The sequence below is a fragment of the Hymenobacter tenuis genome (genome assembly GCF_054780495.1).
Genome location: NZ_BAAGWF010000001.1, coordinates 1 through 54597 on the forward strand (window position 1 = coordinate 1; position 54597 = coordinate 54597).

48 protein-coding genes are annotated in these 54597 nt (G+C 56.1%); 27 read left to right on the plus strand and 21 right to left on the minus strand.

Annotated features, from left to right (window positions below; all coding sequences use genetic code 11):
• Nucleotides 1-507: 507 nt before the first annotated feature.
• The 5 genes from ACYVGU_RS00005 to ACYVGU_RS00025 all read right to left on the minus strand — a co-directional run bounded on the left by ACYVGU_RS00005 (nucleotide 508) and on the right by ACYVGU_RS00025 (nucleotide 8649).
• On the minus strand, nucleotides 508-1785 hold the full coding sequence (locus ACYVGU_RS00005; RefSeq protein ID WP_460620394.1) for a M16 family metallopeptidase: 1278 nt from the start codon (nucleotides 1783-1785) through the stop codon (nucleotides 508-510).
• Nucleotides 1786-1799: 14 nt separating this feature from the next.
• Complete coding sequence (porV, locus tag ACYVGU_RS00010; RefSeq protein ID WP_460620395.1) at nucleotides 1800-2999, minus strand: type IX secretion system outer membrane channel protein PorV; 1200 nt, start codon at nucleotides 2997-2999, stop codon at nucleotides 1800-1802.
• A 52-nt stretch (nucleotides 3000-3051) separates the two neighbouring features.
• Entirely contained in the window at nucleotides 3052-6999 is a 3948-nt protein-coding gene (gene porU / locus ACYVGU_RS00015; RefSeq protein WP_460620396.1) for a type IX secretion system sortase PorU, read from the minus strand.
• 220 nt (nucleotides 7000-7219) lie between these two features.
• Entirely contained in the window at nucleotides 7220-7918 is a 699-nt protein-coding gene (locus ACYVGU_RS00020; protein WP_460620397.1) for a CDP-alcohol phosphatidyltransferase family protein, read from the minus strand.
• 95 nt (nucleotides 7919-8013) lie between these two features.
• A complete protein-coding gene (locus tag ACYVGU_RS00025) occupies nucleotides 8014-8649 on the minus strand; it encodes an MBL fold metallo-hydrolase (protein ID WP_460613112.1) in 636 nt (211 codons plus the stop codon).
• Between the two features lie 216 nt (nucleotides 8650-8865).
• Between ACYVGU_RS00025 and ACYVGU_RS00030 the strand changes: the two genes are divergently transcribed.
• The 15 genes from ACYVGU_RS00030 (at nucleotide 8866) to ACYVGU_RS00100 (ending at nucleotide 25078) form a co-directional block, all read left to right on the plus strand.
• Nucleotides 8866-9978 (plus strand): NAD(P)/FAD-dependent oxidoreductase, encoded by a 1113-nt coding sequence (locus tag ACYVGU_RS00030; protein ID WP_460620398.1) that lies wholly within the window; start codon nucleotides 8866-8868, stop codon nucleotides 9976-9978.
• Between the two features lie 9 nt (nucleotides 9979-9987).
• Entirely contained in the window at nucleotides 9988-13290 is a 3303-nt protein-coding gene (locus ACYVGU_RS00035) for a hypothetical protein (RefSeq protein WP_460620399.1), read from the plus strand.
• A 219-nt stretch (nucleotides 13291-13509) separates the two neighbouring features.
• Nucleotides 13510-14151 (plus strand): heme exporter protein CcmB, encoded by a 642-nt coding sequence (locus ACYVGU_RS00040; RefSeq protein WP_460613109.1) that lies wholly within the window; start codon nucleotides 13510-13512, stop codon nucleotides 14149-14151.
• Between the two features lie 135 nt (nucleotides 14152-14286).
• Entirely contained in the window at nucleotides 14287-14958 is a 672-nt protein-coding gene (ccsA, locus tag ACYVGU_RS00045; RefSeq protein WP_460613108.1) for a cytochrome c biogenesis protein CcsA, read from the plus strand.
• Entirely contained in the window at nucleotides 14939-15184 is a 246-nt protein-coding gene (locus ACYVGU_RS00050; protein ID WP_460620400.1) for a CcmD family protein, read from the plus strand. The genes ccsA (ACYVGU_RS00045) and ACYVGU_RS00050 overlap by 20 nt, the downstream gene beginning before the upstream one ends.
• Before the next feature lie 126 nt (nucleotides 15185-15310).
• Nucleotides 15311-15739 carry a cytochrome c maturation protein CcmE domain-containing protein gene (locus ACYVGU_RS00055; RefSeq protein WP_460613106.1) on the plus strand — a complete coding sequence of 143 codons (429 nt, stop codon included), beginning with the start codon at nucleotides 15311-15313 and terminating at the stop codon, nucleotides 15737-15739.
• 241 nt (nucleotides 15740-15980) lie between these two features.
• Nucleotides 15981-18584, plus strand: a complete 2604-nt coding sequence (ccsA, locus tag ACYVGU_RS00060) for a heme lyase CcmF/NrfE family subunit (protein ID WP_460620401.1) — start codon at nucleotides 15981-15983, stop codon at nucleotides 18582-18584.
• A gap of 171 nt (nucleotides 18585-18755) precedes the next feature.
• The gene (locus ACYVGU_RS00065) at nucleotides 18756-19562 is read left to right on the plus strand and encodes a Rossmann-like and DUF2520 domain-containing protein (protein WP_460620402.1); all 807 of its coding nucleotides are present in this window, start codon (nucleotides 18756-18758) and stop codon (nucleotides 19560-19562) included.
• 69 nt (nucleotides 19563-19631) lie between these two features.
• Nucleotides 19632-19961: a 2Fe-2S iron-sulfur cluster-binding family protein gene (locus tag ACYVGU_RS00070; protein ID WP_460613103.1), complete on the plus strand. Its 330-nt coding sequence runs from the start codon at nucleotides 19632-19634 to the stop codon at nucleotides 19959-19961.
• A gap of 67 nt (nucleotides 19962-20028) precedes the next feature.
• Nucleotides 20029-20265 carry a Fe-S cluster assembly protein IscX gene (iscX, locus tag ACYVGU_RS00075; RefSeq protein WP_460613102.1) on the plus strand — a complete coding sequence of 79 codons (237 nt, stop codon included), beginning with the start codon at nucleotides 20029-20031 and terminating at the stop codon, nucleotides 20263-20265.
• An 89-nt stretch (nucleotides 20266-20354) separates the two neighbouring features.
• Nucleotides 20355-20861, plus strand: a complete 507-nt coding sequence (locus ACYVGU_RS00080) for a KdsC family phosphatase (protein ID WP_460613101.1) — start codon at nucleotides 20355-20357, stop codon at nucleotides 20859-20861.
• A 144-nt stretch (nucleotides 20862-21005) separates the two neighbouring features.
• Nucleotides 21006-21200: a cold-shock protein gene (locus ACYVGU_RS00085; protein WP_460613100.1), complete on the plus strand. Its 195-nt coding sequence runs from the start codon at nucleotides 21006-21008 to the stop codon at nucleotides 21198-21200.
• 124 nt (nucleotides 21201-21324) lie between these two features.
• A complete protein-coding gene (locus ACYVGU_RS00090) occupies nucleotides 21325-22254 on the plus strand; it encodes a geranylgeranylglycerol-phosphate geranylgeranyltransferase (RefSeq protein WP_460620403.1) in 930 nt (309 codons plus the stop codon).
• A gap of 170 nt (nucleotides 22255-22424) precedes the next feature.
• Complete coding sequence (locus ACYVGU_RS00095) at nucleotides 22425-23672, plus strand: BamA/TamA family outer membrane protein (RefSeq protein WP_460620404.1); 1248 nt, start codon at nucleotides 22425-22427, stop codon at nucleotides 23670-23672.
• 209 nt (nucleotides 23673-23881) lie between these two features.
• Nucleotides 23882-25078, plus strand: a complete 1197-nt coding sequence (locus tag ACYVGU_RS00100) for a glycosyltransferase family 2 protein (RefSeq protein WP_460620405.1) — start codon at nucleotides 23882-23884, stop codon at nucleotides 25076-25078.
• A 3-nt stretch (nucleotides 25079-25081) separates the two neighbouring features.
• On the opposite strand, the gene ACYVGU_RS00105 is transcribed toward ACYVGU_RS00100, so the two are convergent.
• The 3 genes from ACYVGU_RS00105 to ACYVGU_RS00115 all read right to left on the minus strand — a co-directional run bounded on the left by ACYVGU_RS00105 (nucleotide 25082) and on the right by ACYVGU_RS00115 (nucleotide 27687).
• A complete protein-coding gene (locus ACYVGU_RS00105; protein WP_460620406.1) occupies nucleotides 25082-25684 on the minus strand; it encodes a class I SAM-dependent DNA methyltransferase in 603 nt (200 codons plus the stop codon).
• Nucleotides 25668-26423: a PIG-L deacetylase family protein gene (locus ACYVGU_RS00110; protein WP_460620407.1), complete on the minus strand. Its 756-nt coding sequence runs from the start codon at nucleotides 26421-26423 to the stop codon at nucleotides 25668-25670. Before ACYVGU_RS00110 ends, ACYVGU_RS00105 begins: the two co-directional genes overlap by 17 nt.
• A gap of 85 nt (nucleotides 26424-26508) precedes the next feature.
• The gene (locus ACYVGU_RS00115; RefSeq protein WP_460613094.1) at nucleotides 26509-27687 is read right to left on the minus strand and encodes an acyl-CoA dehydrogenase family protein; all 1179 of its coding nucleotides are present in this window, start codon (nucleotides 27685-27687) and stop codon (nucleotides 26509-26511) included.
• A gap of 175 nt (nucleotides 27688-27862) precedes the next feature.
• Here ACYVGU_RS00115 and purH point away from each other — a divergent pair, with 175 nt between their 5' ends.
• From purH to rodA, 6 genes are all read left to right on the plus strand, one after another.
• Nucleotides 27863-29398: a bifunctional phosphoribosylaminoimidazolecarboxamide formyltransferase/inosine monophosphate cyclohydrolase gene (gene purH, locus ACYVGU_RS00120; protein WP_460620408.1), complete on the plus strand. Its 1536-nt coding sequence runs from the start codon at nucleotides 27863-27865 to the stop codon at nucleotides 29396-29398.
• A 320-nt stretch (nucleotides 29399-29718) separates the two neighbouring features.
• A complete protein-coding gene (locus ACYVGU_RS00125; RefSeq protein ID WP_460620409.1) occupies nucleotides 29719-30744 on the plus strand; it encodes a rod shape-determining protein in 1026 nt (341 codons plus the stop codon).
• 90 nt (nucleotides 30745-30834) lie between these two features.
• On the plus strand, nucleotides 30835-31761 hold the full coding sequence (gene mreC / locus ACYVGU_RS00130) for a rod shape-determining protein MreC (RefSeq protein ID WP_460620410.1): 927 nt from the start codon (nucleotides 30835-30837) through the stop codon (nucleotides 31759-31761).
• 41 nt (nucleotides 31762-31802) lie between these two features.
• Nucleotides 31803-32294 carry a hypothetical protein gene (locus tag ACYVGU_RS00135; RefSeq protein ID WP_460613091.1) on the plus strand — a complete coding sequence of 164 codons (492 nt, stop codon included), beginning with the start codon at nucleotides 31803-31805 and terminating at the stop codon, nucleotides 32292-32294.
• A 175-nt stretch (nucleotides 32295-32469) separates the two neighbouring features.
• Nucleotides 32470-34308, plus strand: a complete 1839-nt coding sequence (mrdA, locus tag ACYVGU_RS00140; protein WP_460620411.1) for a peptidoglycan D,D-transpeptidase FtsI family protein — start codon at nucleotides 32470-32472, stop codon at nucleotides 34306-34308.
• A gap of 88 nt (nucleotides 34309-34396) precedes the next feature.
• Nucleotides 34397-35695, plus strand: a complete 1299-nt coding sequence (gene rodA / locus ACYVGU_RS00145; RefSeq protein WP_460620412.1) for a putative peptidoglycan glycosyltransferase FtsW/RodA — start codon at nucleotides 34397-34399, stop codon at nucleotides 35693-35695.
• A gap of 20 nt (nucleotides 35696-35715) precedes the next feature.
• On the opposite strand, the gene ACYVGU_RS00150 is transcribed toward rodA, so the two are convergent.
• Together ACYVGU_RS00150 and ACYVGU_RS00155 are read right to left on the minus strand one after the other, a co-directional pair.
• Complete coding sequence (locus ACYVGU_RS00150; RefSeq protein ID WP_460620413.1) at nucleotides 35716-36768, minus strand: hypothetical protein; 1053 nt, start codon at nucleotides 36766-36768, stop codon at nucleotides 35716-35718.
• A gap of 140 nt (nucleotides 36769-36908) precedes the next feature.
• Nucleotides 36909-38108, minus strand: a complete 1200-nt coding sequence (locus tag ACYVGU_RS00155; protein WP_460620414.1) for a hypothetical protein — start codon at nucleotides 38106-38108, stop codon at nucleotides 36909-36911.
• 34 nt (nucleotides 38109-38142) lie between these two features.
• On the opposite strand from ACYVGU_RS00155, the gene ACYVGU_RS00160 reads away from it, so the two are divergent.
• The 4 genes from ACYVGU_RS00160 to recO all read left to right on the plus strand — a co-directional run bounded on the left by ACYVGU_RS00160 (nucleotide 38143) and on the right by recO (nucleotide 42666).
• The gene (locus tag ACYVGU_RS00160) at nucleotides 38143-38463 is read left to right on the plus strand and encodes a 2Fe-2S iron-sulfur cluster-binding protein (RefSeq protein ID WP_460620415.1); all 321 of its coding nucleotides are present in this window, start codon (nucleotides 38143-38145) and stop codon (nucleotides 38461-38463) included.
• A gap of 216 nt (nucleotides 38464-38679) precedes the next feature.
• The gene (locus ACYVGU_RS00165) at nucleotides 38680-39303 is read left to right on the plus strand and encodes a thymidine kinase (RefSeq protein WP_460613084.1); all 624 of its coding nucleotides are present in this window, start codon (nucleotides 38680-38682) and stop codon (nucleotides 39301-39303) included.
• A gap of 114 nt (nucleotides 39304-39417) precedes the next feature.
• The gene (gene porZ, locus ACYVGU_RS00170) at nucleotides 39418-41769 is read left to right on the plus strand and encodes a type IX secretion system anionic LPS delivery protein PorZ (RefSeq protein ID WP_460620416.1); all 2352 of its coding nucleotides are present in this window, start codon (nucleotides 39418-39420) and stop codon (nucleotides 41767-41769) included.
• Between the two features lie 171 nt (nucleotides 41770-41940).
• Nucleotides 41941-42666, plus strand: a complete 726-nt coding sequence (gene recO, locus ACYVGU_RS00175) for a DNA repair protein RecO (protein WP_460613082.1) — start codon at nucleotides 41941-41943, stop codon at nucleotides 42664-42666.
• Nucleotides 42667-42720: 54 nt separating this feature from the next.
• Here recO and ACYVGU_RS00180 read toward each other — a convergent pair whose 3' ends face one another.
• The 6 genes from ACYVGU_RS00180 to ACYVGU_RS00205 form a co-directional block, all read right to left on the minus strand.
• Nucleotides 42721-43689 (minus strand): FKBP-type peptidyl-prolyl cis-trans isomerase, encoded by a 969-nt coding sequence (locus ACYVGU_RS00180; RefSeq protein WP_460620417.1) that lies wholly within the window; start codon nucleotides 43687-43689, stop codon nucleotides 42721-42723.
• A gap of 124 nt (nucleotides 43690-43813) precedes the next feature.
• Nucleotides 43814-44290 (minus strand): FKBP-type peptidyl-prolyl cis-trans isomerase, encoded by a 477-nt coding sequence (locus ACYVGU_RS00185; protein ID WP_460620418.1) that lies wholly within the window; start codon nucleotides 44288-44290, stop codon nucleotides 43814-43816.
• Between the two features lie 19 nt (nucleotides 44291-44309).
• Nucleotides 44310-44855: an FKBP-type peptidyl-prolyl cis-trans isomerase gene (locus ACYVGU_RS00190; RefSeq protein WP_460620419.1), complete on the minus strand. Its 546-nt coding sequence runs from the start codon at nucleotides 44853-44855 to the stop codon at nucleotides 44310-44312.
• A gap of 70 nt (nucleotides 44856-44925) precedes the next feature.
• On the minus strand, nucleotides 44926-45444 hold the full coding sequence (locus ACYVGU_RS00195) for an FKBP-type peptidyl-prolyl cis-trans isomerase (protein ID WP_460620420.1): 519 nt from the start codon (nucleotides 45442-45444) through the stop codon (nucleotides 44926-44928).
• A 95-nt stretch (nucleotides 45445-45539) separates the two neighbouring features.
• The gene (locus ACYVGU_RS00200) at nucleotides 45540-46598 is read right to left on the minus strand and encodes an FKBP-type peptidyl-prolyl cis-trans isomerase (RefSeq protein ID WP_460613077.1); all 1059 of its coding nucleotides are present in this window, start codon (nucleotides 46596-46598) and stop codon (nucleotides 45540-45542) included.
• A 47-nt stretch (nucleotides 46599-46645) separates the two neighbouring features.
• Nucleotides 46646-47689, minus strand: a complete 1044-nt coding sequence (locus ACYVGU_RS00205) for a DHH family phosphoesterase (RefSeq protein WP_460613076.1) — start codon at nucleotides 47687-47689, stop codon at nucleotides 46646-46648.
• A 261-nt stretch (nucleotides 47690-47950) separates the two neighbouring features.
• Between ACYVGU_RS00205 and ACYVGU_RS00210 the strand changes: the two genes are divergently transcribed.
• Nucleotides 47951-48370, plus strand: coding sequence for a nucleoside-diphosphate kinase (locus tag ACYVGU_RS00210; protein ID WP_110978668.1), 420 nt, complete (start codon nucleotides 47951-47953; stop codon nucleotides 48368-48370).
• A gap of 116 nt (nucleotides 48371-48486) precedes the next feature.
• On the opposite strand, the gene ACYVGU_RS00215 is transcribed toward ACYVGU_RS00210, so the two are convergent.
• From ACYVGU_RS00215 to ACYVGU_RS00235, 5 genes are all read right to left on the minus strand, one after another.
• On the minus strand, nucleotides 48487-49776 hold the full coding sequence (locus tag ACYVGU_RS00215) for a nucleoside permease (protein WP_460620421.1): 1290 nt from the start codon (nucleotides 49774-49776) through the stop codon (nucleotides 48487-48489).
• Nucleotides 49777-49983: 207 nt separating this feature from the next.
• Nucleotides 49984-50592, minus strand: a complete 609-nt coding sequence (locus ACYVGU_RS00220; RefSeq protein WP_460613073.1) for a superoxide dismutase — start codon at nucleotides 50590-50592, stop codon at nucleotides 49984-49986.
• Nucleotides 50593-50796: 204 nt separating this feature from the next.
• The gene (locus tag ACYVGU_RS00225; RefSeq protein ID WP_460620422.1) at nucleotides 50797-51243 is read right to left on the minus strand and encodes a nucleoside deaminase; all 447 of its coding nucleotides are present in this window, start codon (nucleotides 51241-51243) and stop codon (nucleotides 50797-50799) included.
• Between the two features lie 99 nt (nucleotides 51244-51342).
• Nucleotides 51343-51909, minus strand: a complete 567-nt coding sequence (locus ACYVGU_RS00230) for a hypothetical protein (RefSeq protein WP_460620423.1) — start codon at nucleotides 51907-51909, stop codon at nucleotides 51343-51345.
• Nucleotides 51910-52026: 117 nt separating this feature from the next.
• Nucleotides 52027-52485 (minus strand): hypothetical protein, encoded by a 459-nt coding sequence (locus ACYVGU_RS00235; protein WP_460620424.1) that lies wholly within the window; start codon nucleotides 52483-52485, stop codon nucleotides 52027-52029.
• A 310-nt stretch (nucleotides 52486-52795) separates the two neighbouring features.
• Here ACYVGU_RS00235 and aspS point away from each other — a divergent pair, with 310 nt between their 5' ends.
• Nucleotides 52796-54559, plus strand: coding sequence for an aspartate--tRNA ligase family protein (gene aspS / locus ACYVGU_RS00240; RefSeq protein ID WP_460620425.1), 1764 nt, complete (start codon nucleotides 52796-52798; stop codon nucleotides 54557-54559).
• The last annotated feature ends 38 nt before the right edge of the window (nucleotides 54560-54597 follow it).

The window sequence follows — 54597 nt, forward strand, 5'->3', positions numbered from 1 at the left end:
TTAAGCCCCGGAGCGCCTATGGTACTGCCTTCACCGGCGGGAGAGTCGGTCGCCGCCAACCTTATCATTTGCCAATGCCCCCTGCGACTTCGTGCTGCAGGGGGCATTTGTATGTTCCCCCCCACCCGGATTCCGTTAGCTGGATCACGTAGCTTGTCACGTCCTACGCTGCCTTTTAAGTATACATGCTAAAAGACGGTCAAGACCAGCTCACCTTGCTCTTAATTTTATATGAGTCTTTATCAACTGTATCTCCCGAATATGGGGTAGAATCGATAACTACTTAAAGGGTATATAAAGCTTATTAGAGAGTCATATAGATAACTAGTACATAGCACAGGTTCTTAGCTTCGTGATTAGTAGTAAATTCTATTGATCCCTATTTATAATAGGGATGAGGACTAACTAGTATAAATGAGAATAGCGCACCGAGAATAGTATACTACAAAGCAAAAGGGCTTCCATATCACTGGAGGCCCTTTTGCTTTGTAGAATGTTTCAAAAACCCTAGGGACCAGCAACAACCTCAATCATCTGCTCAGGCTGCAGAAATTCTTGAGCTAGTGTTAGCAGTGATGCGGCTTGCACGGATTGAATTCTTTCTACAAACTCAGAGTAATACGTTGTAGGCAATTCATAGAACACTAGGTTCTTGTATTTGTCGCATTGTTCAAATACGGTACTTAGCTCGTTTGCGAATTTTCCAGCCATGTAGTTTTTCACGGTCTGTAGCTCATCTGCTGGCACTAGTTCTTCTTGCAAGCGGCGCAACTCATAATGAACCTCCTTTATGGCTGCTGATGCACTTGCTGCATTAACATCGGAGCCGATTACGAAGCTAGTAGCCTGCTCGCGTGGGCCTACGCTGGCGTAGATGCCGTAAGTAAAGCCTTTATCCTCTCGAATATTCTTCATCAGCCTAGAGCCGAAATAGCCTCCGAGTACTTTTACTAGCACTTGTAACTCGTGCGTTTGGGGTGAGCTGAGCGCCGGCCACAGCCTGCCTATGCGCAATGATGCTTGCAAACTACCCTGAACCGTCACATAGTCTTGTTGTAAAGTGCTAGTATGTGTTGCTGAAACACTATTAGCTTGAGCAATGGCAGTGACACCTGTAACACTTCCTAGCAAGTCAGCCACAAGGCGGTCTTGCTCCGAGGATACGTCACCACACAGGAATATCTCGGCCTGGCTAAGCTGATACGCTTGCTGATGAAATGCACGCACTTGTGTGGTAGTCACCGCTAGGCATGCAGATTCGTCGAACTTAATTCCGTAAGGAGAAGACGAGCCGAACAGGTTGTGAGAGAATTGCTCTGCGGCCAAATAGCTTGGCTTCTGGCGCTCTACGCGCACATTCTGAACCGTGCGGGTTTTAAGCAAGCCAAACTCCACTTCTGGGAATACCGGTTCGGTCAGGACATCTAATACTAGGGGCAGTAGCTTAGAGAGGTGGCGGGTGAGGCAATACAGCGTGAGTGTTGCCCGATCAAAGCCCTGCTCACACTCCAACGATGCTCCATAAAAAGCCACCTCATCGGCAATCTGCCGGGCGGTGCGCGTGCGGGTGCCTTCCAGCAGCATACGAGCCGTGAGTAGTGATACCCCTGGGGATGGCTCGTACCATTTGCCAGCTTTAACTACTACTTGCAGACGTACGACGGGCTGCGCATCATTGCGCATGACGTGAAGGCGGGCTCCATTAGGGAGCGAAAACACGTCAGCCGCGGGCAGCGTTACGCGGGCCAGCGGCTGAACGGGAGGAGCGACTGTACGGTCGAGCATCAATCAGAAGAAATTTAGTTAGTCGTGTTGTCGGAGCTGCCAATTGCTTCGCTCAACTCGTTGAAGTTAAAGTGCAATGACACCCGAATAGTTTGCGCCAGCGGATTGGCTTTCGAGTTTGGCACTAGGTACGTGCCATCTACGCCAAACACTTGGTACCGAACACCAGCACCAAAGCTCAGGTATTGCCGGTCGCCTTTAAATTGGTTTTCGTAGAAATAGCCTACGCGCGCCATCAGCAAGTCGTTGTACGTATACTCAACGCCACCGGAAAGGTTAATTTCCTGCATTTCTTCCTTAAACCCACCTGGCGCATCGCTGAAAGAGCTGGTGATGCCTCGAACGATACCATAATTAGCGCGGCGTGTATTCTCGGCTTCCACTCGGGCTACTAGGTCCGGATCGGTTTGATTGTCGCCCTGTTCATAATAGGGGGTAGGAACCAACAGCTTATTCGCGTCGATGGTGAATGTGAGCTTGTTGTAGGCATCCAACTCGCGGGTAATGGCAGTGCCTATCTTCAAGTTGGTAGGCAAAAAGTCGGGCTGAGTGGCGTCAGTGTAGGAAATCTTATTGCCGATGTTGGATACTGCCGCGCCAAACGCCAGGTTATAAGCACCCGGACCAATAGTCAGGTCAGTGGTGTAGTACGCGCCCAGGTCTACAGCTACGGCATTACCGGGCTTGGTATCGGAGGTGCCACCTGTGAGGTTTGAGCGCACGTAGCGGGCATTCAAACCTACCCCGAAATTGTCGCTGAGCTTCTGCCCGTAGCCAATGCTGAGGGCATATTCCTTGGGGTTAAATGTCCCGTTCGGCTGGTTTTGCGAGGTGCGATACTGAATCTCACCCAGATTGAAATACATTAGGTTCGCCGACAAAGCGGCCCGCTCCCCGATTTTGGTTGTACCACTCAGGTAGGCCAGGCCCATATCGTTGGCGATACTGGCTAGCCAGGGCGTGTAAGAAACTGCCGCACTGTGCTGATACCGTACAAACCCGAGTTTGCCGGGGTTGTAGTACCCCGCGTTGGCATCGGGGCTGATAGCTACCCCAGCTTCGCCTAATGCTGAGGAGCGAGCATCGGGACTGATAGTGAGGATAGGAACCGCGGTGGTGATGGCATTGACCCTGACTTGAGCGTGAGCAGTAGCAGCGAGGCCCATCAGGCCGGGCAGCAGCACAAATCGCAAGGACAGTTTCTTCAGTGTCATAAAGGGAGGAAAAAAATAGAGGCGGAAGGTAGGCGAAATGAAGGATGTTTTATTAGTTAAGCAAAACCAGTTTCTCAAATTTTGATGCGGTGGTTCCTCGAGAACCATCCGTAGAACGTACGCTTACGTTAACTCGGTATATATATACTCCACGCGCCAGCTGATCTTGGTACTCATCGCGGCCGTCCCAGCTGATAGCGGCCATATGCGGCGTGCTAGCGAGGGCAGTGGTATGAAGCGTGCGCACCAGTTTGCCTGATACGGTAAATATCTGGACTTGTATTTCCAGGTCCTCGCCTTGGCGGTTGTGGTCGAAGTGGAAGGTAGTGGCTTTGGCAAACGGATTAGGGTAGTTCAGCACGTGCTGCAACGCCAGCTTATCGGTGCTGGCAGCTATGAACTCGATGCTGCGCTCGGCGGAGTTATTCCAGGTGTCCCAGGCTTTGAGGCGCAGCTCATGCGGCCCGGGGCTTAGATCTTTAAACAAGTATTTCACTTGCCCTACCTGGAAACTGTCTGTCTTGGCCGAGTAAAAATCATTCAGAATCGTGACTTTCGAAGCGTCGCCATCCAGTGTGGCCGTGAGGTCGTGGCCAATGCCGGTGCCAGCCGTGTTAATGCCGCTTTCATCGCGCAGGCTACCTAGTAATGTTGTAGAAGTACCCGTGATACCGCCAAACACAAAGCTTTCATTGTCCATGAACAGCCGGATTTTGGGCGGAATCGTGTCGCGGTATGCCAGCACGGAGGCATCGCCAACCGGAACCAGGCGCTGGCCATGGGCATCGGTGCGCAACGTGGGATCAGAGGCGTACAGGCTAATTTTCCCTAGGCCTACGTTATAGTTAATGTCCTTCGGAACCACGAACTCCAGTTGAAACTGGCCATTCTGCACCGTGGCCGGACCATCGTAGAGAATGTTCTCACGAACCGCAATAGGAACCTGGGTATCGCCCGATTCATTGCCTAGCGTGGTAACTGTCGTTTTTTTCTCGAACACTTGCACCTGCGCCTTGCCCGTAAAGCGGATATTGCGCTGGCCCGCTACTCGCACTTCGCCCTTTAGAGCAACCTTGTTCAAGGCCTTTAGGGTGTCGGGCTGAGCCACGGTAGCAGGCTTGCCGTTGATGTCGGTAACGATGATGTCTTGATCAGGATACGCCAACCGCATGGAGGGGTCGCCGAGCAGGGCATAGTTGCGGTTATTGTCGCCGGCGCTAGCACCGTTTTTGGCCGTCTGACACACGTCACCGATGCGCGGCAACGAGCCATCGGGCTGCCGCCGGAATAGGGCATCAAAGAACTTGATGGCCAACGACTGGTTTTTATCGGCATACACTACCCTCGTGGTAGTCAGCAACCCAATGGCACCGCCGGCAATATCGGTCAGGCTTTGCTCACCGGCGGAAGTCAGTTCTGGGTTATCGTAGGTGCTAAAGTCGCAGGTGCCGGTGAAAAGAAAAGTCAGCCGGTCGCGGTTTTGGAGGCGCAGCACGGAGGCATTGGTTAGAATCTGCTCTTCTGACCATCCTTTGGGGCCCCCGTGCCCGATGTAGTTAATAACCAAGGAACCCTGCTCAAAGGCGGCGTCAATGGCTTTTTCAGCTGCTGTTGAGCGCTGCCCGGCCGCCACCACCGATTGTGGGTACATATCGAGGTAGTGCTTGTATACATTGTAGCTGCGGGTGCGCGCCAAAGTGTCAAGCGGGTTGGCCAGTTCCTCGGAGTAATTCGTGAACAGATTGAAGTCGCCGTCGTCGGCTACAAACGTCAGTCGGTTGCGCCACTTGCCATAGAATGCGGGTGAGTCGTACGCAATGAGCTTGTTGGTAACCAGCAACGCCTGCTCAGCGGTGCGCACGGGTAGGCGGCCTACCCCAATATCAAGTAGCTCATTGCTAGTGTTGGGGGCCCAAGCGCCTTCCGTGTCATCTAGTAGGCCGTAATAATCGTCGGAGGAGTACGTGAGGCCCTGGCCGTTGGGCCGTTGGTTCATCACGAGGTCAAATCCTTCCGGCGACTCATATACCGGCACAAAGTTCTGATTGATTTTATCCGAATTGGTAGGAAGCCGGTCTTTCCACCACGCGGGCAGCTGGTTTGCCTGGTTGGTGGGGTCGGCTTTGTAGTCATACGAAGCGTCGCCGAACAACAGCAGATACTGCCGCTTTCCGGCGGGCGCCCGGTCATACACCATCTTCATCAGGTCACGAATGGCCGTGACATCTTGCCCGCCGGAGCCGAATTCGTTGTAGATCTGGGAAGTGGTTACCACCTGCGTGGTTAATCCATCGTGGGCGGTACGGTGCGCCGCCAGGGTGTTGGCAGCAGCTAAGAAGGCCGGGTGCGTGACAATCACTAGGTCCAGCTGGCCATTAAGGTTCAGGGCGTGTAGGTTCTGGTTGGGCACCTTGCCAAAGCCACGGGGGCTAGGGAAGCTGCTACCAGTGAAGGCCACAAACTCGCGCAACGTATCTGTGCGGGCCAGGAAGCTGCCGTTGCTGGCTTCGACGATGGCAGGGTGCCGTGGGTTGGTCACGTCCCAGATGGTAGCGGCCGTGGCGTTGGTAAGCTCAAACTGGCTGATGGCCCCAGTTGCAATATTTTCCAGGGAACGAAATTCCAGCTGGCTCCCGGAAAACCGAAGCTGGCGCTGGGCATTCAGCTCCAGGTAATCAAGGTAGCCTTTGGCCGTGGGGTCGTTGCCGCCCGTGTACGTCAGGCTCACCGCTAGTTCAGTAGGCGATGTGGCCGGTACCGTGTAAGCAAACGTGGTCAGGCTGGTATTTGCTACCTCCGGATAACAGCCAAACCCACCGGTACAGTTAAAGCCTGGTACTAGCTGCGAGCCCACCGACTGCCCATTTAGGCTCGCCTGAAATACCGTGGCCGATGTGGAGGCAGCGGCCACCGATGAGGTTAATTGCAATGTGGAGCCCGGTACCAGGTCAGCCACCGCAAACGGAATGCTCTTCTGCAGAAACGAAGTGGTGCTGAATAGCTCGCCCAGCCATACGCGGCCCGATTTTGCCAGGTTCACCAGTTCCAGCTCATAAAACTGCCGCTCCGCAAAAGTGCTAATGCGGGCCGTAGCTGCGCCGGTTACGGCCGGCGCTGGCGCTACCCGGCGGCCGGCGGCAGTTCCCAGGGTCAGGAAATAGTAAGCCGTATCGGCGTAGGGGTTGAGCTGATGTTGGAACCTAGTAGTGTTTCCGGCTCTAGACCACGTATGGGGGCCTCGGGCGTAGAAAAGGAAGTACTCGTTGTCGTCGAGGGAAGAGTTGGTGTTTCCTACAAACTGGATGTCGTTTTCTACAATGTCATCGGGCCGGAAGGTGCTACTAGCCTGCGGCAGGGTGCCCATGGAGTTGCCGTATAGGCGTAGCCTAGAGGGGTCGAGGCTCTGCACATTGAGCCCCAGGCTTTGCAGCGTGCTTTTATCCAGCTTATAGATACCACTGGCAGGCACCCCAATCTTAAACCACTCGCCTTGGCTGAGCACAGAGGAACGAGCATACACGCGGTTGCCTTTGCCGCGCTGTGCTTCATTGGAAAGGGTATAGGCGTATGCAAAGGAGGTGAGCTTCTCGGCCTGGCCGGTTTGGGGGTTGCGGCGCAGCGGCTGCATCGCCAGCAGCGTAACAGGCTGCCGCCGCTCTAGGCCCACCGTGAGACGCAACGTAGGCGCAGTAGGCAGCGTGGCCAGGTTTAGCTGTCGGGCTTCAACAGCTGACACAGGGGTGTACACCGTTTCGCGAAGCTGCCCGTCGGCCACTGCTCCCGATAGGCGCAGCTGATAAGTCCCTACCTGCTCATTGGGTTGAAAGCTGGCGCCCCGGAACGTGGGCACGCGCCGCTGTTGCCCTTTTATGGCAACTGGCTCTGTCCCCGTCCAGGTAATCTGGCCCCGAATTACTTGCTCGCCCGCTTGCGCCCAGGCCGCGTGGCCCGCTATGCTCAATGCCAGACAAACCAGTAACCAGAAAGTAGAATACCGCATGCGCAGAGCGTGATAAGCAACTTAAGTGAAAGCAGGACCTTTCGGGGGCAACAGGCTAGAGGGCAACACGGTTCAGCGGTGACTAGTTAACTCATCAGGGCCGGAAATATTGCGGTACTCTGAAAGGGAAATTACTAGGCAATAACGGATTCTGTATCCCGCCGGATTTTCTCTTCCCTGGTAGCGCCAAGAGCCTTGCCTCAGCAATGGGCCTACTAGCTTACAAGGCCGCCGTTTTGTCGCGGCTCACTAAGGATAAGAGCACGTATAGCAAGATAATAAGCGGAATAGCAGCGGCCCCTAGCACGATCAGTAGCCCTACACTGAGCAGCAGAAACACAAACCGCACTTGGTTATCCTGCCAGCGGAAGCTCTTGAACTTAAGCGCAAACAACGGCAGCTCGGCCACTAGCAACCCTGACAAAACCAGCGTAAGCCCCAGCAGCAGCCACGGGTTCAGAATCAGGCTGCTGAGCTCAAAAGTGTCGTGGGCCAGAATAAGCGGCAGCGAGGCGACCACCAAGGTGCAGGCCGGCGTAGGCAACCCAATAAACGAGTCGGTTTGGCGGGTATCGTTGTTGAACTTGGCTAGGCGCAACGCCGAAAACACCGTAACGATAAAGCCCGCGTACGGAAACCACGACGGCAGATCAGTTCCGCCCTGCTGCATGAGCGCAAACAGAAAAGCGCCGGGTACTACACCAAAGGACACCACATCGGCCAGGGAGTCTAGGTCTTTGCCAATGGGGGAGGAGACGTGCAGCGCGCGGGCCAGCAAACCGTCAAAAAAATCAAACAAAGCAGCCAAGCCAACGAAATACGCGGCTGTTTCCAGCTCATCGGCAAAAATGTGGCACAACGCTAGGCAACCAGAAAAAAGGTTGAGGCAGGTAATGGCGTTAGGTATATGCTTTTTCAAGATACGAAGCTGGGTTCTTCAGCGAGGAAGAAGTAAAAGATTAGGGTTCAAGTAAGGATAAACTGCCAATCACTAAGTGTGCCGAAGGCTCAAACCTATCGTAAAAAAGGGTTCGAGGCGCGCTCCTGGCCCACTGTGGTAGCAGGGCCGTGGCCCGGATACACGATGGTATCATCAGGAAGGGTAAGCAGCTGCTCCTTGATGCTCTGGATGAGGGTAGCGTAGTCGCCACCGGGCAGATCCGTGCGTCCAATGCTGCCCTGAAACAGCACGTCGCCACCAATTACGGTGCTGGTGGGCGCATGGTAAAACACCACGTGGCCCGGCGCGTGCCCGGGCGTAAAGCGCACTTCCAACTCAGTGTTCCCAAACCGAACCGGCTCGCCAGGTGTCAAGAAACCGGTTGGCTCGGCGGGGTTATAGCGGGCAAATCCATAGCTGGGAGCGTAAGCAGGCACGGAGCGTAGCGTAGCCAAATCTGCCTCATGAATCAGGAACGGCACCTTATACGTGTCAAGAATAAACTGATTACCAAACACGTGGTCGATGTGGCAATGCGTGTTGAGCAGCAGCACAACTACTAGGCCCTGCGCCTCAATGAACTGCCGCAAGGCTTCCTGCTCCGCGCGCTCATAGCAGCCGGGGTCAACCACTACGCATTGGCCGCTGGCATCGTGTAAAAGGTATGTATTCTCAGAAAACGCGTTGAAAGTAAACCCGGATACAGTCATGAGGAAAGCAGAAGGCCAAGCGCAAGCCTAGCGATAATGGGGAGGTAAGTTACGAGTCTTGCACTGAATCAAGCACCATTTCGGCTTCCGGCGCACAGCTTGCACGCCCAGCCGGCCGGTAATCACTAGGGTAGAAAAGCCGCTGAACCGCTCCTACGCAAGACCGCCGGGTTGGTAGCTGCCACAGTTCTGGGTTTCTGACTTACCTTGCCCCTAATGACACGCGTAGATTATCTTCTGATAGGGTACGGCATTGCCGGCGCTACTTTGGCCGCTGAGTTGCAGCGCCGCGGCCGCCACGTGCTGGTACTGGATACTCCCCAACCTGATTCGGCCTCACGAGTAGCTGCGGGCCTGATGAACCCGGTAGCGGGCAAGCGCTTTGCGCTGGCCTGGCGGGCCGCCGAACTGCTACCAGCCGCAGGCGCTTTCTACCGCCAGCTGGAGCAGCGCTTCAATCAGCAATTCTTCTTCGAGCTACCCATTCTGAAGCTTTTTTCCTCGGTGGCGGAGCAGAACACGATGCTGGCCCGCAGCGCCGACCAACCCTGGCAGGATTTTGTGGAAGATGCTACCGGCGAGCTGCCCCCACTAGCCGGTGTCCGCCAGGAAATGGGCGGGCTGCACATCCGGCGTGGCGGGTATGTGTTGGTAGAAGAATTGCTTAGTGCCCTGACGGCAGAAGGCCTGCGCGAAGGCTGGCTCAGGCACGAAACTTTTGATTGGGCTGCCCTTGTTCCCGACCCAGCAGGTGGCCACATCTACGCCAACAAAGTGCATGCCCAGCATGTAGTCTGTTGCGAAGGAGCGGCGGCCATTCATAACCCGTTCTTCCATTGGCTACCCCTTACCCCCAACCAAGGCGAAGTGCTGGACGTGGAGTGCACCGGACTACCTGCTAACTACGTACTAAACAAAGGAGCCTACGTCGTGCCGCTCGGAGCCCACCGGTTTCGGGTGGGGGCTACGTACCGGTGGCCACCTTTTGCCGCGGGCATTACACCCGAAGCCCGGCAGGAGCTAAGCCAGCGCCTGGCCGAGATGACGGATCAACCCTTTAGGGTAGTAGGCCAACGGGCCGGCGTAAGGCCAGCCGTGCGCGACCGAAAACCCTTAGTAGGAACCCATCCGGAGGTTCCGGGAGTACATATTTTCAACGGCTTAGGGTCGAAAGGGGTGATGATGGCGCCCCGCTTGGCCCAAGTGCTGTCCGACTGGTTGGAAAATGACGTAGAGCCTTGGCCCGAAGTCAATATTCGCCGGTATTTTACGTTATATTCTTCCGTTCCAGCTGCTCCTGGTTCGGCTTCATCTGCTTCCCGCTCCTAGCTCTCTCTTATGAAGCACATATTTTTACTCTCCCGGCGCGATGTAAGTCGTCCGGCTGGCCTAGCAGTTCTGGTGCTAGGGCTGGCGTTGGCCAGCGAAACCGCGCTGGCCCAAACGGCGCAGGAGCCATTCGGGCGCGTCCGGATTCAGTATAAGGAGTTTAACTGGCAGCAGCTCAGCACCCAGAATTTCACGATTTACTATTACGTCGGCGGCGAGCTCATGGCGCGCCACGCGGCAGAATATGCCGAAAAAGAGCTGCAGCGCATCACAGGCCTGATTGGGTACTACCCGTACTCGAAAACGACCATCATGCTCTACAACTCCGTCGGCGATTTGCGGCAGAGCAATGTGGGCCTCGATGCCGATAAGTACCAGACCGGGGGCGAGACCTCGCTGCTGCGTATGACGAAGGTACAGATTGCCTTCCAGGGCCAACAAACGCGCTTTAAGCAGGATTTGAGCAACCGCATTACCCGGGTGCTGCTCAATGATATGATGTATGGCGGCTCGCTAAAAGAAGTAATTCAGAGCTCCTACTTGCTGCAACTCCCGAACTGGTTTATCAGTGGTGCTTCGGCGTATGCGGCGCAGGGCTGGAGCGTGGAAATGGACGACTACATGCGTACCATGACCAAGGAGCACGAAGGCAACCGCACGGCCCCTTTCTTTGTGCGCAACCCCGAGCTGGCCGGGCAAAGCATGTGGAACTACATTGCGGAGCGCTACGGCTATACATCCGTTCAGAATATCCTCAACCTGACGCGCATCACGCGGGACGTGGAAGTAGGCATCAGCTCCTCGCTGAATGTTCCCTACAAGGTGTTTTTGAAAGATTGGCTGGCCTACTACCGTCAGCTGAACGCGCAACCCCAAACGCCCTACCAAGAAGCCAGTGCCGCTAGCCGCGTGGTACGCAACAACCGCAAAGGCACCATCTACAGTCAGCCGGCTTTGAGCCCCAATGGGCAGCGCTTGGCCTACGTGCAAAACGACCAAGGGCGCTACCGGGTAGTAGTGGTTAACAAAAATGGGAGAGGAGCCGACGTGGTACACCGCGGAGGCTACAAAACGCCCGATCAGGAGGTAGAAACCCGTTTGCCGGTACTGGCTTGGCGGGGCAATTCGCAGCTAGCCGTAGCGGAAATGACGAAAGGCGAGCTAGCCCTTCAACTGCGGGATGCCGATGGCGCCGTGTCGAATATGGTGTCGCGGATCAAGAGCTTGCTGCCCACCTTTGGTAAGGCGACTTCCCTGTTCTCGCGCTTTTCCCAGATAACCGACCTGAGCTATTCGCCTGACGGCAAATCGTTGGTGTTTAGCGGCGTGTACAACGGGCAGAACGACCTATATCTGCTCCGCGCCGGGAGCCGCACCCCGGAAAAGCTGACCAATGATGTGTTCGATGACGTAGAGCCGGCCTTTTTGCCCGGTGGGGGTGGCATCGTATTCAGCTCTAACCGCTGGCTCGATTCGGCGGGTACTGCCAAAGGAAGCTTCGGCGCCGTAGTCAATAACTACGACCTGTATCTGTATCACCTCGATGGGCGCGCGCAACCCGTGGAAGTGCTGGCCAACAGCATCTCCAACGAAAGCCGCCCGCGCGCCATTTCCGATTCGGAAGTGCTGTTTGTAAGCGAGGAAAGTGGTGTACGGAGCCTATACCGGCTTAACCTGGCAACCAAGCAATACCGGCCCGTTACCAGCTTCCTGGCCAACATCAAGGACTTCGACTACAACGCCACCACTGGTGCCCTCGGGTTTGTATCTACGGCCGAAGCCCGCGACTATGTGTATCTCTACCCCAGCTACCAGCTGCCCGATACACTTAAGCTGTTCAAAACTGCTAGGCAGGAAATTTTGGAAGACCGCTCCCGGCCCGCCAAAGTAACGACCCCAGTAACCAACCGCCCTGGACCGACCATCGCTAATACCACGCAGCCTGCTCCTACCCCCACCACCGACGCGAACCCCGCAGCCCCGGCTACGGAGCCCAAAAAGTCGGATGGCCGCATCAATACCAGCGACTACGAGTTTGATGAGGACTTGCCGGCCTCCCGCGCAACGCCTACCACGCCTAGGCGCCGGGCTGCTACGGTAGTGGCATTACCGCAGGCCGCTCCCACTGAAACCACGGCGCTGGCCGGCCCCTTCCGCTACGATACCCGCTTCAGCGTTGATAACGTGGTTTCGACCCTGTATGCTGATCCGTTGTTGGGGCTGGGGTTGATGGGGCAGGTGAATATGTCGGATCTGATGGAAGACCACCGCATTCGGGCGGGCATCTTTGCCCTCACTGATCTGCGGACCAGCAACATTTACGCCGAGTATACCAACCTCAAACACCGCTTCGACTGGAGCTTGCTGTATCAGAAGCAGGCTTATTTCTTTGATTTTGAAACCGTCGGTCGGACGCGGTTCGGCCGGCATGAAATTGCTCCTACCGTTGCCTACCCTCTCACGCATAACCTCAGCGTGCGCATGGGGCCGCGCTTCGTGAACGTGAGCCGGAAAGTATTCAGTGACCTGAGCGGCACCAACGACAGCAACACCAATTACTTGGGCGGAGCCGGCGAACTGATATTTGATAACTCCATTGCCACAGGCGTGAACATGCTGCAAGGCACCCGCATGAAGGTGGGTATGACGCGCCTGTACGGCCTAGGCAATGACGATGGCAAGGATTTCAGCAAGATCTACATCGACCTGCGCCACTACCAGAAAATTCATCGACAGCTGACGTGGGCCAACCGGGCTAGCTTTGGCCAATACATTGGGGGCGGCAACTCACAGCCGGCCTTCCGCTTGGGCGGTATGGACAACTGGCTCAACAACCAGTATGAAGATGGCACGCAGGCAGTTCCGCCGAGCGGCGACCCCACGCAAGTTTTCTACCAGCAGTTTGTAACTAACCTGCGGGGCTTCGATTACGGCAAGCGGGAGGGCCAGAAATACGTGCTATTTAACTCAGAGCTGCGCCTTCCCATTGTGCAGTACTTCGCCCGCAACCCCATCGAGTCGGGGTTCTTCCGCAACCTGCAGATAACTGCTTTTGGCGACATGGGTACTACGTATTCCGGTGCTAACCCATTCAGCGTCAACAACTCCAACAATACACGCATTGTAGCAGACCAGGGCAACAGCTTCACGGCTACCGTGGTAAACTTCACCAACCCCATGCTGTATGGCTACGGAGTGGGTCTGCGCACCACGGTGCTGGGCTTCTATGGTAAAGGCGATGTGGCCTGGGGCCGGGAAGATTTCTCGAATAAGGGCCCCAAGTTCTACATCACACTAGGCTACGACTTCTAGCAACCCCTGGTATTCTCTCAGCAAAAAGGCTTCTTACTCTTGGGTAAGGGGCCTTTTTTGTGGGTAAACAAGTCGAAACCGGCCTTGGAAGCAGGCTGCAGCTGTTCAGTTGTGGTATTCCGGGTTGAATGCAAGTGAATCCGCGAGTTGGGTTGTATCTTTGCGGTCCTGTTTACCAGCCGTGTTGCCGTGACGCTTCTGAGCGAAATTTGGGTGTTGATGCAGAAGGACTTTCGTCTGGAATGGCGCCAGCGCGCAGCCCTGAATGGGATGCTGTTGTACGTGGGCAGCACGGTGTTCGTCTGCTACCTCAGCTTCTCGCTCCGAGGCGGTCAGCTGCCTGCGCCGGCCTGGAATGCGTTGTTCTGGATTGTGTTGTTGTTTTCGGCTGTGAATGCCGTAGCAAAAGGCTTTCTGCAAGAAAGCCGCGGCCGCACCTTATACTATTACACAGTAGTACGCCCCCAGGCCGTGATACTGGCCAAAATTGCCTATAACGCGTTGCTGCTACTCGGGTTGGCGCTCGTGGCATTTGCCCTTTACGCGGTAGTGCTAGGCAACCCAGTGCAGGATGTGGGACTGTTTGTGGGCAACGTGGTACTGGGCGCGGTGGGGTTTGCCAGCACGCTTACCCTAGTATCTGGTATTGCGGCCAAAGCCACCAACAGCAGCACCCTGATGGCTGTGCTCGGGTTTCCACTGATGGTGCCCATGCTGCTGCTACTGATTAAAGTGTCAAAAAACGCGTTGGATGGGCTTGAGTTATATGCTAGTCAAAGCGCGTTGCTCACGCTCGTGGCCCTGAATATGATAGTTGGGGCTGTGTCGTACGTGCTGTTTCCTTTCCTATGGCGCTCATGAAAAACGGATAATAACCCTCCTGCTAGCCAACCGGTTTGGGGTATGGTAGGGCCTAGGGCCCGCCTGCCAGGTCAGCATTCAACATTGCCTCGTTTTCAACATGCAGCCGGCTAGCTGGCTTCAGCTTCTGAACTTATGAAAAACAACTGGTGGAAAGCCTTAAGCGTGATTCTGCTGCTGTACGTAGCAGTGGCGGGGCTCCTGATGCCGGTACCGCGCTTGGCTATCCTCAACGAAAGCATCCGCAACCTGTACTTCCACGTGCCCATGTGGTTTGGCATGACGGCCATTCTGGTGGCTTCGGTGTACTACTCCATTAGTTACCTGCGCAATCCTAGCCCCCAACTCGACATTCGAGCGCACGAGGCGGCGCGCACGGGCATTCTGATGGGACTGGTGGGCCTGGCAACGGGTAGCATCTGGGCCCGCTTTACCTGGGGGGCCTGGTGGACCAACGACCCCAAGCTCAACGGCGCTGCTATTGCCATGCTGATTTACGGCGCTTACCTCGTGCTGCGCTCTTCCTTTACTGATGAGCAGCAGAGGGCCCGCGTGTCAGCCATCTACAACATCTTCGCTTTTGCCACGGCCATGCCGCTGTTCTATATTCTGCCGCGCCTTACTGATTCTCTGCATCCCGGTGCAGGAGGCAATCCGGCTTTCGCGCGCTATGACTTAGATAGCGACATGCGGCTAGTATTCTACCCGGCAGTTATCGGCTGGACGCTGCTGGCTTTCTGGCTGGCCCAACTGGCTAGTCGTGTTTCTCTGCTTAAACTGAAATTGTATGAAAAACAGCTTGCCTAAGTTGCGCGCAGCGCTGCTGTTGCTGCTGGCTCTGCTGCTACCGGCCTTGCGGGTGGTAGCGCAGGTAGCGGCCCCCGACGAAGTTGAAATGGCCGATACCCTGCGCCAGAACGGCAAAATCTACGTGGTGGTGGCCGTTATTGCAGTGGTATTGGCCGGGTTGCTGTTCTTCCTGATTTCCCTTGACCGCAAGCTGGCGCGGCTGGAGCGGGAAGTAAAAGACTAGCCCCCGCGGCGGGCTAAGGCCTGATAAAAATCATTGCTACATAGGTCGGTACGCCGGACCTTTGTTAGTGCTTTCGTTGTTCTAAGTATCCCCGGCTCCGGGTGGAGCCAACCTGTTGTACCCAACATGAAAAAAGCTCACATTCTCGTCATTGCCGTTATTGCGGTGGCTATTGGCATCATCATGAGTGCCGCTGGAGATGCCAGCGTGTACGTTTCCTTTAAAGAAGCCAAAGAGCGCGCTTCGGAAGGCAACCTCACCAAGGTACACGTGGTTGGCCGCCTCCCGCGCGACGGGCAGCAGAATATTCTGGGGCTGGAATACAACCCTACCGTCGACCCCAACTACTTCGCCTTTACCCTGGTTGATACCAACCGCATTGCCCAGCGCGTGGTGTACTACAACCCCAAGCCGCAGGACTTTGACAAATCGGAGCAGGTAGTAATTACGGGGGCCATGCGCAACAATCTGTTTGTGGCCGACAAAATCCTTCTGAAATGTCCTTCCAAGTATGTGGAGAAGGATATCAAGGGCGCAACCGCTTCAGTTAACTAATACACCTAGTGATGCACAAGCACCACGCAGATTCTATCAGCGCTAGGGCACACGATTGCTCAAAGCGGTGTATGCTTGCTTGGTGTAGTAGAGCTAGTTAAGCAAAGAAAGGCGTAGGCATTAGGCTTGCCTGATAGGGTTTCTTTGTAAGAAGTACCTAGTACGTACGTTCTCAAAAACAAGTTTGTGTTGGCCGGGTAGTATACCAGTGGCTAACATTTCCTCTTCAACGCAGTAGCACATGTTGAACACATTAATCGGCGACGCCGGGCACATGAGTGTCATAGTGGCATTTGTGGCAGCCACGGTGGCGGCGTACTCTTACTACATGGCTGCCCGTGGTCGGGCCCTGGGTAATACGGACGCTGCCTGGCTAAAGCTGGGCCGCGGCGCCTTCCTGGTGCATGGCCTGGCGGTATTTGCCGTCATCGGCTGCCTGTTCGGGATTATTCATGGGCACCGCTACGAGTACCATTACGCCTGGAGCCACAGCAGCAACCACCTGCCGGTGTACTACATGATTTCCTGCTTCTGGGAAGGGCAGGAGGGGAGCTTCCTGCTCTGGATCTTCTGGCACGTACTGATTGGCTTTGCCCTGATGCGCTACGGGCGCCGCTGGGAAGCCCCGGTTATGGCCGTGTTTGCCGGCGTGCAACTGTTCCTCACGTCCATGATTTTGGGTGTGGTACTGGGCGAGCTGAAAATTGGCTCCTCGCCCTTTATCCTGCTCCGCGACTTTATGCCGGACCTTCCGGTCTGGAAGACGAATCCTGACTTTGTACCGAAGGATGGAACTGGTCTGAATGCGCTGCTCCAGAACTACTGGATGGTAATTCACCCTCCCACGCTGTTCCTGGGCTTTGCCCTGACGCTGGTGCCGTTTGCGTACGCTATTGCGGGCCTCTGGAAAGGGGAGTTCACTAAGTGGGTGCGTCCGGCCATGCGCTGGTCGTTATGGGGTGGCTTGATACTAGGTGTTGGTATCATGATGGGCGCTTATTGGGCGTACGAAACCCTGAACTTTGGGGGCTATTGGAACTGGGACCCGGTAGAAAATGCCGTGTACATTCCGTGGCTGGTACTGGTTGCTTCTTTGCACGGCCTAGTGCTGTGGCAGCGCAGCCGTACGGCCTTGCGCACCAGCTTTGTGCTGGTTATTGCCACTTTCCTGCTCATCCTGTACGCTACCTTCCTAACGCGTAGCGGTGTGCTGGGCAATGCCTCCGTGCACTCGTTCACTGACCTTGGCCTCTCAGGCCAGCTGATGATCTACTTGGCCGCTTTCGTGGTGCTGAGCATTGCCATGCTGGTATGGCGCTGGAAGCAAATTCCAGTATCGCCGAAGGAACTGACAACGTACAACGCCGAGCTGTGGGTGTTTGTAGGTGCCACGGTGCTGTGCCTAGGAGCATTTCAGGTGCTAGTAACTACCAGCATTCCGGTATACAATGCGTTTCTGGGGTTCACCGGCATCAAATCAAACTTGGCACTTCCCGCCGACCAGATTGCGCACTACACCAAAATCCAGTTGTGGATGGGCGTAGGGGTAGCGTTTTTCTCGGGCCTCGCCCAGGTTATGTGGTGGCAGAAAAACGACAAATCGTCACTCACCAACTCTCTGACAGTGCCTGCTATTCTGGCGCTATTGGGTGCGGCGCTGGTTATTTTGCTGGTGCAGTACTTCGGGCTGAAGATGGAAGCCAGCTACATTGTGCTCCTGACGGCGGCCATGTTTGGCGTGCTGGCCAACCTGAGCATGGTGCTTACGTTGCTCAAGCGTAAGGTGAGCCTTTCGGGTGGTGGCGTGGCCCACATCGGTATTGCCCTGATGCTGCTAGGCATCCTGGCGTCGGCGGGCTACTCCAACATCATTTCTCAGAACTCCTCGGGCCTGCTGTATTCCCGCGAGTTTGACGAGTCTACTAACCGCGACAACGTGCTGCTGTGGCGCAACGATAAGGCCCCCATGGGCAAGTACGATGTCAGCTATACCGGCCAGTTCTTTGAAGCGCCCGGCGTGCCTGGCTACGTGGATAAGCAACTGCTGTTCCGCACAGCCGATGAGTACAAAGCCCTAGCCCGCGCCGACATTAAGCGCGGCGACAAGGTGTACTACAAGGCTGGTGATACGCTGGAAATTCTGCCCGAAAACACGTACTACCGCGTCGAGTACAAAGACCGCAAAACCGGCGAGTCATTTACCTTGTACCCACGGGCGCAAGCCAACGAGGAAATGGGTGGCCTGCTCGCCTCGCCCGACATCAAGAAGTTTCTCGACCACGACATCTACTCACACATTAGCGCGGTACCACCGCCTGATACCGAGAAGGAGTGGAGCGAAGTAAAGGAGCACATCCTGAGCGTGGGCGACACCATCTTCCTGAACGACTACACGGCTGTATTCCGGGGAGTAGAGCCCGCCCACCAAACGGCTGGCTTAGGCTTAGCTAAAGGCGACTTGGCCATTCAAGGCGACTTCCTGGTGCTGGGCGAGAAGAAGCAGTACCACGTGCATCCGGTATTTGTAGTGCGTAACCGCATGATTGGCCGCGTGCCCGATGAAGTAGAAGACCTGGGCCTGCGCATTTCGTTCTTGAACGTAGATCCGCAGCAAAGCAAGTTTACCTTCGGCGTAAGCACCACCCAAAAGGACTACATCATCCTGAAAGCAGTTGAAAAGCCATTTATCAACTTGCTCTGGAGCGGTACCCTGCTCATGGCCGTTGGCTTTGGTATGGCCATCTACAAGCGTCGGCGCGAGGTAGATGCTGCTGTAGAAGCAGTGCCCGGCGAAGGAGAGCAGCCCAAGCCTCGGCCAGTGCGCAAAACCAAGCAAGTAGCGTAATACACTGCCTTTGTATCTAACACCAACGGCTCCATCTTATCTATAGGTGGGGCCGTTGGTGTTAAGTAACTATGCAGAAGGGAAGCCTTACGATGCCGCAGCAGGCAACACGCATATAAGTAGCTAGGAGGCTTTCTCAAATTGTAAAGAAAATACCGTTACCGCCCCCTTATGTCGTTTAGAATAGTCATAATAGGAGCTGGGCGCGTGGCGCAACACTTGGTGCCTGCGCTGGCCCTAGCAGGCCATCAGATAGTGCATGTGTGGAGCCGCACGCTAGCGTCGGCGCAGGTTGTGACGGCTACTTTGCCGGAAACGAGCATCGGCACCGATCTGCAAGCGCTGCCTTCGGCCGATATATACCTGCTAGCCATCCCGGATGCTGCCGTGCCTGAAATTGTCAAAGAAGCCCGGTTTGCGGCGGGCGCGGTGGTAGCACATACGGCGGGCGCGCTGCCACTGGCAGTGTTTGAAGCTCGGCCCGAGCTAACGGGAGGGGTCCTGTATCCGCTGCAAACCTTCAGCCCTGGGCGTATCATTCAGTGGGCAACGGTGCCTTTTTGTGTGGAGGCTGCTTCCACTACGGCCGAGCACATGCTGTGGGCGTTGGCTACTAGCCTTAGCGAAGATGTAAGGCTAGTGAATTCGGCTCAGCGGCTGCAGCTACACGTGGCGGCGGTGTGGGCCTGCAACTTCACGAATCATCTGTTGGGTATCAGCCACGCGCTGTTACAGGAGGCGCACTTGCCTTGGGAACTGCTGCACCCGCTTATCCGCGAAACGCTGGACAAAGCCCTGAGCCAACCCCCGTTTACGGCGCAAACGGGTCCGGCTGTGCGCCAGGATACGGCAACGCTGGCTCGGCACGAGGCCGCATTAGCGCCGCATCCGGAATGGCAAGCCATCTACAAGGCCCTGACAATTAGCGTTCAGGAAGCAGCCGCAATGGGCTCGGCAAACAATGCCGGACAGATATAGCTTTGATTCGGGGGGGAGCGTACGTACCTTCGCACCCGCATTTTTGCCTCGTTCTCCAAGCGTTACGCCGTGAAAGCCGTTAACATTACCTTTAAGTTTCAGGACGGCCAGCCCGACCAAACCCACGTGGCCGCCCAAGGCGAATCGGTGTTGGATGTGGCTCTGAACAATGATATCCACCTCCAGCACAACTGCGGAGGCGTTTGTGGCTGCAGTACCTGCCACATCTATGTCCTGCAGGGCGAAGCTGACCTGCCCGAAATTTCGGATAAGGAAGAAGACTTCATAGACCGAGCCGTGAATCCGCGCATCAACTCCCGCCTAGGTTGCCAGTGCGTAGTACAAGGCAACTCGGATATTGTAGTGCTGCTCCCCCCGCAGGATTTCCTAGGGCATTAATATGCTAGAAGTGGAGCCTGACCCGCACTAGGCGCTACTACTAGCTTCCAACTCCTAACCAACCAAGATGAATCACTTTGAGCCCCCCATGCAGTGGAGCGACCATGAAGATATTGCCATGGCTCTCTACGAGAAGTTTGGCAACGACTTCAGCGAGGCTAAAATATACCGCATCCGTTTTACTGAGCTGATTGATTGGGTACTTAGCCTGCCCAACTTCATCGGAACGCGGGAGCAAGCCAACGAAGGCCACCTTGAGCAGATTCAGGCCAAATGGGTGTACGAGTGGCGCGATAATCAATAACAAGACCTTGGTACTGCGTATGAAAGCCGCTGCATAGCAACAACGCTTATGTAAGGCAGCTACCTTACGCCGCACCGTTTTTACTACCCATGGATTTATCCACAATCTCTCCCGCCGATTTTTCAGTTATTAAAGCCTTCATCTTTGATGTAGATGGCGTACTGACGGATGGCACCTTGCTGGCGCTGAACTCTGGTGAACAGGCCCGTGCCTTCCATATCCGGGATGGGTTTGCGGTGCGCCATGCCCTAGCAAAAGGTTACCGCGTAGCTGTTATTTCGGGTCGGGAGGAAGAAGGCGTGCGCAAACGGCTGGAGTCGTTGGATGTGCGCGATATTTTCCTGGGCGTTGATGATAAGATGAAGATCTTCAACAACTATATCAACACCTACCGCCTCGACCCCGGCCACATTGCCTACATGGGCGATGATGTGCCCGATTTGGAGGTAATGCGTCGCTGTGCCATTGCAGCTTGCCCCTCTGATGCCGCCTCTGATGTGCTGGCCATCAGCAACTACACGGCCTCCCTGCCCGGCGGCCGCGGCGCCGTGCGCGAACTGATTGAAGCCGTACTCAAAACGCAGCAATCCTGGTAGTATACTAGTTTTTATACGCCCCGCTGGCGGCCTTATGTATCTGACTGCAACCCCAATTGTACTTCGTGCAATTGGGGTTGTGCTTTTCCAAAATCCCTCTATATTTACCCCAACCATCATTCACCTTATCTTTTTTCTTTTTTCATGAAAACAGGAACCGTAAAATTCTATAATGAGTCGAAGGGCTACGGCTTCATTACGGAAGACGGATCGAAGGAAGATTTCTTCGTCCATGTTACCGGTCTTAACGGGGGCCAGATCCAACAAAATGACCGCGTAGAGTTTGATACTCAGGAAGGCCGTAAAGGCGTTAACGCGGTGAATGTGAAGAGACTGTAAACACTACGTTTAGTAAGTTTTTAGCAAATCCGGTAAGCCTCTCCCGATTTCGGGAGAGGCTTACTTATGCCGGTTCTCCGTAGGTCATGCATCTTTGTGTAGGCCGTTTTTTGCCTCTTTGCTTATGAAGCCAGCCTCCTTACACTCTGCCCTAGGTCCTGCCATGGGGCCAACCGCAGCTCCTGCATCGGGAGCTGGGGGCTGGCAGCAGCTGGCGCGCCTCATCCGGCTGCCCAACCTTCTGATCATGGCCTTGTGCCTGTTGTTGGTGCGCACGTGTCTGCTGCTGCCCGAAGCACCCTGGCACCTTGTACTGGCGCCAGCATTCGGGTTGCTGGTGGTAGCGGCGCTGAGCATAGCCGCCGCCGGCTACATCATCAACGACTATTACGATGTGAAGATTGATGCCATTAACCGGCCGGCCCGGCTGGTGGTGGGGCGGGTAGTAAATCGGCGCCATGCCATGCTGGCGCATTTGCTGCTGTCGGGGCTGGGAGTGCTCGTGAGCGGGAGCCTTTCTCCGGTTTTAGGGCTAGTAAACTTAGGGTCGGCGCTGCTGCTTTGGGGCTACTCCGTGCGGTTTAAGCGCGTGGCCCTGGTAGGCAATGTAAGTATTGCTACCCTAACAGGCGCCTTGGTGCTGCTACCCGAGCTGCAGGCGCGCACCGGCACCGAAGCCGTGTGGGTGTACGCCCTGGCGGCTTTTCTGCTTACCGTAGTGCGCGAAATCATTAAGGATGTGGAAGACATGCGCGGCGACGCGCAGCATGACTGCCGCACCCTCCCTATTGTGTGGGGCATAGTTCGCACAAAATGGGTAACTGGGTTTTTCTTGTTGTGCCTGGGGCTGTTGGTAGCCGGGGCCAGCTACAATGCTTTCCTGACAGAGCGCCCGGCCTTGGGTATATGGCTGCTAGGGCTGATACTGGTGCCAACCGCCTTCCTAGGCTACCAGCTCCGCCGCGCCGACCGTAAGCGCGACTTTGCCCGCCTGAGCCGCTGGTGCAAATGGATTATGCTGGCCGGCGTTTTATCCATGTTGGTTGTGCGCTAGGCAGGGGGTAGCTGGCAAAGGAAATATGCTGTCGAGGTTCGACAACCGCAGGGCCTAGTGTTGCGTTAGGAGAGCTACTTGCAGTGCAGCAGCGGAACGTATTTCTCCGGGCCGAAAAGGTAGTTGCATTGCCGCTTTCCTATCTTATTTCTGACCCCAGCCATCCACGTATGCGCTTTCACTACCCGCTCTTAGCGCTGAGTACGCTTGTAGCTCCTGCCGCTTTGGCTCAGCAGCCCGCCACTACCCCCGATTCTGTTCAGTTACTAGCCTCCGCTCCGCCCGAAACCGCTCCGGTCTCTGAGGGCGCTCCTGTGGGGCTGCAGCGGGCCTTAGTGCCATCGGCTAGTAAGGTTACTGCCCGCGACCCGGACAAGCCGAGCTTTATCCCGGTGCCCATTGTATTTTATCAGCAGGAAACTGGTTTGGCCGGAGGAGCTGCCATTCTGCCCGTGTGGCGCTTTGGGCAGGATACTACCGTGCGCAAATCCAACGCCCGCCTGATTGCCTGGATTTCGCAGGAAAAACAGACCACCGTGCAGCTCACGCACACCATTTTCACCCCAGAAGAAAAGTTTTTCTTTTCCGGCGAGCTGAGCTACTACGACCTGGCTTTCAACTACTACGGCATCGGCAACGATACGCGTAAAAGCATGGAGTCGCACATTCAGTATCCGCTGTGGGTGTTTGACGAAAAGGCTTTGATGAAAGTGGTGCCTAACCTGTTTGTGGGCCTGCGCTACCGCTTCACCAACCTAGGCAATGTAGAGCTTCGGGATACCGAGGGCGATACCACCCCTTATAATTTGCTTTCTACCAAAGAGCGCAACGGCTATATCACGTCAGGCGTGGGCCCGGCCGTGCTCTATGATGGCCGCGACAATGTGCTGGCCACCTACACTGGCAACTTTGTAGATGCACACATACTGTTCCATGGCGGCGCATTGGGTAGTGATTACAAATTCACGCGCTACATGGTAGATGCCCGCCATTTCCGGCCGCTATTTGGCTCCAACAATACTATTCTGGCAGCGCAGTTCCTGGGGCAGTACCACACGGGTAGTGTGCCGTTCCGCGAGTTAGGCGGCATGGGTGCTACCTTGGGCGGCTCCCTGTACAACAACGCCTACCTGATGCGCGGCATCTATGAAGCCCGTTTCCGCGACCGTCAGTTTACCACGGTTCAGGCCGAAATACGCCAGAAACTATTTTGGCGCTTTGATGGGGTAGTGTTTGGGGCCTTGGGCCAAGTAGCACCTCGCCTGGGCGACTATACCTTCGAGGATACCAAAATAGCCGGCGGTGGCGGGTTACGCTTCCGCTTTAACCGCCGCGACCGGCTGAACATTCGTCTGGATTATGGCGTGGGTTCAGGCGGAAATTCAGGAATCATCTTCGCTGTGGGCGAGGCATTCTAAACTACGTCAGGCGTTCTTATAAGCAGTACCTCAGTAGCTTAGGTGCAGAAGCAAGTACGAAGCTTTTGCACTCAGAGCCGCTGAGGTATTGCGGAGCTGTGGTATGTATTCAGGATATAATTAAATATTTCTTAGAAATTATAGTTATTTTCTATAGTTGAATCGTGATAGACAAGCCGATGGAACATGTTAGGGCCTTGCGCTTTCATATGGCTTCTGAAGAAAGCAGCTCGCTTCGTTCGCCATGGCATTGTGCGCCGCCTCCGTTGCGGGCGCTTCAGGCAACCATTATTATTCCGGCTAAAGATGAAGCACATTCCATCACGGCTGTACTAGCTGCCCTGGCCGCTCAAACCGACTTGCAGGGTTGCCCACTTCCGATGCAGAAATTTGAGGTGCTAGTGTTGGCCAATAATTGCCAGGACGGCACCGCGCAAGTGGCTAGAGCTGCTGCTGCTCAGTACCCTACGCTCACGGTGCATGTTGCTGAAATTACCCTGCCCCCCGCTGAGGCCCACGTGGGCCGTGCCCGGCGTTTGCTAATGGATGAAGCCTGTCGCCGCCTCGAAATGGCTGGTAACGCCAGCCCCTTTATTGCCAGCACTGATGCCGATACGCTGGTTTCCAATACTTGGCTGGCGGCTATTGAGGCCGAACTAGCTGCTGGCGCTGATGCCGTAGGTGGCCGAATCCTGACGCCTTCTAGTGGGTCGTGGAACCCTAGTCGCCGTTACCAGTTGCAGGATGCCACGTATCATCTGTTATGTGCCCGCCTGGAGCAGCTCGTCGACCCAATATCACATGACCCGTGGCCCCGGCATCATCAGCATTTTGGGGCTAGTTTGGCCATAACAGCGGCCGCTTACCGCCAGGTTGGGGGCTTGCCAGTGGTGCCGTATCTGGAGGATGAAGCGTTGTGCCAAGCCTTGCTGCGGCATGATCTGCGCTTGCGCCATAGCCCGGCCGTACGGGTGTTTACTTCTGATCGGCACGAGGGGCGTGTAGCAGTAGGGTTATCGTGGCAGCTGCGGCAATGGGCGACCCTGCAACAAGCTCAGCAGGAGCCAACTGTGGAAAACCCAACTTGCTTAATGGCAGAGTGGCAGCTGCGCCGTGCGGTGCGCCAACTCTGGCAGCAGCCAGCTTCAAACCAGTATAGAACCTGGGCTACTGTGCAAGCCGCTACTCATCTGAATGCAACGCAACTATCGGGGGTGCTAAAAAGCCACGCTACGTTTGGGCAATTGTGGGAGAGTATTCGGGCGCGTATTCGGGAACAGAATACTGAACTCTGGCCCGCCGTGCCCGTGTCCGTAGGCATCCGGATGCTGCGGCAGGCACTGGCAGCTCACCTGCCGGCCCGTGAACATCAGCAGGTGAACGAGCCATGCGGGGTTGCCTGCTAGGTCCTAAAGCCGCTCCAACAGGTCCAATCGGTACTGTACGTAGCGCTGGCTGTCCAACTGCCGAAAAGTGCCGGCAGCCTCGGTAGTTTTCAGAAAGAAGTCATGCACAGAGTCGCCGGTAAGGGGGTAATCGTGTACGGGGGGCGTCCAGTGCACCAAAAGCAGATGTCCGCCGGGCCGCAGCGCCGCTACTAATCTATCGGCGGCGCGCTCTAGGTCATCGGGACTCCAGTAGTAGCCCACTTCTGAGAGCAATATCAAGTCAAAAGTATCGGCCGGGAATTCATCCGGAACGTGCATCAGCCTACATTCTACCTGCGGTAAGTGGGCGCACCGCTCACGGGCCCGGGCCAAAGCGGTTTCGGCTACATCCACGGCTAGCAAATGGCCGCAACGCAACGCCAATTGCTCGGTCAGAACGCCTAATGAGCACCCAATTTCGAAGGCGCTGGCGTAGTGCGCCCGAGGCAAGGCGGCAAGGGTTGTGGCGTATTTTTCCTTTTCGTACGGGCTGGTTTCAAATCCCCACGGGTCGGGGTTGGCTTGATACACGGCGTCGAAATAGGAAGGGGGCAGCGTGTGAGGCTGGTTAGGATTCGGGTTCATACGCAGCAAAAACGGAGGGTAAGCCAACCGCTGAAATACCTTCTAGCAGTATCTCAACGGGTTGGGCAAAATGGGCCAGCATGCCCGGCGATAAAGTAAAACCGGTCGGATCATCGTCGATGGGTGAGCCGTGCAGCTGAGAGCGATGAGCCGCTATGGCTTGCTGCTTCTGCCCAAGCACCGAACCAATATCGAGCTGCCAGCCCTGCACTTCCGCCGGGCGCGGCAGTTCATCGGCAGCAGCTCGTTCCCAAGCCCATACCACGTATTCCAGCAAGCGTGGCGGTTGCGGCAATTGTGCCAAAGCGGCTTGTACTAGGTGGCTGGTATCTTTATGGTCGGGGTGAGGGTCGCGCCGCCACGGCACCAGCAGGGTAGCAGGTTTGTGCTGATGAATGCTTTCTAACAATTGCTGCACGGCAGCCAAGCCCTCCGGAGAAGTGGGGGAAGGCACGGCGCCATCAGGCAGGCCTAGCGGCAAGAGCGCACCAGGAGCTACACCAAGCGCAGCCAGTGCGTCCTGTAGTTCCTGCTCCCGCAGCGCCTGGCGCGCTGGGGCCGGAAACTTTCGCGAGTTCGGGTGCGACATGGTTCCGTCGGTTACTAGCACGCACCACACGGGCAACCCTGCTTGCCGCAGTAGCACTAGGGTGCCGCCGCAGCCCAACGACTCATCATCGGGGTGGGGGGCAATGACCATGGTAGGGCCTAGCGCGGCCACGACTTCAGGCGGAAGCAAGGGGTAGGCGGAGAAACTATACGCTGACATACTGCCGAGAACGGAAATCAACGGGGCTTGGATGCCAATAGAGGCCGTTGCTCTGCTACCGCTCCCATAAGCGGTATGAGGGTTCAGCCTGCTGGAGGGCGTAGCGGCCAGCATCAGCCAAGGCGGCGTCGGGGGCAGGTTGGCGCAGGTAGTGAGTCAGGTCGCGGTGCAGACGCTCGAATGGCTCGGGCCGCAGCAGGCCGCGGGCCCCAATGCACCGTTCGGCCAGTGGCAGCAGCCGCAAACAAATATCCTCAATAGCCGAGCGTACTAAGTTGGCGTGGGCTACGGTTGCTTCGGCGTTTTGCTCGGTTGGGAGGGTAGCCAGTGGGTGCGCTACAAAGGTAGCCGCAGCCTGCAGCCAATGCTGGCCGCTGGCAATCAGCAAACTCATCTCGCCCAGGCGCTGCCGCTGGTAGGGGTCATCGGTGCGGCCCAGCTCCCGCAGAAAACGGCAGGTTTCATCAAAAATGGCTTCTGCGCCACCTAACTGTACAGCCGCAAACCGAATGGCCCCGCCGCTAAACCAGGGCTGGCCGTAGTAGTCGCCGGGTTGGCCTAGCAAATCATCGACGCATACTTCCAGTCCCGTAAAATCAACCCGAAAGCTAGCTGAGGCCCGCATGCCCAAGGGGCGCCAGAAGGTGGAGTTGTACTCGGGCTGCTGCACATCAACGGGCAAAATCAGCATTTGCCAGCCCCCATCCGGCAAAGCGCCGGTCAGCAATGGCCGGGTAAGGTGGCCGGCACCCGAGCCAAATGTTTTGCTGCCATGCAAGCGGTAACGGCCATTGCCGAGCGGCTCCAGCCGTACGCCATCCTGGGCTTCCGTATTCCAGACCCCAAACAAATGACCGGCGCGGACATCGGCCGCCCAGCGCGCTACCTGCTCCGGCCGGCCAAACCGTTGCAGGAGTTGTAATGCATTCACGTGGCCCTCATACACGCGACCCACGGCCAAGTTGCCCCGCCCAATGTGTCGTAGCGTACTCAGCAGGGCATACGGGTCGGTGTCAGCAGATAGCCCGCAGCCGCCCAGCGAATTGGGTAGGGGCGCAACCAGCAAGCCAGCCGCCCGCAGCCACGAGAATTCATCAACCGGAAAGCCACCTTCAATATCAGAAACGGCCGCTTGCCGAAACAGCCGCGGAGCTAGTTCAGCGGCCAATTGCTCAGCTGCAGCAGACGTCGTTGGAGCCGCTAGGGTACGGGAAAATGAAAGTAGCTCAGACATAGAATTGAACTCACAACGGTTGAGTTTTCCTATACGAGAACTGAACTGTTGCGGATGAAGCTGAACTATATGGTGTGGCGGTTGAGCGGTGTAGTTAATAATTCCGTAACATAGGCTATGAGCGCAGGTGCCTACCTTCGTGGCGCGTTTCACTCCTTACTTAACCCCTCTTGTTATGTCGCAGCCCATTCGCTCCGCCCTCATTTCCGTCTATTACAAAGACCGTCTGGAGCCGCTGGTGGCACTGCTGAAAGAGCACGGTGTAACAATCTATTCAACGGGGGGCACCCAGCAGTTTATTGAAGAGCAGGGCGCGCCCGTAACCGCGGTAGAGAGCCTGACGGGCTTCCCGGCCGTGTTTGGGGGGCGCGTAAAAACCCTGCACCCCAAGGTGTTCGGAGGTATTTTGCAGCGCCGCCACGAAGCCTCTGACCTGCAGGAAGCCGAGCAGCACCAGATTCCGCCCATCGACCTGGTAATCGTCGACCTGTATCCTTTTGAGGAAACCGTAGCCTCCGGGGCCGCCGAGCAGGATGTTATTGAGAAGATTGATATCGGTGGCATCTCGCTGCTGCGCGCCGCGGCCAAAAACTTCCGCGACGTGCTCGTAGTCAGCAGCCGCGACCAGTATGCGGCTGTAACCGAGCTGTTGCAGGCCAAAGGCTGCGCTACAGATCTGGAAGACCGCCGCCACTACGCTGCCGCTGCCTTCGAAGCCACTTCGCACTACGATACCCAAATTTTCCGCTACATGGCCCAGGGCACGGAGCTGAGCAGCGCTACCCTCAAGCTCAGCGAAAAGCCGGCTACTAGCCTCCGCTACGGCGAAAACCCCCACCAAGCCGGCACCTTTTACGGCGACCTCAGTGCCCTCTTCGACCAGCTCCACGGCAAGCAGCTCAGCTACAATAACCTGGTTGACGTAGACGCGGCCGTGCTGTTAATGCAGGAGTTTGCCACCGATGGTCCTGCTGCCTGCGCTATTCTCAAGCACACCAACGCCTGCGGCGTAGCCCAGGCCGAAACCCTGCACGATGCCTACCTCAATGCCCTGGCCTGCGACCCGGTATCGGCTTTCGGTGGGGTAATTATCGTAAACAAGCCCGTTGATGCGGCTACCGCCGAGGAGCTGAATAAGCTGTTCTTCGAGGTGCTGATTGCGCCGGAGTTTGCCGCCGAGGCCCTGCCCATTCTGCAAAGCAAGAAAAACCGCATTCTGCTGCGCCAGAAGCCCGTTGCTTTCCCCATCAAACAGGTAAAAACGCTCCTGAACGGCGTTATTGAGCAGGACTTCGACCGCGTAATTGAAGGAGCCAACGAATTCCGCACCGTCACGGAGTCGGCACCTACTCCTGATGAAGTAGCGGCCCTGGAATTTGCCCTCAAAATCTGCAAACACACCAAAAGCAACACCATTGTGTTGGCTCGCGCCGGGCAGCTGCTAGCCTCCGGAGTCGGCCAAACCTCCCGCGTTGATGCCCTGCGCCAGGCCATTGAAAAAGCCCGCGCCTTCGGCTTCGATTTGAATGGCTCCGTTATGGCTTCCGATGCGTTCTTCCCCTTCCCCGACTGCGTGGAAATTGCCGGAGAGGCGGGCATTCGGGCGGTGGTGCAGCCCGGCGGCTCCATCAAAGACCAGGATAGCATTGCAGCGGCCAACCGCCTAGGCATGGCCATGGTGCTAACCGGCGTACGCCACTTCAAGCATTAATTTTTAGTTTTCGCGGCCTACTTTTTTTCGACTGTAGGTAGCATCTGACTGCCAGGTTCCTGACTTCTCTGCGAGGCTCCGGAACCTGGTAGTTGCGTTTGAAGGCGTATGGTTAGGGTACTAGCTTTACAATGAAGTTGAACCCTCCACGTTATTGACAGCTAGCAACAGCGCAAGGCAGGTTTCTACTTGCCTGAATACAAGATAGGCTCGCCACACAATGAAGAGGCGATGTAACGGGCTTCGCTGAAACTTGCTTACTTTTGCCCCCACTTTTGACGGACGCAAACCGCCCGTTCTCATTTACTTGCCGTTACTCGATGGGTTTCTTTAATTTCTTGACCAGCGATATTGCCATTGACCTGGGCACGGCCAACACGCTCATCATTCACAACGATAAAATCGTGGTGGATGAGCCGAGCATCATTGCGAAAGACCGCACTACTAATAAGGTAATTGCCGTGGGTCGGCAGGCGCAGCAAATGCACGAAAAGACCCACGACAACATCAAAACCATTCGTCCGCTCAAAGACGGCGTAATTGCCGACTTCCACGCCGCCGAGGAAATGATCAAGGGAATGATCAAGATGATTGACACCCGGACGCGGCTGTTTCAGCCCTCGCACCGGATGGTTATCTGCATTCCCTCGGGCATTACGGAGGTGGAGAAGCGAGCTGTGCGTGACTCCGCCGAGCACGCCGGCGCCAAGGAAGTCTGGATGATTCAGGAACCCATGGCCGCTGCTATTGGTATCGGTATTGACGTGGAGCAGCCTGTTGGTTCGATGATTATTGACATCGGAGGCGGTACTACTGAAATTGCAGTTATTGCCTTGTCGGGCATTGTCTGCGACCAGTCCATCAAAACGGCCGGCGACGTATTCAACCAAGATATTCTGGATTACATGCGCCGCCAGCACAACCTGCTGATTGGCGAACGTTCCGCGGAACGCATCAAGATTGAAGTAGGCGCGGCCCTAACCGAGCTGGACGTGACACCCGCTGACTTTGAAGTGCGCGGCCGCGACCTGATGACCGGCATTCCGAAGGTTATCAAGGTAACGTCGTCGGAAATTGCTATTGCGCTGGATAAATCGGTAGCCAAAATCGAGGAGGCCGTACTGAAAGCCCTGGAAATCAGCCCACCCGAGCTGTCGGCCGATATATACGAAAACGGCATTCATCTGACGGGTGGTGGAGCCTTGCTCCGGGGCCTTGACAAGCGCCTGGCGGCCAAAACCAAGCTGCCCATTCATATTGCCGAAGACCCCTTGCGGGCTGTAGTGCGGGGCACCGGCGCCGCTATCAAAAATATTCAGGCTTTCCGCAGCGTACTCCTGACGTAAGTAGTGAGGAATGAAGAATGAGGAATGAGAAGTACCGGCAGTTGCTGGCTTCTTGTTCCTCATTCTTTGTTCCCCATCCTTTCTTTCCCCATGAATAATCTCTTCGCCTTTCTGTTCCGCTACCGGGGTATCCTCGTGTTTGCGTTGCTGGAGGTGCTGAGCTTATACCTGCTGGTGCGCAATAGCACCTACCAGCGAGCAGCGTTTTTCAACTCGGCTAATACCTACATTGGGCAGGTGCTGGATTGGCGGACGCAGGTACAGGATTACTTCCGGCTAATTGATGTGAACAAGGGCTTGATGAAAGAGAATGCCATGCTTCGGCAGCAACTCTATCGTCCGGATTTGTCTGCTCGCGAGGCTGATTCGCTGCCTGTAAGCAAGGACAGCCTGACACAAGCCCGACTGGCCGTGTTAGGCCGCCCCGACTCATTGCTGCTAGGCCTGCGCCAGTTGCCCGCCCGTGACCCCGATTACCCTCTTATTCCGGCCCGAGTGGTAAGCAGCACCCAGCGCCGCGTTGATAACTACCTGACCCTGAACGTAGGCGCGCTCGATGGCGTGAAGAACGGCATGGGGGTAGTAGCGGCAGCCGGCGTAGTAGGCCGCGTGAAAGTAGCCTCCGAGCATTACGCCACCGTCACCTCGGTGCTACACTCCAAAACCACAATTTCGGCCCGCATTCAGCGCGATGGTACCATTGGCACGGTGCGTTGGCTCGGTGATGATCCGGTGTATGCCATGCTCGACAACGTGCCCCGGCAAAACAAGCTGGTGCGCGGCGACACGGTCGTGACCTCCGGGTATAACGCGGTGTTCCCGGAAGGCGTGCTCGTGGGCACCATCGATTCGTTTGTGAAGGAGCCAGACAAAAACTTCTGGACGGTGAAGCTAAAGCTGGCCGTAGATTTTTCGAGCCTGACGTACGTGTACGTAGTAACCAGCCGGCCTAAAGCGGAGCGGGATACTGTGGAAGCGCGTTCGGGCATTAAACCAGAAGGGGAGGAGAAGCAATGAGAGGCGGTATCCTAGAAATCTTCTGGCAAGCCTTACGGGGCGTGGTGTACATAGCCCTCTATGTGCTGCTCATTAGCGGCACCGACTTTGTGCTGTTCAACCTGGGCTGGTGTTTTATTTACTTGGGGTTTCTGCTGTTTTTGCCCATTGCCACGCCCATTGTAGTGCAGCTGCTACTAGGGTTCCTGACGGGCATAACCCTCGATATCGTGTTTGATACCGGTGGGGTGCACGCCGCTGCCGCCGTACTACTCATGTATCTGCGGCCGTGGGTGCTGCGCCTGCTCACCCCACGTGATGGCTACGACTCCCAGGACTCCGTGAATGTGCACCAGATGGGCTGGCAGTGGATGGTGGTGTACCTGGCTATGCTCACGGCTATTCACCACGCCGCTTTCTTCCTGTTGGAGCTGGGCAGCTTTCAGGTTCCGGGTATCACGCTAGCCAAAATCGTGGTTAGCACCCTCTATACGGGGCTTACCCTCCTGATTATTCAGCTGATTTTCTTTCCTACCCGAAGACGGAACCGCTAACAGGAGCTGCCGGCCTGGGTTATGCTGCTGAACCAGTAAAAACGGGAATGAGTTGGCTTGCGCCGATGTTAGTGATGTACAAGGCTGAACAGTGGTACCATGTGCGCCCGGCAGCTAGTATCTTTGTATGTCCGGTGAAGAAGCCGGAATCCGTTACCACTCAGTTTTTTCTGCTTTGCAATACCTCGAAGGCCGCAAGTACGTAGTCCAGGCAATTTTCCTGGCCGTCGCGCTGGTGTTTGCGACGCGCCTCTTCTATATCCAGGTGCTGGATGGCAGCTATAAGCTGGCCGCCGACCGCAACACGCTCCAACGGATTGTGCAGCCCCCTTACCGGGGCCTTATTTATGACCGCAAAGGCCAGATACTGGTACAGAACACGCCGGTATACGACCTGCTGGTAACCCCGCGGGAAGTGAAACAGCTCGATACGCTGCGCTTTTGTGAATTGCTGCAACTGCCTTTGGAAGAAGTACGGGCCGGGTTGAAGGCCGCCCGCGCATTTAGCCGCGTGAAAGCCTCTCCGCTGGTTCAAAACCTAAGCACGCCTGAGTTGGCTGCCTTCCAGGATAACCTCATTGATTTTCCGGGTTTCAGCGTGAAGGCCCGTATGGCGCGCTCCTATAACACGCCCAACCTAGCGCACGCTTTGGGCTATGTAGGCTCCATTCCGGCCACGTTTCTGGAGCGGCCGCAGTATGCCAAGTACCAGGCCGGCGAGTTCCTGGGCATTACGGGGCTAGAGTCGTACTATGAGGAGCAACTGATGGGCCGGCGCGGGGTGCAGTACCGAATGGTGAACGTGCGCGGCATCGAGAAAGGCGCCTTCCGGGGTGGAGAGTTCGATACGCTTTCTGTAGCCGGCCAAGATCTGCACCTGAGCATCGACTCAGACCTGCAAGCGTATGGGGAGTTGCTGATGAAGGATAAGCGGGGCTCTATTGTGGCCATCGACCCTAAAACCGGTGAAATCCTGGCCTTTGTATCGTCGCCGAGCTTCGAGCCAGCTACGCTTTCGGGCAAGGGCATGGGTAACCGCTACATGGAGCTACTCAATAACCCTGAGCGGCCCCTGTTCAACCGCCCTTTGATGGCCACGTACCCCCCCGGCTCCGTGTTTAAGCTGGTGAATGAGCTAGTAGCTCTGCAAATGGGAGTTGTGACCCCCACCACCGGCTTTCCCTGTAATCAGAGGCTAGTACGGTGCACGCACAACCACGAGTACCCGAGCAACTTGGGAATTGCTGTAAAGAACAGTTGCAACCCGTATTTCTACCAAGTGATGCGGGCCGCTGTCATGCGCGGACGCTCCGATAACCGGTTTGAAGACGCCCGATTGGGCCTGGGCGAATGGCGCCGGAAGGTGATGCAGTTCGGGCTCGGTGAAAAGCTAGGCGTGGATATGTCGCAGGAGAAAAAAGGCCTGATTCCGTCGCCCGATTTCTATGATAAGCGCAACGGTTACCACCGCTGGAACTACCGCACGGTGTACTCGCTCAGCATTGGGCAGGGTGAAATTGGTATTACCGGCCTGCAAATGGCGAATGTACTGGCAACCATTGCTAACCGGGGGTATTACTACACACCTCACTTCGTGAAGAATATTGGCCAGGGCGGCCCTTTGCCTCAGTTCCGGGAGCGGCACGAGGTTGGGGTTGATCCGGTTCATTTTGAGGCACTTATTCCGGGCATGCAAGGTGTAGTAGATGGTCGCGGTGGTACAGGTAGCTTGGCTTCCTTGGCCGAGTTTGGTATTTCGGTGGCTGGCAAAACCGGTACCGTGCAAAACCCCCACGGCGACGACCACGCCACATTTGCTGCCTTTGCACCTGCCGAAGATCCAAAGATTGCCATTGCCGTCTTCATCGAAAATGCCGGTTTTGGCGGCACCTCAGCAGCTCCCATGGCCGCTCTGATGATGGAAAAATACCTGCGCGGCGACATTGCTCCCTGGCGGAAGCGCTGGGAAACCTGGTTGCAAGGCCCCGCCGAAAAATTTGTCAAACGTCGTTAATTCAGCTGGCTGAGCGGAGCAGTAGCCCAAGCAAACTTTCTCTGAGAAGAGCTTGGTTTACTAGCCCCGCCCGGCCCAGCAACCCCTTATGCAAACCTCTCCCGCGCGCTACAGCCGCAGCATCGACTGGGTTACCGTCCTGATTTACCTGCTGATGGTAGGCGTGGGCTGGCTCAGTGTGTACGCGGCCAGCTACTCGCCCGATGCGCCGGCTAATCCCTTTGGCTCCCTTTCGTTTCAGGAGTTGATGGCCTTTAACTGGTTTAAGCAAATTCTCTGGATTGGTACGGCCATCGTGCTCATCGTTATCCTGGTCGTTGTCGATTACAAGGCCTACGATACGTTTGCCTTTGTGCTCTACGGGCTCATGATTGTGCTGCTTATAGTCACGCCATTCATTGCACGCCCTATTGCCGGCTCCCGCTCGTGGCTGGAAATAGGGCCGGTCCGGCTCCAGCCCGCCGAGTTTGCCAAGTTTATCACGGCCTTGGCCGTTTCGCGCTACATGGCGGGCATCAATCTGCGCCAGCAAAACTTCCGAGACCAACTGGTATTAGCCGGCCTTACGCTGCTGCCTCCGCTTCTGATTGTGGCGGCCAACGAAACCGGCCAGGCGCTGGTATTTGGCGCGTTTCTGCTAGCCTATTTCCGCGAGGGAATGTCGCCCTTGATTTTGCTGATTTTGGCGGCGGCCGGCGTTATCCTCATCCTAGCGCTACTAGTGCCCAAGCTGTGGCTGATTGGGGCCTTTACCGTGATTCTAGGCCTAGTCTTTGCCTTCAACACGAAAGTGCTTCGCCACCACTTAGTGCTGGCCCTGAGCGTGTGGGCCGTGGTTGTTGGGATGGTGTTTGGAGTTGATTTTTTCTTCAACAACGTGCTGCAGCCCCACCAGCGCAAGCGCATCGAAGTACTTATCAACCCTTCCGCCGATCCGCTAGGGGTGGGCTGGAACGTAACGCAATCCAAAATTGCCATTGGCTCGGGCGGACTGGCTGGCAAAGGATTCCTGCAAGGCACCCAGACCAAGTTCGACTTCGTGCCTGAACAAAGCACTGACTTTATTTTTTGCACTGTAGGAGAGGAGTGGGGCTGGTTGGGTACAACAGTGGTAATTATACTGTTTATGAGCCTGCTGGCTCGAATACTGTATGTGGCGGAGCGCCAGAAATCGGTATTTGGGCGCACATACGGCTACTGCGTAGCCAGTATCATCTTTTTTCACTTCTGCGTCAACATCGGCATGACGATAGGGCTGGCACCAGTGGTAGGCATTCCGCTGCCCTTTTTCAGCTACGGCGGCTCCTCACTGTGGTCTTTCACTACCTTGCTCTTCATCCTGCTCGCCATTGATGCCTATCGCAAGCAGGATTTGGAGCGGTACTAAGGGGCAATTCGGGGTTTAACTTAACGATAGGTGTGTACCCATCGAAATACAGGAAGGTGCGTGAGTAGAAGGGAAAATGCCACGGCAAACACAGGTGCTGCTAGGTAACCCATGCGGCCAAGGTCGCCGGAGAGCAGCATGTGTATACCTACGACAACACATAGGCCAAGTGCGGGTAAGCCAAGCGGTTTAAGCCATACCGCACGGGCGGTTTGGCTCCAAAGTCCGGCTAGTAGCACAAGGCTGAAAAAGCCAAAAACACTGAATAGCTCGCCCGCGCCTTTCACCGAGAACAGCCGGCGAATGGAGTACCCGATTGTATCTGCATGAGACAAGGCATTGTTAATGCTTTCCGATGGAGCTGCACCCACGTTGGTGTCAATCCAATACCTGAGTGCTAAAGCTGAAACGCTGCCCAACAGCAGCCACAGCAGTTGCTTGTGCCAAGGCAGAGCGCGGTGCGCAAAAACCAGGAGCCAGGGCAACAGAAATACGAAGGATTCTTTGGCATGCGGGCCGAGCAGCAATATAGTAGCCAATGCTGTGGCCGAGCGACTTCGCACCGCATAAAAAGCCAAGGCGAATACTACTAAATACAAGCTGTCGACGAGGGGTAGGCCCGCCGTATACACCGCCCAGCGGCTGGTTAGCACGGCTGCCACCGCTAGTGCAGCTGCCGGAGGCGACGCGCCGTACAGCTGGCACGTACGGAATAAGATCAGCCCAAAGCCCGCCATCAGCAGCGAATTCATTACATAGAAGCCCAGCCGCAAAGGCCACTCGCTAGCTGCCCGGTGCGGCCAAACCTTGGCATAGACCTGCTCAAGCGGCCAGGCTACAGCTGCCGCCGCCCAGGGTACCAGCACCCGGTATCGCCGTGTGATACTGACACCTTTAAACTCGCCACGGGCAATGCTCAAATAGCTGCGCGTATCAAGAGAATGAGAGAAGTCATAGTGCACATACATAGTGTAGGCCGGGCCTGCTACCAAGCCAAGTGCGAGCAGATACACTAAAAGCCAGCGTGGCCAGCGTAGTGTAGGAAAGGCCGCCGCAGTAAGCTCTGGCTTCATAGGAGGGGTAGGCAGAATAAATGAATTCGGATATAAACTGGCAGCCTCATTAAGCCATGTTGCCAAAGAAGCCGGCTGGTAGTATACCAGCCGGCTTCTTTCAAATCAACACGAACGGCCTGACAAACACGCCCGACGTGCTATTGGCTGAATTTGCGGTCGATGAGTTTGAGCAGCTTGGTGACGTGCTCATCCTTGCGCACCCAGTTGTATTGAGCAGCTAGGTTCTCGGTTACGTAGCGCTTAGCGGTGCTGGCGTCAGGCAATGAGTCGAGGTGCTGAATAGCGGCGTGGTACTCCATATTTTCGCCATTGAACAGCTCATTGATAAAGCTGAATCGCTGGTTAATGGATATGGCCTCGCGCAACGATTCTACTTTTGGGGCCTTTTCGGCCAGCGTGGAGCCGGCCCGTTCTTGGCGTAGCGTTTCACTGAGGTTAGGTGCCGCCGACTGCTCTGCTTTCAGCTTGGCGTATAGCGGCACGGCGCTGCTCTCGGCCGGCTCCGAAAAAGTAGAGCGGCGTGGCTCTGGGCTAGGTGCTTCGGTGGGCTGAACCGCCTGCGGCTTCTCCAGGGCGGGCTCCGGCTTAGGGGCCGGCTGGGGTACCGCCGGCAGCGGCGGGGCCGCTACTGGCTGGCGCGGTATATCGGCTACGGTTGCTGCCTCTTGTTTCAGCGCCGGCTTATCGGCCGTTACAGGAGGGGGCGTTTCCTCATACAAATCGGTTTCCGTGAGCGGCAATAGCACATTGAACTGCGTTATTATCTCGGCTACCGGTTGCAGCTGTGCTTCTGCAGACTCCTGGTGCAGCCGGAAGCGGCTCAGTAGATAGTCCCGCTCCAGAACTTGCTCAGACGGCAGCGTGTCCAGAAAGCTCTCGAATACGGGCTTGTTTACATCGAGGTAGCGCAGCGCTTCCCGCAGTTGCTCGGGGGTGCCGGCCGTGAGCTCGCCAAACAGCTTGTGTCCAAACGTTTCGCAGGGGTCGAGGGCCCCGGCCAGGGTATCATTGATGGCTTGCGCTAACAGGGGCTCAAATACGGGGCGGCTCAGCTTGATGCGGCGCGACAGCACGTTCATGAACTGGGTAAGGGCGTGGCGTACGTCCGCATCCTCAAAATCGAAGTACGGGCTGCGGAGCTTAGCCATTTCGGCCGTCCATTTACCGAGCAGCTGCTGGACCACGAACAGGTTTACCTGCCGGATAGGAGTGAAACGCAGTACAGCCGGCCCATCGAGGGTGGCCGTAGGGCGGGCCCCAAAGTGCTGATCACAGAGCAGGGAGGCCAAAAGGCGGCCATATTGTTCACGCTTGGCGTGGCTATATTTGATCTTCATTGAAAGCCTGGTTCAACGGGCAATTTAGGGAAAGATGCCCACTCTACTTGTGCAAAATCTGCCCGGCGGGCCCATTTCCGTGCCTGCCGGTGCTACTCTTTTGGCTGCGGTGCAGGCCGCCGGTCACGACTGGCTGCATGCCTGCGGAGCCCGCGGCCGTTGTACCACGTGTCGGCTGGAAGTTATCAGCGGACTTGAGCTGCTAACGCCACCAACGGAGCCGGAGTTACGCTACCGCGCCGCTGGCCGGCTCCTGCCTACTGAGCGCCTCACCTGCCAAACACGCCTACCCGAGGGCGACGTGGTAGGCCGGGTGCCCGAGGCCACCAAACTTCCCCACGTGCACTACCTCTAAGCAAGGCGCCAAGTGGTAGGGGCGCGGCCCTAATCAGGCGTGGCGTTGGCTTCGCAAGCATCCGGCCAGAAATACTAGCCTGATTCTCTGAGGGTAGCGCCTGTTGCTGTAATTTTTGCCGCGAGGAAGCCAAAGCAAACTCGTAATTTCGAAAGCCGGACCGTACGCCTTGCAGGTTATGGTCTGTTCCTTTTACCTCTTCTCATTTCATCTGCCGTGTTCATTGAACCCCGCGTCGGTACTGGCCGCGACGCAGCCCGCCGGGGCTGGATTGAAGTCGTGTGTGGCTCCATGTTTTCGGGCAAAACCGAGGAGTTGATTCGCCGTCTCAACCGTGCCAAAATTGCCCGGCAACACGTCGAGATATTCAAGCCCGCCCTCGATACCCGCTACCACGTGGAGGATGTGGTGTCGCATAATCAAAACAGCATCCGCTCAACCCCCATTCCGGTGGCCCAGGAAATGCTGCTGCTGGCGGCTGGCTGTGATGTGGTAGGCATTGACGAAGCGCAGTTTTTCGACGAATCGTTGGTGGAGGTGTGCGTGCAGCTGGCCAACCGGGGTACGCGCGTTATTGTGGCGGGCCTCGATATGGATTTCCAAGGCCAACCCTTCGGCCCCATGCCTGCCCTGATGGCCGTTGCCGAGTTCGTAACGAAGGTGCATGCCATTTGTGTATGTTGCGGCGAGCTAGCCTCGTATTCTTTCCGCGTAACGGCCTCGGAGGATAAAATTTTATTGGGCGAAACCGAAGCCTACGAAGCCCGCTGCCGGCCGTGTTTTCAGGAAGGCATGAAGGAAAAAACCACCGAGCCGGTTGTTCGGGCCACGCTCAAGTAAGCCGGTTTACGCCATAGGAAGGGGTAGTGCGCTAGGGCAGAACCAGGGCAGCACGAAAGCTAGGCGGGCAGCGTTATCTTGCCACTGCATTTGTTGCGCCACTAGCCTCTGCCGATGACCTTACTGTTACGCCTGCGCGCCGCTTTCTGGACGTTACTGCTTTGCTTGCTCAGCTTATCCGGGAGTTTGGCGCAGTCTACGGCTGGCTACGGCGACTGGCAGCTGCATTTGCCCACCAATAGAGCTAAAGCGCTGGCTGAAGCCGGCAGCCGGGTGTATGTAGCCACCGAGGATGCTTTCTTCTTCTTTGACAAAGAGCGCAACACCACGCAGCTGCTTTCCCGGCGCGATGGGCTGAACGATGTGGGCGTGAACACGCTGGCCTACGACTCAGTAAGTCAGCAAGTAGTGGTAGCTTACCGCAGCGGCAACCTTGATATTCTGCGCCTGAAAGATGGAGCCGTTATCAACCTCAATGATATTGCCCGCAAACAAATCAGCGGGGGCAAAACCATCTACCATATTCAAATCAGTGGCCGCCTGGCGTACCTGGCCTGTAATTTCGGGATAGTGGTGCTGGACCTGGTGCGCCTGGAAATCCGCGACTCATATACGGCCATCGGCCCGGGGGGCAGTGGGGTACGGGTGTATGCCACGGCTGTAGCAGGTGGCGCCCTATTTGCGGCTACTTCCAACGGCCTCATGCGCGCGCCATTAGCGGGCAATTTGCTGGATTACCGCACCTGGACTACTGATGTGCCCGCCCGCCCCAACGACCCCTTCCGGACCTTAGCCGTGCAGGGAGGGGTAGTGTTTGCTGGCATCAACGGCGACCAGCTCTATCAGTACAATCCGGCGGCTCCGGCTAGTGGCTGGCAGCCGGTAGCGGGCGCGCCAACTGGCGTTGAATTTCGGCAGCTTAGCTCGTCTCGGGTGGGGTTGCTCCTAGTAGATGAACGCCAAGTTTCGGTGCTGAATACGGCTAGTGGCACCATAACCCAAACGCTACGCCCAGCCCTGCTGCAAGACCCGCGGGCGGTGCTGAAAGCCAGAGAAGCCGGTTATTACCTCGCCGATTTTCGAAATGGCTTACTGAAAACCCTAGACGGCCAGCAGGCCGAGCAATTTGTAACCAACGCGCCGGCTCAGGCCACGGCCTATAGTGTGCTGGCCGATGCGCGCTCCAACACGGTAACCATATTTAGTGGCGGCTATGCCGACCGCTATTTGAGCCTGGACCGATATCAGGGATTCTTTGAGTATAAAAACAGGCAGTGGACCAACATTACTGCCCAAACGCTGCCATCCGGACAGTATCCGAACCCGAAGGATGTGTCGAGGGGTGTCCGGATGCCTGACGGGACGCTGTATGTAGCCAGCTATGGCAACGGGCTACTGGAGTGGAAAGGTCCCGGCGAGTTTCGCTTGTTCAACCCTACCAGCAACCAGCCCAACCCCCTGCTTAGTGCCATTCCAGACCCCAATTACACCCGCATAACCGATGTAACTACGGATCAGGAGGGGAATGTGTGGGTAGTGAACCGGCATCAGATGCAGGGACAATCGGGCTTGTTTGTGTTCAGCCCCACCCAGAACAGTTGGCGAACGGTGCCCTACTTCAGCGAAAGCGACAACCTAGACCGAATTGTGCTGGATGATTTAGGCGTGGTGTGGGCCAGCCAGGCGCGGGCTCCTGCGGGCCGCAAGCAGGGTATAGTAGCGTATGATGAAAAAAACGCAACCACCCGCAGCTTTTCCGATGCCGACGGCCTGCCCAGCGCAGAAGTGTACGACCTAGTAAAAGACCGACGCGGAGATATTTGGGCGGCAACGCTGAAAGGCCCCGCCGTTTTCAACGACCCGGGCAGTGCCTTTGACCCCAGCCTGGGCCTAGTATTTCAGGTGCCCAACGTGCAACGCGGCGAGGGAACCGGCTTACCGGTACTCTTCAACGAAGCGGTGCGGGCCATTGCCGTCGATGGCGGTAACCGCAAGTGGTTTGCCACTGACAGAGGCCTGTGGCTGTTCAATGAGGACGGCACCGAGGCGCTCCAGCACTTCACTACCGCCAATAGCCCCTTGCCCTCCGACCGTATTGTGGATGTAGAGGTGAACGATAAGACCGGGGAGGTATTCGTGGTCACGGACCTGGGCGTAGTGGCGTACCGCGGCACGGCCACCGTTACGGAAGGCAAGCCTAGCTGCGCCAGCGTATTCCCAAACCCCGTCCGGACCGATTTCACGGGGCAAGTAGGCATTGCGGGGCTAGCCAACAATGGCTTCGTCAAGATTACGGATGTGACTGGTAAGCTCGTGTATCAGACCCGCGCCAGTGGTGGCACCGTTACCTGGAACCTAGCCGACTATAATGGCCGCCGGGTACAATCAGGCGTATACTTGGTGCTCTCTTCTGATGCCGATGGCAAAAACGGGTGCATCAGTAAAATTGCCGTGGTAGAGCGCTAAGTAAGGCGCAAATCCACACGCCAAGCGGAATGCCCAACTCAAAAAATGCGTTTCAGGAGTAGCATAATTTGCTGCCGGCTGGTTGAAAGCAGCACTTACTAGGGTGCTACTTCTGGCAAACCCTTGCCTGGTTGCCGGCCAGTTTCTATTCACTCTCATGCGTCCAGATAGATGTTAATCAAAACCCGGGGTATTGTTCTCAATTACATGCGCTACCGGGAAACCAGTATCATTGCGCGCATCTACACCGAGCGCTTGGGCTTGCAGAGCTACGTAGTGAACGGCGTAAGAAAAGCCAAGCCTCCTGGCCGTATTGCGTTGTTTCAGCCCTTCACACTTCTGGATTTGGTAGCCTATACCTCGCGTAGCGGTGGGCTCACGCGCCTGTCGGAGTACCGTTGTGCCGAGCCTTTCCGGAGCTTGCCCTACGATGTGCGCAAGAGCAGTATTGCCTTGTTTCTCGCTGAAATTGTAGGACGCGTATTGCAGGAAGAAGAGCAAAATGAGCCGCTATTCGTGTTTCTGCACGATTCCATCTTGGCCTTCGATCGGCAGGAGGAAGGCTTTGAAAACTTTGCTTTGGTATTCCTTCTCGGGCTCACGCACTATTTGGGATTCGGGCCCGAAACCGGGGAGCAGATCACCACGCAGGTGGCTTTTGCCTCTGAGGTGCCAGGGGGCTCCAGCGGCAGTGCCGGGCCTAAGGTTATGCGTTTTCAGGAATTCGATGAGCATTTTGATGCCCTGCTTCACAACCCAACGGCCGCAACTATTCCCAATGGCCGGGTCCGTCGCGAGTTGCTTGGTGTATTGATTCGGTACTATCAGCTGCACGTAGAGCACCTCGGCGACATTCGGTCGTTGTCGGTGCTGTCAGAGGTGCTGGCGGAGTTATAAAGTCAATTGGGGAAGGCTACCTGCGTTGAACGCATGGCGGCCTTCCCCAATTGGTTATTTTACATCTACTAGCTCCACTGTAAAGCGAAGAATGCTGTTGGGTGGAATATCGGCGCCGGCGCCGCGGGGACCGTACGCCAGGCTAGAAGGGATAATCAGAATAGCTTTACTACCCTTATTAAGCATGGCAACCCCATCGTCCCAGCCCGGAATCACTTGGCCTTCCCCCAGCGTAAACTCAATGGGCTTGTTGCCATGCTTTTCCGAGGAGTCAAACTCTTTGCCGCTGAGCAGTTGCCCTTTGTATAGTACTGAAACCGTTTGGCCCTGTTTGGGCTTGGCGCCCGTGCCGGGTTTGGTGATGACGTAGTACACGCCTCCGGCCGTTTTGAGCCCTTGCAGCTTGTTTTGCTTGAGGTAAGCCTGAATGCTGGCGTCTTCTTTCAACGCCAAGTCTGCCGCTTGCTTTTCGGCTTTCTCCTGGGCCTGCAGCATCTGTTGCTTCATGTCCTGCATAGCTTCCTCCTGGGTCTGTACTTTCACGGCTTTAGCCAGCACCGTGAGGGTAGGGCCGGCTTTGCGCACAAATGAAGGCACCGGCTGGCGGAATGATTTCTGAAACACCGTGTCGATGTTTAGCCGAAACACGCCGGAGTCGCCGGGCTGTAGCAACGACAGCGCTTCTTCCACGCCGCCTCGTTGCGCCTGGCGAATTGTATCCAAGGGCACCTGCACGGTTTGGCCGTTGCTCTGGCGCCTAGTATGCATCAGCACCGAGTCTTTGGCAGTCCGGAACTCTAGGTGCAGGCTCATGATGCGGCCGGTGCGGGCGTTATACGTAGGGTCGCCGGTGGCGGCAAAAGCAGGGCGCAGCACGTAGCGGCCATTTTCGCGGCGGTATACCCGGTATTCCAGCCCCGATTTGAGCTTGCGAAAAGGAGTAGGACCTCCCTGAAAACTCATCAGGCCTGCGGCCCCGCACGCAGCAGCCAGGAAAAAGCGAAGTCGAGAGGAAGATGGCATACAAAACACGTGTGAGGCTATACTACTCTTGTAAAAAGGCTTTGGGCCAGAAGGGAGCCTAGGGGTTTTTCCGACGTCAGGTGAAAACAATGCGGTCCGATGGATATGCCACCGGACCGAGCTGCTATTTGATTTTTACTACCTCCAGCTCAAACACCAAGTCGGAGTTCGGCGGAATAAGAAACCGTTTTTCGTCGTCCGGGTCGCGCTGGCCTTTGGCACCGTACCCCAGTTTAGCCGGAATCCAGACGCGGGCGCGGGCGCCTTCCGAGAGCAGCAGCAGCACTTCGTCCCAGCCTTTAATTACCTCGCCGCGGCCAGCCCGAAGTTTTATGGGGCCACCCTGCTTCACGGAGGCATCGAAGATATGGCCATCCGGCAGGAAGCCGGTGTAATGCACCGTCACCTTGTCGCCGGGATGGGCCGTAGCTCCCGTGCCCGGCTGCCGAATGGCATACCGTAAGCCAGAGCGCGTAGTAACAGCGCGCGTTAGCAGGCTATCGGGAGTGGCTGCGGCCGTACTAGCGTTGGGCAGGCTGAATTGCGCGTAGCCTAGCCCTGGCGCCAGCACCAACCCTGCTACTAGGCCTGCGGCGGCCATAAGGTGTATGCGGTGCAGCCTACTCAACATTAAGGATTTCCATATCGAAGAGCAGAGGCGTATTGGCCACGATAGTGCCGTAATTCGTCGCCCCATATGCCAGGTAAGACGGAATAAAGATCAGCTTCCGGTCGCCGAGGCGCATATTGAGTGAGGCTGTGTTCCAGCCGGTAATAACGCCCGCCGAGCCATTAGTGAAGCCAAAGCAGCCGCACTGCGTCCGGTTGTTGCTGGAAGCATCAAACACCTGGTCTTCGTTTTTCTCATCAATAAACTTCCCAACGTAGTTAACCGTCACCTGTTTGCCTGGTGTAATCAACGGGTTAGAGGTAGGGCCATCGGTGATGCTTACTAGATAGATTCCGGATTCCAGCCGCGTGAAGTTCGTGATGTTGTGGCGAGTCAGGTAGGCCTTGATGGCTTCCTCGTCCAGTTTTTTCTGCGCTTCCTCCTGGTTGCGAATCCGCTGAATATAGTCAGGCTCGGTGTTGCAGCTGGTAAGGGCCGGCGTCATCGTAAGGGACAACGCAAACAGGGCAAGGAGTAAGGAAAATTTCTGTTTCATGAAAAGGGAAGCTTACGCTTGCAAGGTACCTGGGGCCTGTGGGCCATTGGCAGGAAGTGAAAGCGCTAAATTACTCAATGTTAGCTACCTCTACGTCGAAACGCAGGACAGCATGCGGTGGAATCAAGGCACCCGCGCCGGATTTGCCATAAGCCATATCCGACGGAATTAGCAAAATGGCTTTGCTACCCAGGTTAAGCTTGGTAAACCCTACGTCCCAGCCTTTTATTACCCCGCCTACTCCCAGCACAAACGGAAAGCCCACTGTTTTAGGATCACTTTTGTCGAACACGGTTCCGTCGAGGAGCGTGCCCATATACTTGGCCGTTACCTTTTGGTTTTTCACGGCGTTGGCGCCGCTGCCAGGCTTCGTGATAGAGTAATACAGGCCCGTTTCGGCATCCCGCTCGAAGCCGGTGAGCTTATTATCGGCAATGTAGGCCGTGATAAGGGCCTCATCCCGCGCGGCGTAGTCGGTGGTGTCAATTTCCTCTTCATCCTTTTTACAGGCTGATAGGAACAAAGAGAACATGCTAATCCATAAGATTGGCAGCCAGGCCGCCCGAAAGCGAAAAAGAGAAGTACGCATACTCAAAAATAAGCAACAGTGTAGAGAGAAGAGCCAAAAGCCCCCGACCCGGTTGCACCGGACCGGGGGCTTTTTAGGGGGTAGTACCTGAAAAGTTACTTGCCCTGCTGCTGGCGCTGCAACTCCTGCAACTGGCGCTGAATGTCGGCCGCGTTGGGCTGACCAGCGCCGCCAGCGGGAGCAGGCGGCGCGTTCTTCACGTCCACCAATTCCACGTCGAAGCGCAGGATAGCATCAGCCGGAATGTCGGCGCCAGCACCGCGCTGTCCGTAGGCCAGCGACGAAGGAATCAGCAAGGTAGCTTTCGAGCCCTTGTTCAGGAGCGGAATGGCTTTGTCCCAACCCGGAATCACCTGGCCTACGCCAATTGGGAATTCAATGGGCTTGCCGGCGTTGCCTTTGGCTGAAGAGTCAAACTCTTTGCCATCGAGCAAGGTGCCTTTGTACTGCACCGAAACCAGCTGGCCCTGCTTGGGCTTGGGGCCGCTGCCGGCCTGCGTTACGGCTACATACACACCCGACGCATCCTTCTGAGCCTTCAAGTTGTTTTTCTTGATATACTCCTGCAGCGTAGCGTCGTCCTTTTTCAGTTGGGTCTCCGCGTAGGCCATCATTTTCTGCTGCTGCTCACCTTGCATCTTCTGCACGTCGGCCATCGCTTCGTCGCGGCTCTGCACCTTGTCCACTTTCACGAACATGGTCATCACGTTGCCGGCTTTCTTCATGAAAGGAGGAACCGGCTGACGGAACGACTTGGCGAAAATAGTATCCACGTTAAAGCGGAATACGGCCGAGTCGCCGGGCTGCAGAAGGCTAATAGCTTCTTCCAAGCCACCGCGCTGCTCTTTGCGCACGGAATCCAGCGGTACGCGTACCGGGAAGCCCATTTGCTGCTTGCGCGAGTTGAACAGGATGGAATCTTTGGCGGTGCGGTATTCCACGTGCAGCGCCATGATTTTACCAATCCGCTCTTTGTAGGTCGGGTCACCTTCAGCACTTACCTCGCGGGCATCGTACTTGCCGGTGGTGCCTTTGAAAACTTTGTATTCAATCCCCGATTTGGTCTTGCTGAAATCACCGCCTTTGTTGCAGGAGGCGAGGCCCAGGACGCCGGCAGCGAGGGCCAGGCTCAAAAGGTTGCGTTGAAGGAGCATGAAAGGGTTTAGTGTTAAAACGGAATGTGCGCCCAAGTTACACGGAATTATACCGATGGTGGCGTTACGGCAAGCGGAGCGGTAACTAATTGGGTCTGATACTCGGGAAGTAAGCCCAAGAAGCGGTCTACGGTAGCTTCCAGCGGCTCGTGGCTGATGCCGCCGGCGGCATTGTGGTGGCCGCCGCCCTGGAAATGGCGGCGCGAAAACTCGCTTACCGAGAAGTCGCCAACGGAGCGGAAGGAAATCTTTACCGCCTGCCCCCGGTCAATGAGAATAGCGGCAAATACGATACCCTCGATGCTTAAGGCAAAGTTTACTAGCCCTTCGGTGTCGCCGGTTTTGGAGTGGTATTGGCGCAGCTCATCGGCGGTAATAGCAATGTAGGCCGTGTTGTACTCGCGCAGTACCGTGAGCTTATCCTTCAGCACAAAGCCCAGGAAACGCAGGCGCTCCTCGGAGTGCGAGTCGTAGATGCGGCGGTGTACATCACTGAGGTTAATACCGGCATTCAGCAGCTCGGCAATAATCAGGTGCACGTTGCGGGAGGTGCTGGGGTGGCGGAACGAACCCGTATCGGTCATGATGCCCGCGTACAGGCATTCGCCAATACCAGTATCAATCAGCGCCTGGTCGCCTAGGTCCCGGATTACCTCAAACACCAGCTCCGCCGTAGCAGCCGCTTTTGAGTTGGAGTAATCAAGGTCGGCAAAAGCCTCCGGCTCCTGGTGGTGGTCAATTAGCACCTTGGTGCCCCCGGCGTGGCGGATGTACTCGCCGAGCTCGTTGATGCGGTTCAGGCAGGAAAAATCGAGGCAGAAAATTACCTCCGCCGATTTGATGATGTCGCGAACTTGGGCGTCGTTTTCACGCGGCTCGTACACCACCACTTCCTCGTTGCCGGGCATCCAGGCCAGAAAGCTAGGGTAGTCCGACGGCGTAACCACCGTAACGGAATGCCCCTTTTTGCGCAGGTAGCCAGCCAAACCCAGTGATGAGCCCAAAGCGTCAGCATCGGGCTTGTGGTGGGTGGTGATAAAAATCTGTCGGGGTTGCGCCAGCAGCTCCTTCAGCTCAGATATTGTGGACATTGCCTACAGGTAGGTGACTGAATTCCGGTCGTTTAGGCCGCGTACAAAGGCGGCAAAAGTCGGAAATATTCTGGGTTCCAACAAAACACCTTTCCGAAAGGTGCGTTTAAGGCGGTCATTGCCTGTTGAGAATAGCAAGACAGTTTTCTGCAATGCTTCAGTTCCAACACGCAATACCAGCGAAACCCGCTACTTTTGCGCCCGCAAACTCGCGTTGCTTTTCACGCAGCAATTTACTTAACCTCAACCATACCAGAGCCCATGGCCACGAACCGCACGTTCACGATGATTAAGCCCGACGCAACCCAGGAAAACCACATTGGTGGCATACTGAGCATGATTGAAGAGGGCGGCTTCCGCATTGTAAGCCTGAAAAAAGTATTACTGACCCCCGAGCGCGCCGGCCAGTTTTACGAAGTACACAAGGAGCGTCCGTTCTACGGCGACCTAGTAAAATATATGTCTTCGGGCCCTATCGTAGCGGCTATTCTGGAGAAAGACAACGCCGTAGCCGACTTCCGCACCCTGATCGGTGCTACCAACCCGGCCCAAGCTGCTGAAGGCACCATCCGGAAGAAATACGCTAAGAGCATCGAAGCCAACGCCGTACACGGCTCTGACTCCGACGAGAACGCACAGATCGAAGGCAACTTCTTCTTCACTGCCGACGAGCAGTTCTAAGCGCACCTGTCGGTTTACACGCTACCAGTAGCTAGTACTTCGGTAGCGTTGTTTTTCAAAGAAAAGCCCGCCCTGCAGCTTGCAGGGCGGGCTTTTCTTATGTTCAGGAGTAGGTATTACACTTGGTTTACCGCCAGTTGAGGCTCGTCGGTAGTTTCTTCTAACGCCTGCGGGTTATGCTTGTGCTTGAAGAGAATAACAAACAGCACCGCAATAACCAGCGCGTAAGCAGCAAACGTGAGCCAGATGTTATGCCAGTCCTTGGTTTGGTCAATGGGGTTGGTGAAATACTTCTCGATTACGATTCCGCTGACGGAGCTACCTAGTACGGCACCAAAACCGTTGGTCATCATCATAAACAAGCCTTGCGCGCTAGCCCGGATTGAGGACGCCGTTTGGGTTTCCACGAACAACGAACCCGAAATATTGAAGAAGTCGAAGGCCATGCCGTACACGATGCACGAGAGGATAATCAGCCAGATGCCTGGCTGATCGGGGGTGCCATACGCCAGCAGACCGAAACGGAGTACCCAGGCAATCATGCTAAACAGCATCACTTGCTTGATGCCAAAACGACGCAGAAAGAATGGAATAGCCAAAATGAACAGCGTCTCCGAAATCTGGGAGATGGACATAATGATGGCCGGGTACTTCACGGCAAACGTGTCCTGATAAGCGGGCACCTTGTCAAAGTCGTGCAGGAAGGTGTCGCCGTAGGCATTGGTGAGCTGAAGGGCAGCCCCTAGCAGCAACGCAAACAAGAAGAACGTGAGCATCTTCGTGTCGCGCAATAAGGCAAAAGACTTTAGGCCCAAGGCATCAACCAACGAACGGCTTGAGGCACCCTTGGAAGGAGGCGGGCAGGCGGGTAGGGTGAAGGAGTATACCCCGAGGGCAATAGCTGCTGCCGCTGCTACGTAAAATTGGTTGGCTGATTTTTCGAAGCCCAAGCCACTCACCGTCCACATGGCCGCAATGAAGCCGATGGTGCCCCATACCCGGATGGGGGGGTAGTCTTTCACCACATCGAGGCCTTCGCGTTTGAGTACCGAGTACGATACGGCAATGGACAAGGCCAGCGTGGGCATATAGAAAATCATGTTCAGCAGGATTACCCAGAACATGGTGCTAGGGTCATTTACCAGGGGAACTGTGCACAGTACGATGCCACCTAAAATGTGCAGAATGCCGTAGAGTTTCTCCGCATTAAACCACTTATCCGCTACGATGCCCATAAGCGAGGGCATGAAGATGGAGGCAATGCCCATAGTGGAAAATACTGCTCCGAACTCAGCTCCCGACCACTGCTTGGTCTGAAACCAGTACGCTCCGATGGTTATCAGCCACGAGCCCCAGATAAAAAACTGTAAAAAGCTCAGGATAATGAGACGCAGCTTGGTACTCATGTAAATGCGGTTGAGAAGAAGAGGGGGGAATACAATTCGGAACCTAAAGATACAAGAATTCTTTCCGGAGAAATAAGCTGCTAGGCCCCCAAGAAGCCTGAACCGTACGAAGCGCACCTCCAAAAGGCTAGCAGTGCCCAACACGCAAAAAGCCCTTCTGCATGGCTGCAAAAGGGCTTTAAGTGAAACGGGAACCTAGTGTTTAGGCTACGCGGCTGCGGCGAAGCGCTTGTTTACTTCGTCCCAGTTAATGAGGTTATAGAAGGCCGCAATGTAATCGGGGCGGCGGTTCTGGTACTTCAGGTAGTAGGCGTGCTCCCACACATCAAGGCCCAACAAAGGAGTGCCTTTGCAGCCAGTGTCGGGCATCAGGGGGTTATCCTGGTTAGGTGTAGAGCAAATCTGTACGGAGCCATCGGGCTGCTTGCACAACCACGCCCAGCCGGAGCCGAAACGGGTAGTTGCGGCCTTGGTGAATTCTTCTTTGAACTTCTCGTACGAGCCAAACGACTGGCTGATAGCCTCGCCAATTGCGCCCGTGGGCTCACCACCACCATTCGGCGACAGAATCGTCCAGAACAGGGAGTGGTTCCAGTGGCCGCCTCCGTTGTTGCGCACGGCAGCTGGTGCAGCGGCAATATTGTGCATCAGCTCTTCCAAGCCTTTACCTTCCAGTTCAGTGCCAGCAATGGCGTTGTTGAGGTTGGTAACGTAGGCCTGGTGGTGCTTGGTATGGTGGATTTCCATGGTCTGCGCATCAATGTGCGGCTCCAGGGCGTCGTAGGCGTAGGGGAGTTGGGGCAGTTCGAAAGCCATAGTAGAAATGTTTTTGTTGGTTGGATAGGACAAACTAAAACGCCGCGCCCCAGAGCAGCAGAACCGCTTGCCAGGAAGCTCGTAGGGTTTGCGGCCCTAAACCAGCTAGTGCGCGTGGCCGTGAAGCCTGCTCCAGCTCGTGCGTGGCGTTCCAGTACTAACCGCTTCACCAGGGCTAGGGTTGCGGAAGTAGTCAAAAGTAGCCTATTTCCGCTTCTGTGCGAAAAAATCACGCATCAGGCTTTCGCACTCCGGCGCCAATATGCCACTGACCAGCTCCGCCCTGGGGTGTAGCAGGTTGCCGTGGCGCCGAAACCCAAATTTTGGCTCGGCCGCGCCGTATACCACGCGCCGCACCTGCGCCCACGCCGTTGCGCCGGCGCACATCACGCAGGGCTCCACGGTTACGTACAAGGTGCAGTCTTGCAGGTATTTGTTACCGAGGTAGTTGGCGGCAGCCGTGAGGGCCAGCATTTCGGCATGGGCCGTTACGTCCTGTAGCTTTTCGGTCTGGTTGTAAGCGCGGGCAATGATGCGCTTGTCTAGCACCACCACGGCCCCAATCGGAATTTCTTCTTCCTCGAACGCATAGCGGGCCTGCTTCAGGGCCTCCTGCATGTACTGCTCATCGGAATAAAGCGAAAGCGTCATAGATGGTGAAGTTGTGAAAGGTGAAGTTGTGAAATCCTCTTATTGCGCTGTTCCTGTAAGCTGAACCCGACACAATTTCACCTTTCACAACTTCACCACTTATTTCATTACCACGCTGCTCATCACGGCCTGAGCCGTTGGCTGCCATTGGGCCTGCTCCTCAGCCGGGGCTACAAAAGTGAACACAAACAGCTGGTCGCCTTCAATAGCGTATTGCACAAACTGGTACTTGCGGATGGGGGCCAGATTACTACCCCGCTTATTGTCCGTAACCGTCGAGACAAACTCCAGGGCCACGTAGTCGCGCTTGTTTACCGTCCGGATGTCTTCCTGCAGAAACTGCACCTTGGAGTACATGTTCTGAATGCTGGCTTTGTAGATCTTGAGCAGCAACGCGTAGTCGCGGCTTTGGAAAGTGGTGGGCTTCTGCGAAACACTCAGGTCGATGCGGCCGCTGGGGTTGCTGAACACAGCCAGCGGCTTGCGCGGAGCCGGATACTTGGCCGCAATGCCATCATCGGGGAGGGGCGCGAAGCCTTCGGGCACACCAATGGTAATGTTTTTACCAACAGGCGTTTTCTTGAGCTTGGGGCCGGCAAAGGCCAGTAACAGCCCTAGTGCCAGCAGCAACGATGCCGCACGAAAAAATCGAAAGTAGGTTTTCATAGATCAAAAAGGAAGTAGGCGCAACCTACTAGGTTTGCAGGAATTGGAAAGCGCTCCGGAAACACGAAGCTCCGAAGCCGTAACGACTTCGGAGCCCAAAAACGTGCTAGTAAGCGCTTAACGACGCTTCTTGGTTTTGGCCTTGGCCACCGTTGGGTACTTAATCATCACCTTTTTCCAGTACACGTAGTTGCCGGTTTTGGCTTCAATCAGGTAGCTGCCTGCCGGAATGCGGCCCAGATCAACGGGTTCGCCGGTGTTGTTGGCCGGGTCAAGCTCCGTGGTATAGATGGGCTGCTTTTTATAGTTGGTCATCACTAGCGTGCCAGGCTTAGTGAACTGCTGCGTGAAGCTAAGCATGATGCTCTGTCCGTTAGAAGCCGGGAAAACATCAATACCCGACAGCGTTTCTACGCGCTTGATGGGGCCGGTCAGGGTAACAGCGTCAGACTCCGAAGTAGTTTTGATTTCGGTGCCGTTTGCTGCTTTGGTTTTGGTCTTGACCTTGGTCTGGGCCTCCGCGGCCGAGAAGGTAAACAGCAGGGCGGCTAGGGCGAGCAGAGCGGGGCGTTTCATATGCGTAGCGAAGAGAAGTAGCGCGTGAAGGTTGATTCTGGAGGAGCGGTTTGCATACTCCGTGCCGAAATTGTGTCGGGCCACAAAAAACGGCTTTTCCTCGCGTAAATCATATTTTCTATCGGCTGCGCCCAGGCTCTTGCCACTTCTTCGCCGCACGATTTTTCGTCTTCCGACTGATTTTTCCTGCCTACCTTCGCTCTTGTTATAGAACCCGGAATTCCGAAGGCAACAGGCAGATGGGCGGCATGCCGCACCTGTTTTCTTGCTGAGGCTAGGCGCCGGGTTCTCACCTCACAGCTCTATTACCATGCTCCGGACTCATACCTGCGGCGAATTGCGCCCCGAACACATTGGTCAAACCGTTACGCTTTGCGGCTGGGTACAGCGCACCCGCGACAAGGGCGGCATCCTCTGGATTGACCTGCGCGACCGGTATGGCCTTACGCAGTTGGCCCTGGAAGAAGGGGTAGAAACAGCCGAGGTGCGCGAGCAGGCCCGCCAGCTAGGCCGCGAGTTTGTGCTCAGCGTGACCGGCAAAGTGGCTGAGCGCCACTCCAAAAACGACAAAATGCCTACCGGTGGCATCGAAATTCGGGTGGAGAAGCTGGACGTGCTGAACCCCGCCAAGCTGCCCCCCTTCCTGATTGAGGATGACACCGACGGCGGCGACGACCTGCGGATGAAGTACCGCTACCTCGATTTGCGCCGCAACCCCGTGCGCCAGAACCTGATGTTGCGCCACCGCGTGGCCCAAGCCACGCGCCGCTTCCTCGATGGGCAGCAGTTCATCGAAGTGGAAACGCCCGTGCTTATCAAAAGCACGCCGGAAGGCGCCCGCGACTTTGTGGTGCCTTCCCGCATGAACGCCGGCGAGTTTTACGCGCTGCCCCAAAGCCCCCAGACCTTCAAGCAGCTGCTGATGGTGTCGGGCTTCGACCGCTACTTCCAGATTGTGAAGTGCTTTCGCGACGAAGACCTGCGTGCTGACCGCCAGCCTGAGTTCACGCAGATTGACTGCGAAATGTCGTTTGTGACGCAGGAAGACATCTTGAACACCTTCGAGGGCCTGGTGCAGTACTTATTCCGCGAGGTGAAAAACCTGGAAATCGGCCAACTGCCCCGCATGACCTACGCCGATGCCATGCGCTTCTACGGCAACGACAAGCCCGACACGCGCTTCGAAATGCGGTTTGTGGAGCTCAATGACCTAGTAAAAGGCCACAACTTCCCCGTATTTGATGCCGCCGGCCTAGTAGTGGGCATCAACGCAACCGGCGCGGCCTCCTACACCCGTAAGCAGCTCGATGAGCTGACGGAGTATGTGAAGCGCCCGCAAATTGGCGCCACTGGCCTGGTATACGCCCGCGTGGAAGCCGATGGTACGGTAAAGTCATCGGTGGATAAGTTCTACTCGCAGGAAGTGCTCCAGCAGGTGAAAGCCGCCTTCAATGCCCAGCCCGGTGACTTACTGCTGCTACTAGCCGGCGAGCCGACCAAAACCCGCAAGGCTCTATCGGAGCTGCGCCTGGAAATGGGCCAGCGCCTAGGCCTCCGCGACAAGGAAACCTTCTCGGCGCTGTGGGTAGTTGATTTTCCGCTGCTCGAGTACATCGAGGAAGAAGGCCGCTACTTCGCCATGCACCACCCCTTCACCTCGCCCAAGCCCGAAGACATAGCCCTGCTCGATAACCCCGACACCATTGGGGAAGTACGCGCCAATGCCTACGATATGGTGATTAACGGCGTAGAAGTAGGAGGCGGCTCCATCCGTATTCACGACCGCGCCGTGCAGGCCCGCATGTTCTCGTTGCTAGGCTTCTCCGATGAGGAGGCCAAGGCGCAGTTCGGCTTCCTGCTCGACGCCTTCGAGTACGGTGCACCGCCGCACGGCGGCATTGCTTTCGGCTTCGACCGCCTCTGCAGCCTCTTCGGCGGCGCCGACTCCATCCGCGACTTCATTGCCTTCCCGAAAAACAACTCCGGCCGCGACGTCATGATCGACTCACCCTCACCCATTTCCGACGCTCAACTGAAGGAGCTGAGCATTGCCACAGCAGTGGTAGGGAAGTAGAGCTTGAACTTATGTTGAAGCAAGAAGCGGCGCCTGAG

Coding starts and splice junctions, on each gene's coding strand:
- ACYVGU_RS00005 (WP_460620394.1), bottom strand. CDS start 1,785: ATGCTCGACCGTACAGTCGCTCCTCCCGTTCAGCCGCTGGCCCGCGTA.
- ACYVGU_RS00040 (WP_460613109.1), top strand. CDS start 13,510: ATGCAGAAGGACTTTCGTCTGGAATGGCGCCAGCGCGCAGCCCTGAAT.
- ACYVGU_RS00225 (WP_460620422.1), bottom strand. CDS start 51,243: ATGACGCTTTCGCTTTATTCCGATGAGCAGTACATGCAGGAGGCCCTG.
- ACYVGU_RS00200 (WP_460613077.1), bottom strand. CDS start 46,598: ATGCTCCTTCAACGCAACCTTTTGAGCCTGGCCCTCGCTGCCGGCGTC.
- ACYVGU_RS00220 (WP_460613073.1), bottom strand. CDS start 50,592: ATGGCTTTCGAACTGCCCCAACTCCCCTACGCCTACGACGCCCTGGAG.
- ACYVGU_RS00230 (WP_460620423.1), bottom strand. CDS start 51,909: ATGAAAACCTACTTTCGATTTTTTCGTGCGGCATCGTTGCTGCTGGCA.
- ACYVGU_RS00105 (WP_460620406.1), bottom strand. CDS start 25,684: ATGAACCCGAATCCTAACCAGCCTCACACGCTGCCCCCTTCCTATTTC.
- rodA (WP_460620412.1), top strand. CDS start 34,397: ATGCAAACCTCTCCCGCGCGCTACAGCCGCAGCATCGACTGGGTTACC.
- ACYVGU_RS00235 (WP_460620424.1), bottom strand. CDS start 52,485: ATGAAACGCCCCGCTCTGCTCGCCCTAGCCGCCCTGCTGTTTACCTTC.
- ACYVGU_RS00205 (WP_460613076.1), bottom strand. CDS start 47,689: ATGTCCACAATATCTGAGCTGAAGGAGCTGCTGGCGCAACCCCGACAG.
- ACYVGU_RS00150 (WP_460620413.1), bottom strand. CDS start 36,768: ATGAAGCCAGAGCTTACTGCGGCGGCCTTTCCTACACTACGCTGGCCA.
- ccsA (WP_460613108.1), top strand. CDS start 14,287: ATGAAAAACAACTGGTGGAAAGCCTTAAGCGTGATTCTGCTGCTGTAC.
- ACYVGU_RS00095 (WP_460620404.1), top strand. CDS start 22,425: ATGCGCTTTCACTACCCGCTCTTAGCGCTGAGTACGCTTGTAGCTCCT.
- ACYVGU_RS00100 (WP_460620405.1), top strand. CDS start 23,882: ATGGCTTCTGAAGAAAGCAGCTCGCTTCGTTCGCCATGGCATTGTGCG.
- ACYVGU_RS00035 (WP_460620399.1), top strand. CDS start 9,988: ATGAAGCACATATTTTTACTCTCCCGGCGCGATGTAAGTCGTCCGGCT.
- ACYVGU_RS00050 (WP_460620400.1), top strand. CDS start 14,939: ATGAAAAACAGCTTGCCTAAGTTGCGCGCAGCGCTGCTGTTGCTGCTG.
- ACYVGU_RS00210 (WP_110978668.1), top strand. CDS start 47,951: ATGGCCACGAACCGCACGTTCACGATGATTAAGCCCGACGCAACCCAG.
- ACYVGU_RS00085 (WP_460613100.1), top strand. CDS start 21,006: ATGAAAACAGGAACCGTAAAATTCTATAATGAGTCGAAGGGCTACGGC.
- ccsA (WP_460620401.1), top strand. CDS start 15,981: ATGTTGAACACATTAATCGGCGACGCCGGGCACATGAGTGTCATAGTG.
- ACYVGU_RS00185 (WP_460620418.1), bottom strand. CDS start 44,290: ATGGCCGCCGCAGGCCTAGTAGCAGGGTTGGTGCTGGCGCCAGGGCTA.
- ACYVGU_RS00080 (WP_460613101.1), top strand. CDS start 20,355: ATGGATTTATCCACAATCTCTCCCGCCGATTTTTCAGTTATTAAAGCC.
- porZ (WP_460620416.1), top strand. CDS start 39,418: ATGACCTTACTGTTACGCCTGCGCGCCGCTTTCTGGACGTTACTGCTT.
- ACYVGU_RS00030 (WP_460620398.1), top strand. CDS start 8,866: ATGACACGCGTAGATTATCTTCTGATAGGGTACGGCATTGCCGGCGCT.
- ACYVGU_RS00195 (WP_460620420.1), bottom strand. CDS start 45,444: ATGCGTACTTCTCTTTTTCGCTTTCGGGCGGCCTGGCTGCCAATCTTA.
- ACYVGU_RS00125 (WP_460620409.1), top strand. CDS start 29,719: ATGGGTTTCTTTAATTTCTTGACCAGCGATATTGCCATTGACCTGGGC.
- ACYVGU_RS00065 (WP_460620402.1), top strand. CDS start 18,756: ATGTCGTTTAGAATAGTCATAATAGGAGCTGGGCGCGTGGCGCAACAC.
- mreC (WP_460620410.1), top strand. CDS start 30,835: ATGAATAATCTCTTCGCCTTTCTGTTCCGCTACCGGGGTATCCTCGTG.
- ACYVGU_RS00115 (WP_460613094.1), bottom strand. CDS start 27,687: ATGTCTGAGCTACTTTCATTTTCCCGTACCCTAGCGGCTCCAACGACG.
- ACYVGU_RS00090 (WP_460620403.1), top strand. CDS start 21,325: ATGAAGCCAGCCTCCTTACACTCTGCCCTAGGTCCTGCCATGGGGCCA.
- ACYVGU_RS00025 (WP_460613112.1), bottom strand. CDS start 8,649: ATGACTGTATCCGGGTTTACTTTCAACGCGTTTTCTGAGAATACATAC.
- ACYVGU_RS00215 (WP_460620421.1), bottom strand. CDS start 49,776: ATGAGTACCAAGCTGCGTCTCATTATCCTGAGCTTTTTACAGTTTTTT.
- porV (WP_460620395.1), bottom strand. CDS start 2,999: ATGACACTGAAGAAACTGTCCTTGCGATTTGTGCTGCTGCCCGGCCTG.
- ACYVGU_RS00190 (WP_460620419.1), bottom strand. CDS start 44,855: ATGAAACAGAAATTTTCCTTACTCCTTGCCCTGTTTGCGTTGTCCCTT.
- ACYVGU_RS00055 (WP_460613106.1), top strand. CDS start 15,311: ATGAAAAAAGCTCACATTCTCGTCATTGCCGTTATTGCGGTGGCTATT.
- aspS (WP_460620425.1), top strand. CDS start 52,796: ATGCTCCGGACTCATACCTGCGGCGAATTGCGCCCCGAACACATTGGT.
- purH (WP_460620408.1), top strand. CDS start 27,863: ATGTCGCAGCCCATTCGCTCCGCCCTCATTTCCGTCTATTACAAAGAC.
- ACYVGU_RS00160 (WP_460620415.1), top strand. CDS start 38,143: ATGCCCACTCTACTTGTGCAAAATCTGCCCGGCGGGCCCATTTCCGTG.
- recO (WP_460613082.1), top strand. CDS start 41,941: ATGTTAATCAAAACCCGGGGTATTGTTCTCAATTACATGCGCTACCGG.
- ACYVGU_RS00155 (WP_460620414.1), bottom strand. CDS start 38,108: ATGAAGATCAAATATAGCCACGCCAAGCGTGAACAATATGGCCGCCTT.
- porU (WP_460620396.1), bottom strand. CDS start 6,999: ATGCGGTATTCTACTTTCTGGTTACTGGTTTGTCTGGCATTGAGCATA.
- ACYVGU_RS00180 (WP_460620417.1), bottom strand. CDS start 43,689: ATGCCATCTTCCTCTCGACTTCGCTTTTTCCTGGCTGCTGCGTGCGGG.
- iscX (WP_460613102.1), top strand. CDS start 20,029: ATGAATCACTTTGAGCCCCCCATGCAGTGGAGCGACCATGAAGATATT.